This is a genomic window from Bradyrhizobium sp. P5_C12 (genome assembly GCF_054049735.1).
Genome location: NZ_JBFULU010000001.1, coordinates 194,212 through 251,882, shown reverse-complemented (window position 1 = coordinate 251,882; position 57,671 = coordinate 194,212). Strand labels below are relative to the sequence as shown.

General features: G+C 65.2%; 48 protein-coding genes (2 of these 48 only partly in view). 23 read left to right on the top strand and 25 right to left on the bottom strand.

What is annotated here, in order from left to right; all coding sequences use genetic code 11:
* Nucleotides 1–1,031, bottom strand: the 5' portion of a protein-coding gene (locus tag ACXJMY_RS01165; protein ID WP_456617477.1) for a glycosyltransferase. 37 nt of this gene lie to the left of the window's left edge; the window shows 1,031 of its 1,068 coding nt (coding positions 1–1,031); its start codon is at nt 1,029–1,031; its stop codon lies off the left edge, out of view.
* 247 nt (nt 1,032–1,278) lie between these two features.
* On the opposite strand from ACXJMY_RS01165, the gene ACXJMY_RS01160 reads away from it, so the two are divergent.
* On the top strand, nt 1,279–2,247 hold the full coding sequence (locus tag ACXJMY_RS01160) for a glycosyltransferase (RefSeq protein WP_456617565.1): 969 nt from the start codon (nt 1,279–1,281) through the stop codon (nt 2,245–2,247).
* A gap of 15 nt (nt 2,248–2,262) precedes the next feature.
* Here ACXJMY_RS01160 and ACXJMY_RS01155 read toward each other — a convergent pair whose 3' ends face one another.
* Complete coding sequence (locus ACXJMY_RS01155) at nt 2,263–3,291, bottom strand: glycosyltransferase family 2 protein (protein ID WP_456617476.1); 1,029 nt, start codon at nt 3,289–3,291, stop codon at nt 2,263–2,265.
* Between the two features lie 408 nt (nt 3,292–3,699).
* Between ACXJMY_RS01155 and ACXJMY_RS01150 the strand changes: the two genes are divergently transcribed.
* The 5 genes from ACXJMY_RS01150 to ACXJMY_RS01130 all read left to right on the top strand — a co-directional run bounded on the left by ACXJMY_RS01150 (nt 3,700) and on the right by ACXJMY_RS01130 (nt 9,517).
* Entirely contained in the window at nt 3,700–4,491 is a 792-nt protein-coding gene (locus ACXJMY_RS01150) for a methyltransferase domain-containing protein (RefSeq protein ID WP_456617475.1), read from the top strand.
* 291 nt (nt 4,492–4,782) lie between these two features.
* A complete protein-coding gene (locus tag ACXJMY_RS01145; RefSeq protein WP_456617474.1) occupies nt 4,783–7,143 on the top strand; it encodes an exopolysaccharide transport family protein in 2,361 nt (786 codons plus the stop codon).
* Nucleotides 7,136–7,942 carry a WecB/TagA/CpsF family glycosyltransferase gene (locus ACXJMY_RS01140; RefSeq protein WP_456617473.1) on the top strand — a complete coding sequence of 269 codons (807 nt, stop codon included), beginning with the start codon at nt 7,136–7,138 and terminating at the stop codon, nt 7,940–7,942. The genes ACXJMY_RS01145 and ACXJMY_RS01140 overlap by 8 nt, the downstream gene beginning before the upstream one ends.
* Nucleotides 7,943–7,960: 18 nt before the next feature.
* A complete protein-coding gene (gene galE / locus ACXJMY_RS01135) occupies nt 7,961–8,953 on the top strand; it encodes a UDP-glucose 4-epimerase GalE (RefSeq protein ID WP_456617472.1) in 993 nt (330 codons plus the stop codon).
* A gap of 222 nt (nt 8,954–9,175) precedes the next feature.
* Nucleotides 9,176–9,517: a hypothetical protein gene (locus tag ACXJMY_RS01130; protein WP_456617471.1), complete on the top strand. Its 342-nt coding sequence runs from the start codon at nt 9,176–9,178 to the stop codon at nt 9,515–9,517.
* Here the strand turns inward: ACXJMY_RS01130 and ACXJMY_RS01125 are convergent.
* A complete protein-coding gene (locus ACXJMY_RS01125; protein WP_456617470.1) occupies nt 9,491–13,606 on the bottom strand; it encodes a bifunctional diguanylate cyclase/phosphodiesterase in 4,116 nt (1,371 codons plus the stop codon). The two genes, ACXJMY_RS01130 and ACXJMY_RS01125, sit on opposite strands and share 27 nt — an antisense overlap.
* Nucleotides 13,607–13,916: 310 nt before the next feature.
* Between ACXJMY_RS01125 and ACXJMY_RS01120 the strand changes: the two genes are divergently transcribed.
* From ACXJMY_RS01120 to ACXJMY_RS01110, 3 genes are read left to right on the top strand one after another with little or no spacing between them, the layout of a single operon-like run.
* A complete protein-coding gene (locus ACXJMY_RS01120; RefSeq protein ID WP_456617469.1) occupies nt 13,917–14,969 on the top strand; it encodes an Ldh family oxidoreductase in 1,053 nt (350 codons plus the stop codon).
* Between the two features lie 21 nt (nt 14,970–14,990).
* Nucleotides 14,991–16,358, top strand: a complete 1,368-nt coding sequence (locus ACXJMY_RS01115; RefSeq protein ID WP_456617468.1) for an LLM class flavin-dependent oxidoreductase — start codon at nt 14,991–14,993, stop codon at nt 16,356–16,358.
* Between the two features lie 15 nt (nt 16,359–16,373).
* Nucleotides 16,374–17,159 (top strand): fumarylacetoacetate hydrolase family protein, encoded by a 786-nt coding sequence (locus tag ACXJMY_RS01110; protein ID WP_456617467.1) that lies wholly within the window; start codon nt 16,374–16,376, stop codon nt 17,157–17,159.
* Nucleotide 17,160: 1 nt separating this feature from the next.
* On the opposite strand, the gene ACXJMY_RS01105 is transcribed toward ACXJMY_RS01110, so the two are convergent.
* The gene (locus tag ACXJMY_RS01105; protein WP_456617466.1) at nt 17,161–18,081 is read right to left on the bottom strand and encodes a LysR family transcriptional regulator; all 921 of its coding nucleotides are present in this window, start codon (nt 18,079–18,081) and stop codon (nt 17,161–17,163) included.
* 61 nt (nt 18,082–18,142) lie between these two features.
* On the opposite strand from ACXJMY_RS01105, the gene ACXJMY_RS01100 reads away from it, so the two are divergent.
* Both ACXJMY_RS01100 and ACXJMY_RS01095 read left to right on the top strand, forming a co-directional pair.
* Nucleotides 18,143–18,613: a hypothetical protein gene (locus ACXJMY_RS01100; protein WP_456617465.1), complete on the top strand. Its 471-nt coding sequence runs from the start codon at nt 18,143–18,145 to the stop codon at nt 18,611–18,613.
* A gap of 72 nt (nt 18,614–18,685) precedes the next feature.
* Nucleotides 18,686–19,189 (top strand): hypothetical protein, encoded by a 504-nt coding sequence (locus ACXJMY_RS01095; RefSeq protein ID WP_456617464.1) that lies wholly within the window; start codon nt 18,686–18,688, stop codon nt 19,187–19,189.
* Nucleotides 19,190–19,437: 248 nt separating this feature from the next.
* On the opposite strand, the gene ACXJMY_RS01090 is transcribed toward ACXJMY_RS01095, so the two are convergent.
* Complete coding sequence (locus ACXJMY_RS01090) at nt 19,438–19,893, bottom strand: Lrp/AsnC family transcriptional regulator (protein ID WP_456617463.1); 456 nt, start codon at nt 19,891–19,893, stop codon at nt 19,438–19,440.
* A gap of 153 nt (nt 19,894–20,046) precedes the next feature.
* On the opposite strand from ACXJMY_RS01090, the gene ACXJMY_RS01085 reads away from it, so the two are divergent.
* Nucleotides 20,047–23,496 carry an indolepyruvate ferredoxin oxidoreductase family protein gene (locus ACXJMY_RS01085; protein WP_456617462.1) on the top strand — a complete coding sequence of 1,150 codons (3,450 nt, stop codon included), beginning with the start codon at nt 20,047–20,049 and terminating at the stop codon, nt 23,494–23,496.
* Nucleotides 23,497–23,573: 77 nt separating this feature from the next.
* Nucleotides 23,574–24,995 (top strand): indoleacetamide hydrolase, encoded by a 1,422-nt coding sequence (gene iaaH / locus ACXJMY_RS01080; protein WP_456617461.1) that lies wholly within the window; start codon nt 23,574–23,576, stop codon nt 24,993–24,995.
* A gap of 130 nt (nt 24,996–25,125) precedes the next feature.
* Here the strand turns inward: iaaH and ACXJMY_RS01075 are convergent, their stop codons facing one another.
* Nucleotides 25,126–26,037, bottom strand: coding sequence for a LysR family transcriptional regulator (locus ACXJMY_RS01075; RefSeq protein ID WP_456617460.1), 912 nt, complete (start codon nt 26,035–26,037; stop codon nt 25,126–25,128).
* A gap of 279 nt (nt 26,038–26,316) precedes the next feature.
* On the opposite strand from ACXJMY_RS01075, the gene ACXJMY_RS01070 reads away from it, so the two are divergent.
* The 3 genes from ACXJMY_RS01070 to ACXJMY_RS01060 all read left to right on the top strand — a co-directional run bounded on the left by ACXJMY_RS01070 (nt 26,317) and on the right by ACXJMY_RS01060 (nt 29,728).
* Nucleotides 26,317–27,498: an HlyD family secretion protein gene (locus ACXJMY_RS01070; RefSeq protein ID WP_456617459.1), complete on the top strand. Its 1,182-nt coding sequence runs from the start codon at nt 26,317–26,319 to the stop codon at nt 27,496–27,498.
* 118 nt (nt 27,499–27,616) lie between these two features.
* Nucleotides 27,617–29,236 (top strand): MDR family MFS transporter, encoded by a 1,620-nt coding sequence (locus tag ACXJMY_RS01065; protein ID WP_456617458.1) that lies wholly within the window; start codon nt 27,617–27,619, stop codon nt 29,234–29,236.
* A 30-nt stretch (nt 29,237–29,266) separates the two neighbouring features.
* Nucleotides 29,267–29,728, top strand: a complete 462-nt coding sequence (locus ACXJMY_RS01060) for a carboxymuconolactone decarboxylase family protein (protein WP_456617457.1) — start codon at nt 29,267–29,269, stop codon at nt 29,726–29,728.
* A gap of 140 nt (nt 29,729–29,868) precedes the next feature.
* On the opposite strand, the gene ACXJMY_RS01055 is transcribed toward ACXJMY_RS01060, so the two are convergent.
* The 6 genes from ACXJMY_RS01055 to ACXJMY_RS01030 form a co-directional block, all read right to left on the bottom strand.
* Nucleotides 29,869–30,729, bottom strand: coding sequence for a D-amino-acid transaminase (locus ACXJMY_RS01055; RefSeq protein WP_456617456.1), 861 nt, complete (start codon nt 30,727–30,729; stop codon nt 29,869–29,871).
* Between the two features lie 180 nt (nt 30,730–30,909).
* Complete coding sequence (locus ACXJMY_RS01050; RefSeq protein ID WP_456617455.1) at nt 30,910–31,641, bottom strand: amino acid ABC transporter ATP-binding protein; 732 nt, start codon at nt 31,639–31,641, stop codon at nt 30,910–30,912.
* 12 nt (nt 31,642–31,653) lie between these two features.
* Nucleotides 31,654–32,346, bottom strand: a complete 693-nt coding sequence (locus ACXJMY_RS01045) for an amino acid ABC transporter permease (protein WP_456617454.1) — start codon at nt 32,344–32,346, stop codon at nt 31,654–31,656.
* Between the two features lie 4 nt (nt 32,347–32,350).
* A complete protein-coding gene (locus tag ACXJMY_RS01040) occupies nt 32,351–33,082 on the bottom strand; it encodes an amino acid ABC transporter permease (RefSeq protein ID WP_456617453.1) in 732 nt (243 codons plus the stop codon).
* A gap of 125 nt (nt 33,083–33,207) precedes the next feature.
* Nucleotides 33,208–34,119, bottom strand: a complete 912-nt coding sequence (locus tag ACXJMY_RS01035; RefSeq protein ID WP_456617452.1) for an amino acid ABC transporter substrate-binding protein — start codon at nt 34,117–34,119, stop codon at nt 33,208–33,210.
* Between the two features lie 99 nt (nt 34,120–34,218).
* Nucleotides 34,219–35,604, bottom strand: coding sequence for a M20 family metallopeptidase (locus tag ACXJMY_RS01030; RefSeq protein ID WP_456617451.1), 1,386 nt, complete (start codon nt 35,602–35,604; stop codon nt 34,219–34,221).
* 266 nt (nt 35,605–35,870) lie between these two features.
* On the opposite strand from ACXJMY_RS01030, the gene ACXJMY_RS01025 reads away from it, so the two are divergent.
* The gene (locus ACXJMY_RS01025) at nt 35,871–37,250 is read left to right on the top strand and encodes an LLM class flavin-dependent oxidoreductase (protein ID WP_456617450.1); all 1,380 of its coding nucleotides are present in this window, start codon (nt 35,871–35,873) and stop codon (nt 37,248–37,250) included.
* Nucleotides 37,251–37,509: 259 nt separating this feature from the next.
* Here ACXJMY_RS01025 and ACXJMY_RS01020 read toward each other — a convergent pair whose 3' ends face one another.
* Nucleotides 37,510–39,171 carry a thiamine pyrophosphate-binding protein gene (locus ACXJMY_RS01020; protein WP_456617449.1) on the bottom strand — a complete coding sequence of 554 codons (1,662 nt, stop codon included), beginning with the start codon at nt 39,169–39,171 and terminating at the stop codon, nt 37,510–37,512.
* 151 nt (nt 39,172–39,322) lie between these two features.
* Between ACXJMY_RS01020 and ACXJMY_RS01015 the strand changes: the two genes are divergently transcribed.
* Nucleotides 39,323–39,754, top strand: a complete 432-nt coding sequence (locus ACXJMY_RS01015; RefSeq protein WP_456617448.1) for a TfoX/Sxy family protein — start codon at nt 39,323–39,325, stop codon at nt 39,752–39,754.
* Here the strand turns inward: ACXJMY_RS01015 and ACXJMY_RS01010 are convergent.
* From ACXJMY_RS01010 to ACXJMY_RS01000, 3 genes are all read right to left on the bottom strand, one after another.
* Nucleotides 39,708–40,214, bottom strand: coding sequence for a GFA family protein (locus ACXJMY_RS01010; RefSeq protein ID WP_456617447.1), 507 nt, complete (start codon nt 40,212–40,214; stop codon nt 39,708–39,710). The genes ACXJMY_RS01015 and ACXJMY_RS01010 overlap by 47 nt on opposite strands.
* A 234-nt stretch (nt 40,215–40,448) precedes the next feature.
* Nucleotides 40,449–41,576, bottom strand: coding sequence for an alkene reductase (locus ACXJMY_RS01005; RefSeq protein ID WP_456617446.1), 1,128 nt, complete (start codon nt 41,574–41,576; stop codon nt 40,449–40,451).
* Between the two features lie 122 nt (nt 41,577–41,698).
* Nucleotides 41,699–43,195, bottom strand: a complete 1,497-nt coding sequence (locus ACXJMY_RS01000) for an aldehyde dehydrogenase family protein (protein ID WP_456617445.1) — start codon at nt 43,193–43,195, stop codon at nt 41,699–41,701.
* 189 nt (nt 43,196–43,384) lie between these two features.
* Here ACXJMY_RS01000 and ACXJMY_RS00995 point away from each other — a divergent pair, with 189 nt between their 5' ends.
* A complete protein-coding gene (locus ACXJMY_RS00995) occupies nt 43,385–44,230 on the top strand; it encodes an SDR family NAD(P)-dependent oxidoreductase (protein WP_456617444.1) in 846 nt (281 codons plus the stop codon).
* Nucleotides 44,231–44,290: 60 nt separating this feature from the next.
* Here the strand turns inward: ACXJMY_RS00995 and ACXJMY_RS00990 are convergent, their stop codons facing one another.
* The 8 genes from ACXJMY_RS00990 to ACXJMY_RS00955 all read right to left on the bottom strand — a co-directional run bounded on the left by ACXJMY_RS00990 (nt 44,291) and on the right by ACXJMY_RS00955 (nt 50,787).
* Nucleotides 44,291–44,497 carry a hypothetical protein gene (locus ACXJMY_RS00990; RefSeq protein ID WP_456617443.1) on the bottom strand — a complete coding sequence of 69 codons (207 nt, stop codon included), beginning with the start codon at nt 44,495–44,497 and terminating at the stop codon, nt 44,291–44,293.
* Nucleotides 44,498–44,568: 71 nt separating this feature from the next.
* On the bottom strand, nt 44,569–44,982 hold the full coding sequence (locus tag ACXJMY_RS00985) for a Rieske (2Fe-2S) protein (protein ID WP_456617442.1): 414 nt from the start codon (nt 44,980–44,982) through the stop codon (nt 44,569–44,571).
* A gap of 20 nt (nt 44,983–45,002) precedes the next feature.
* Nucleotides 45,003–46,115: an amidohydrolase family protein gene (locus tag ACXJMY_RS00980; protein ID WP_456617441.1), complete on the bottom strand. Its 1,113-nt coding sequence runs from the start codon at nt 46,113–46,115 to the stop codon at nt 45,003–45,005.
* A gap of 15 nt (nt 46,116–46,130) precedes the next feature.
* Nucleotides 46,131–47,195 (bottom strand): amidohydrolase family protein, encoded by a 1,065-nt coding sequence (locus ACXJMY_RS00975; RefSeq protein ID WP_456617440.1) that lies wholly within the window; start codon nt 47,193–47,195, stop codon nt 46,131–46,133.
* A 140-nt stretch (nt 47,196–47,335) separates the two neighbouring features.
* On the bottom strand, nt 47,336–48,553 hold the full coding sequence (locus ACXJMY_RS00970; RefSeq protein WP_456617439.1) for a hypothetical protein: 1,218 nt from the start codon (nt 48,551–48,553) through the stop codon (nt 47,336–47,338).
* Entirely contained in the window at nt 48,550–49,575 is a 1,026-nt protein-coding gene (locus ACXJMY_RS00965) for a hypothetical protein (RefSeq protein WP_456617438.1), read from the bottom strand. Before ACXJMY_RS00965 ends, ACXJMY_RS00970 begins: the two co-directional genes overlap by 4 nt.
* 184 nt (nt 49,576–49,759) lie before the next feature.
* Nucleotides 49,760–50,044, bottom strand: a complete 285-nt coding sequence (locus ACXJMY_RS00960) for a YiaA/YiaB family inner membrane protein (protein ID WP_456617437.1) — start codon at nt 50,042–50,044, stop codon at nt 49,760–49,762.
* 47 nt (nt 50,045–50,091) lie between these two features.
* Nucleotides 50,092–50,787 (bottom strand): PspA/IM30 family protein, encoded by a 696-nt coding sequence (locus ACXJMY_RS00955; RefSeq protein WP_456617436.1) that lies wholly within the window; start codon nt 50,785–50,787, stop codon nt 50,092–50,094.
* Nucleotides 50,788–50,889: 102 nt separating this feature from the next.
* On the opposite strand from ACXJMY_RS00955, the gene ACXJMY_RS00950 reads away from it, so the two are divergent.
* From ACXJMY_RS00950 to ACXJMY_RS00940, 3 genes are all read left to right on the top strand, one after another.
* Nucleotides 50,890–51,498 (top strand): TetR/AcrR family transcriptional regulator, encoded by a 609-nt coding sequence (locus ACXJMY_RS00950; RefSeq protein ID WP_456617435.1) that lies wholly within the window; start codon nt 50,890–50,892, stop codon nt 51,496–51,498.
* A 124-nt stretch (nt 51,499–51,622) separates the two neighbouring features.
* A complete protein-coding gene (gene hydA / locus ACXJMY_RS00945) occupies nt 51,623–53,077 on the top strand; it encodes a dihydropyrimidinase (protein ID WP_456617434.1) in 1,455 nt (484 codons plus the stop codon).
* Nucleotides 53,078–53,171: 94 nt separating this feature from the next.
* Complete coding sequence (locus ACXJMY_RS00940; protein ID WP_456617433.1) at nt 53,172–54,794, top strand: ABC transporter substrate-binding protein; 1,623 nt, start codon at nt 53,172–53,174, stop codon at nt 54,792–54,794.
* Here the strand turns inward: ACXJMY_RS00940 and ACXJMY_RS00935 are convergent.
* Entirely contained in the window at nt 54,791–56,134 is a 1,344-nt protein-coding gene (locus ACXJMY_RS00935; protein ID WP_456617432.1) for a glycoside hydrolase family 3 N-terminal domain-containing protein, read from the bottom strand. The two genes, ACXJMY_RS00940 and ACXJMY_RS00935, sit on opposite strands and share 4 nt — an antisense overlap.
* A 187-nt stretch (nt 56,135–56,321) precedes the next feature.
* On the opposite strand from ACXJMY_RS00935, the gene ACXJMY_RS00930 reads away from it, so the two are divergent.
* On the top strand, nt 56,322–57,671 hold the 5' portion of the coding sequence (locus ACXJMY_RS00930) for a DUF4153 domain-containing protein (RefSeq protein WP_456617431.1). 159 nt of this gene lie beyond the right edge of the window; only the first 1,350 of its 1,509 coding nucleotides appear in the window; its start codon is at nt 56,322–56,324; its stop codon lies beyond the right edge, outside the window.

Below are 57,671 nucleotides of genomic sequence, written 5' to 3'. Positions count from 1 at the left end.
CCGGAGCCGCGCGACACGGCCTGCTGCCGCACGATGCTCCGCGCGATCTCGTAATATTGCAGCGCCCGCTGTTCCAGCGTGAGATTGTCCAGCACATAGCCGCGCGGATCGAACGTCTTGTCGGTGCACCCGGCCCAGAACTCCGCCCAGCGCGTCTCGAAGCCGTCGCGGTCGGCGAACTTCAGGCCGCAGCGCGCATCCCAATAGGGCACCGACGACACCGGCGCGAACTGGACGCGGTGCGGGAAATAATCGGGGTCCCGCCACGGGCCGCCGGGGTCCCAGGCCAGCACCGGCACGCCGCAGGACAGGGCCTGCTGATAGGCAATGCCCTGGCTCTCGTTCTGGCACAGGAAGATCATCGCGCGCGAACGCGCCAGCGCGGCCTGATAGTCTTCTTCCTTGTAGCTGCCGTAGCGCAGCTCGGTGAACGAACGGCCTTCCTTGACGAGCCGCGCGCGGACCGGTTCGACCAGCTCGGGCACGTAGCGCTCGCGATCCCAGTGGACCTTGTCGTAGATGAGGACGTCGACGGTCTTGTCGCGCGGAGGCGACGGTGCCCAGAGATCGGTATCGATGCCGATCGGCCAGGCCTCGGTGTCGGGCCAATACGGCCGGTACATGTCGGCGTACCACGGGCCGGGCACCACGACTTTCTTCACCGGCAGACGCTTGAACAGGTCGGGATCGTCGAGCGGATGATTGTGGGCGGCAACCCCGAGCAGGATCGGGTTCTTCCACGCGAACTTGTCGAGCAGGAAGGTGCGGCCGATGATGCAGGCGACTTCCTCGGGGTGCTGCGCGATGTAGCCGTAGTCGTTGACGCGGTAGCGGATGCCGAGCCGGTCGAGCCCGGCACAGAGATTGAGAAAGACGCGAAGCTGACCGCTCATGCGCGGCTCGCCGAGCAGCATGCGGCGCACCATGCGCCGCAGATGCCGGTCGCCGGGAAACCAGCGGTCGTCCTTGTCCTCGTAGAAGAGGTTGAGGACCATGTCGTCGGGATCGTAGTCGTATGTCTTGGCGGGCACTGGGTCCATCCGCGGCAGTCAGGTCCGCCTTGTCGCATGGGACCGGCTGTCGCACCTCTCGAAACCAGCGACAGACTTAACGCCGCCCGCTTAACACTAATCTACGAAACCGGCGCCGCCCGGGCTTTCGCAGCAATCAATTGACCGCGATGCGAGTATCATCCGCAACGGCCGAGGCTGCGCTTCGCGGCGCCGCCTGGTTAACAGATCATTAAGGACGAGCCGCCGCTTGACCATCGCCGACGACATGCTCGTTTTGCCGGCCGCCGCGCCCGCGGCGGAGGACGCGCGCGCCTGGCTGCCGATGATTTCGAACGCGTCGGTCTCCGTCGTGATTCCCGCGAAGAATGCCGCGGCCTATATCGGCGAGACCATCGCAACCGCGCTGGCGCAGGGCGACGTCACCGAGGTGATCGTGGTGGACGACGGTTCGAGCGACGACATCGTCGCGATCGTCCACGCCATCCGTGATCCGCGGCTGCGCCTGATGACGAATGACGCCGCGGGCGTATCGGCCGCGCGAAACCTCGGCGCGCGACATGCCGGTGGCACCTGGCTGATCTTCCTCGACGCCGACGACCGCCTGCGCCCCGGCGCTGTGACGACGCTGCTGAGGGCCGCCCGCGCCACGCCGCGCGCGGTTCTGGTCTATGGCGACTACAACACGATCGACAGCGAGGGCCGGCCGATCGGCCGCCGCGACCTGCTGAAGGGACGCCGCAAGCCGTCCGGCAACGTGCTGGAGCGGCTCGCTGGCGGCAACTTCATCGTCAATGGCGGCATCACGCTCGTCGATGCCGATTCGTTCCGGGCAACCGGCGGCTTCGATACGTCGCTCAGATATTGCGAAGACTGGTACTGCTGGTGTCGCCTTGCCGCGATCGGCGAGTTCGCATTCGTCCCGGAAATCCTGCTCGACTATCGACTGCACACGGCCAACACGATGAATGCGGCCGTGCGGACGCCGCGGGATTTCTTCCCGGCGGTCACGCGCATCTTCAGCGATGAACTGATCCTGTTCAAACTGCCCGCGGGCGCAACGCCCCGGCTGCGCCGTGCCGCCGAGATTCATCTCATGACCTATTCGGCCACGCAGGCGGTCCGCTACGGCAGATATCGCGACGCCCTCGGCTATCTCGGCATGGTCGGCCGGCGGTCGCTCACGGCGATGCCGCGGTCCGCGGTCAGGATCGCGCTGGCCTATTTCGGCATCTAGGCAGCCGGCGCGGCGTCAGGACGCGATCTTCGAGGCTTCATAGGGCTTCGGCTCGACGCCAAAAGCCGCGAGCGCAGCGCCGAGTGAGACCATCACGGGATGCATCGCGACGACCGCCTTCGACGTCGTCAACAGACCGGCCATGCGAACCAGCGACAGCGGCAACCGTCCGAGCATCTGCGCAAACACCCGCGCCCGCGTCGCCGCACTCCGCGCGGCCTTGTACTGCACGCGATAATTGATCGCACCGATGCGCAGACCGCGCTTTGCGATCCAGCCGAGGCTGGTGCGGTTTTGCGGCACGGTCTCGGTGATGACGGCCTCCGCCGTCCAGTGGAATGTCATGCCGGCATCGCGGCACCGCACGAAGAAATCGCAATCGCCGCCACCGAGGAAATTGAAACGCAGATCGAAGGCTGGACGGTCGAACCGCTCGAACGCGGCGCGCGTGATCAGGCAGTTGCCGCAGCCGTAGATCAGCGGCACCGCGCCGCTGTAATCATAGGCGGGACAGAAGGCAGGGTGACGCGCGAGCCAGGGCTGGCTGTCGTCGTCGAACACCGGCAGCACCGGTCCACCGACCACGTCCGCGCCGGTCGCCTCCGAGGTGCGAACCATCAGCTCGAGCCAGTCGGGCGAGGCGATCTCGTCGTCGTCGATCATCAGGAAGCGGGTCGCGGCGGGAAACAGCGCCTGCGCCGTGTCGAACGCGGCGTTGATCGCCTGGACGTTGCCCTGCCGCTGCTCGACCAGGCAGATGCCCTGGAGCCTGCCGGCGGCGAGAAATTCCGCGGCAACCGGCGCGCTCTCGCGATGCACCGCGTCATTCTCGACCATGACGACCGCGAAGGAGCGCGGGGTGCGCTGGTTGGCGAGCGACTCCAGCGTCAGCCGCAGATGCTGCGGGCGGCGGAAGCAGGGGATACAGACGACGATGCCGACCGACAGGTCGATGACGCGCGAACTCGCCGCGATCTCGCGATTGGGATCGCGCACGGCGTCCGAGATCCGATCGGCGGACAGGTCTGTCGGGATCAGCGTCATGGCGTTCTAGATGCCCGAGATATGTTGAAAAAGCCCTGCGCCGATTGCATGCACCGGCACCGTCCCGCAGCGGCACAGTGCCGCGCGGGACAGATGCGTCCCAAAATGGGCGACCTGCGCGACGCGCAAAACGGCGCCACGCCACGGGTATCCCGGCAATGCAGACCTACCACCATACGCTTAACCGCCTTCGTATGTTTTCACAGCGAGACCATGCGCGCGTGATATTGCAATTTGCAGTCCATCGTCCGGCAACGGCGCGATACGGAAGATGCTGTAGTTAACGCGTGTGCGCATTAACCCGACCGTAAGCACCGTGGCCGGTGAGACGCCGCGGCATCGGATTTGCTCTTCGGGCATGTGAGATTTTTCCTGTAAATTTGAGTCGAACAAGCGCGGTCAAAAAGCATGAACAAGCCAGCCACGATCGATTTCGCGACAGCGACCGAGACCCACGCTCCCGCGCACACCCGGGCGCTGCTTGAGCTGGTCCCCGGCGAGGCCCGTGACAGCCTGCTCGCCATTCACGACGTGCTGCGCCGTGGGCTGCCGCAAGGCCGGCTCGCCACCTACGAGGCCGGCGGCGGCTCCAGCAGCTTCCTGCCCGTGGACGTGCTCAGCCGCAGCCACGTCACCGTCGTCGACATCGACGAGGACCAGATCCGCAACAACACCTACGCCCAGGAGGCGATCCTCGGCGACGTGCAGAGCTATCGCTTCGGTCCCGAAACCTTCGATGTCGTGATCTGCTACAACGTGATCGAGCACCTGCCCGACGTCGAAGCCGCGCTGTTGAACTTCCGCGATGCGCTCAAGCGCGGCGGGATGATCCTGATCGGCGCGCCCAATCCGCGCTCGCTGTCCGGCGTCGTCACCAAATACTCGCCGCACTGGTTCCACGTCTGGTTCTACCGGAACATCCGCGGCATCAAGACCGCCGGCCTGCCGGGCGAGGCGCCGTTCCCGACCTTCTTCCATCCGCTGGTGACGCTGTCGAAGCTCGAAGCGTTCGCGGCCGCCAATGGCCTCGACATGATCTACCGCCGCGAGGTCGAGAGCCCGCGCTATCCCGAGATGCGCCAGCGCAAGCCGCTGTTCGCCGCCCTCGTCGATGCCGGTGCCGCGGTGATGAACGCCGTGCTTCCACGCGGCACCGACGTCCGCCGCGGTGACTATCACGTCATCCTGCGAAGGCGCTGAAGCCCATGACGCGCGCGCGGCCAATCGCCGGACATGCGGCGCCTTGCCGCCACGCTGCCGCGCGCAGTAACGAACCGTTAATCTCTGGGGGACCGGCACATCACAGGCGCCACAACGACGCGCCGAGCGGCATGCGCTTAAACGCTTTGTTTGCCATTTCGGTGAATAGTCCCTCAACGGGTATGGTTAATTTTCCCTGTTGCGTTGATTGGCCCCCTATATCCCGGGTGCGTGGCGTAGAGCGAAGAGTAACCCCTCAGCCCGCGGCAGTTGGAATGGAAGCTGGGGATCATGCTTGACTATAACCAGCCGATAGATCGGGGCAGACCGGAGGCCCCGCAACAGAGGCCGCCGACCGGCTTCAACGTACTGGAGCTCGYCAACCTGCTCTGGCGGCGCAAGATCGCGATTGCGGCGGCCGCCCTGCTTGGCGCAACGCTTGCGGTCACCATCGGCAAAAGCCTGACGCCCCGCTACACCGCCACCGCCCAGCTCTATGTCGACCCCCGCGAGCTTCAGCTCGTCGATCGCGAGCTCACGCCGCGCGCGCAGGACGTCTCCGGCATGTCCATGGTGGTCGAGAGCCAGGCGCGCCTGATCACGTCCAACAGCGTGCTGTTACAGCTGATCCAGCAAGCCAATCTCGACAAGGATCCGGAATTCGGCGGCGGCGACGCCAGGAGCCTGATGTCGTCGCTGATGGGCCTGATCGGCCTGCAACCGCGCGCGCCCTCTGCCGCGGACATCAAAGACGTACAGCTCTCGGCCCTCGACGCGCTGAACCGGCACATCACGATCCGCAAGACCGATAAGAGCTTCATTGTCGACATCGAGGTCTGGTCGACCGATCCGGCCAAGGCGGCGATGCTCGCCAACACGCTGACCAGCGCCTATCTCGCCGAGTCGCGCAACTCGCAGGCTTCGGCCGCACGGCGCGCCACCAGCGACCTGTCCGGCCGCCTGAAGGAGCTGCGCGAGCGGCTGCGCAACGCCGAGACGGCGCTTGCGACCTACAAGGCCCAAAACAATTTCGTCGGCACCCAGGACGCGCTGATCAGCGACCAGCAGCTCTCCGCGAGCAACCAGCGGCTTTCCGCGGCGCGCGCGGCGACGATGGACGCGCAGGCCCGGCTCGACCAGATCGAGGCGAGCCGGCGCACGGCGGCGGATGCCGGTGCGAATTCCGAGGCCCTGCAATCGCCGACCATCGCGAATCTGCGCGCGCAATATGCCGACGCCCGCAAGAAATTCGCGGAGCAGACCGGCGAGCTTGGCCCGCGCCATCCGGCGCTGCGCCAGACCGAGAAGCAGGTCGAGGATCTCAAGCGCACCATCAGCGAGGAGATCGATCGCTTCGCCCAGTCGGCCAAGAACGACCTGACCCGCGCCCGCGACTACGAGGCCTCGCTGAACCGGGCGCTGGAAGCGCAGAAGCGGCAGAGCGTGCAGCTCAGCCAGGCCGCCGTGCGCCTGCGCGAGCTCGAGCGCGAGGCCGATGCCAGCCGCGACGTCTATCAATCCTTCCTCAAGCGCTCGCGCGAGACCGAGGAGCAGGAGACGCTCAACACCTCGGCGGCCCGCGTCATCGGCGAGGCGACCGTGCCGCAGCGGCGCTCGTTCCCGCCGGCGATGAGCCTGTTCGCCATGATCGGCTTCGTCTTCGGCGCCATCGCCGCGTCAAGCTGGTTCGTCGCGGCCGAGCTGCTGCTCGCCGGCGCGCCCACGCCGGCCCGCCGTGAACGCACACCGGCGCCGCAGGCTCCCCGGACTCCAGAAACGTCGCGGCCTCCGGAGATTGCCCGGCCTCAACAGGTTTCGCGATCTCCGGAAGTTGCTCAGGCTCCACCAGAACTTGCCGCGCCACCGCTGCAACCCGCGATACCCGAAAGGCCCCTGATCGAAAAACCGCTGATCGCGCGTCTCCGGGAGGCCGACGTCATCCACACGCTCGGGGCCATTTTCGCCACCGGCGGCGGCGTCGACCTGACACGGCTGGGCTGGCCGACGCTGCGCCCCGGCTTCCCCCTGACGAGCCTGCTCAATGCCTGGCGCGACATGCGCGCAGCCGTGGCCCGGCGTGCCGGCGGCAAGGCAATGCCTGTCGTCGCGCTGCTCGGCACCGGCGAGACCACCGGGCGCAGCGTGACCGCGCTGAACTTCGCGCTCGCCGCCGCACGCGACGGCGCCCGCGTGCTGATGATCGATGCCGACCATCTGGCACATTCGCTCTCGAACAAGGTCAATCGTCCAGGCAAGAGCGAGCCAAGCGCGCGCGGCTGGCTCTCGATCGGCAGCAAGGCCGCGCGCGAGATCAAGACGATCAACGGCATCTCGGTGCTCCCGGCTGCCGAGAGCGACGCCGGCAAGGCTGCGGAAGCCATCCGCAAGGCGGTTGCGCAGGCGCGTTCCGCCGGCGGCTACGACCTCGTGATCCTCGACGGCCCGGCGATGCCGTTCTCGGCCGCCGGCCGCAAGCTGATCGATGGCGCCGATGCGCTGGTCGCAGTGCTACCGACCAGCCTCGACATCAACGACAGCATGGAAGAAATCCTGACCGCGCTCGGCGCCGCCGAGCGCAAGCTCGTCGGCGTCGTGCTCGACGAGCTCACCCCCGCAACCCAAGCGCGCCAGCGAGGCAGACAATATGCTTGAGCGCCGCGTCAATCTGGACGGACGGGCTGCAACCGCCGAAGTGCCGCGGGTCACCGTCGGCGGCCTTCGCATGGCCACGCTCGACCTGGAAGCGACCGCCGATTTCATGATCGAGGCGACCAATCCGGAGCATCGCATCGGCCGTCCGCTGTTCCTGACCTCGGCCAATGGCGAGGTGCTGGCACGCTGCTCGACCGAACCGCAGACCGAGCGCCTGTTCCGCGCCGCCGACCTCATCAATGCCGACGGCCAGCCGCTGGTGGCGGCCTCAAAACTGCAATCCTGGTTTCCGCTGCCGGAGCGGGTCGCGACCACCGACCTGTTCCATGTCGTCGCGCGCAAGGCGGAAGCTGCCGGCCGCACCTTCTACATGCTTGGCGCCAGCGAGGACGAGAACGCGGCAGCGGTCGAGAATGTCCAGCAGCTGTATCCCGACCTCAAGATCATCGGACGCAGCCACGGCTATCTCCGCGGCGACGCCCTGCGCGCGAAAGTCGAGGAGATCAACGCACTCGCACCGGATTATCTTTGGGTCGCGCTTGGCGTCCCCAACGAGCAGGCATTCGTCGAGGAATTCACGCCGCTCCTCACCAATGTCGGCGTCATCAAGACGTCCGGAGGCTTGTTCAACTTCTTGTCGGGCAGCCGGTCCCGCGCTCCGCAATGGATGCAGAAGATCGGGCTGGAGTGGGCCTGGCGCACCTGGCTCGAGCCGCGCCGCCTGTTCTGGCGCTACTTGACCACCAACCCCCGTGCGCTCTATCTCCTCTTCACCCGCAACCGGCCTTTCAATCGCTGAGAGACGTCGAGTAACGACATGACCGATCGACCGAGCGTCCTCGTCACCGGAGGCGCGGGCTATATCGGCTCGCATGCCTGCCGCGCGCTGGCCGCAGCCGGCTACCAGCCGGTCGTTTATGACAATCTCTCGACAGGTCATCGCAACTTCGTTGCCGGCCCGCTGGTGACAGGCGATCTGCTCGACGGCGCGGCGCTGGCGCGCGCCTTCGCCGATCACAAGGTCACGGCGGTGATGCACTTTGCGGCCGCGAGCCTTGTTGGCGAGTCCATGACCGACCCGCAGAAATACTACATCAACAATGTCCAGGGCACGCTGTCACTGCTGCAGGCGATGCGCAACGCAGGCTGCCAGCGTATCGTGTTCTCTTCGACCGGCGCCGTCTATGGCAACGCCGACTCCAGGGAGCTGGCGGAGGATTTTCCCTGCGCGCCGATCAACCCCTACGGCGCATCGAAATGGATGATCGAGCGCATGCTCGCGGATTACCGCGCAGCCTACGGCTTCGGCGCGTTCTGCCTGCGCTATTTCAACGCCAGCGGCGCCGATCCGGCCGGCGGCATCGGCGAGCTGCGTGACAACGAGACCCATCTCATTCCGCGCGCCATGATGGCCTTGCAGGGGCACGTCGACTTTGCGGTATTCGGCGACGACTATGACACGCCCGATGGCACCGCGATCCGCGACTACATCCATGTCACCGACCTCGCCGCGGCCCATGTCGCGGCGCTGAAACTGCTGGAACAGGGCCATGCCGGCGGCAGCTTCAATCTCGGCACCGGTTCCGGCTTTTCCGTGCGCGAGATCCTGACCGCCATCAGGCGGGAGACGGGGCGCGAGGTGCCTCACACCATCAAGCCGCGCCGCGCGGGCGATCCCACCTATCTGGTCGCCGACCCCTCCGCCGCGCGAAAAGTGCTGAACTTCGCGCCGCAGCACTCCGACCTGCCCACCGTGATCCGCACCGCCTGGGCCTGGCACCAGAAGGCGCATCCGCTTAGGTCGCGCTAGACAGCCGTATTGCGCCTTGCAGGCCAGGCCCCCGAGCGGCTAAAGAGACTATCACAGCCGGCGGCGGCAACTTTCCCGACCGCCGCATGTTGTTGTATGGCCGCCGACGGAAGCGGCACACGTGGCTCAGCCAGCAGTGCGGGCCGATTTTTCACAGCGAAGGCCACCATCGAGTCCGCGCATCGGCCTGCTTTCAGGCGCGGCCCAAGGAGCACGGAACGAATGCATCAGGCCGCAAGCCTGCAATTCGAGCGCGTGATGGACGAGCTCGTCCTCTGGCACGCCGTGCCGGAGGACGAACGATCGCCAGCGCCGGCCTGGTGGTGGGGACCGGCGATGGCGGTGTTCGACGCGCACGAGCCGATGCGACACGCCTGGTGTTGTGAGCTCGGCCTGGGCGACGACTCGAGCTTTGCCGAAGGTGCGCAGGTCCTTCTCACGCTGTTCGCCGAGCAAACCTCCCTTCCCTGGCCGGATGATTTTCCGCGCAAGACGGAGATCAAGGCGGACGACGTCCGCGAGCTGCACCCGCAGCCGTCAGACGACGGCGCGTTTCAGCCGTGACGCCACCGCATCGGCCGCGGCCAGGTCCGGCTCCGGCTGGAGCGGCGGCGCGACGGGCAGGAGCATCGGCCGCAGCAGCTCGGCCATCTGCCGCGCCGCCACGGGCTTGGAGATCAGGAAACCCTGCATCTCATCGCAACCATGGGTGCGCAGGAACGCCTCCTGCTCCGCGTTCTCGACGCCTTCGGCGACCACGGTCATGCCGAGCGCCTTGCCCATGCTGATGATCGCCTGCGCGATCGCCTGGTCTTCCGAATCCTGCGGCAGGTCGCGCACGAAGGAGCGGTCGATCTTGATGGTGTCGATCGGGAAATGCTTCATCAGCGACATCGACGAATAGCCGGTGCCGAAGTCGTCGATGGCGAGGCGAATGCCGCGGCTCTGGATGGCGTCGAGCACCTTCAGGGCGCGCCCGACGTTACGCATCATCATGCTCTCGGTGACCTCGAGCTGGAGCAGCACCGGCGACATGCCGGAGGCCGCAAGCGCCTCGTCGACGTCCTGCAACAGATGCTCGTCGGCAAACTGCCGCGGCGACAGGTTCACCGCCATCGACACCGGCAGCAGGCCGCGGCGCTGCCAGGCCATGGCCTGCGCGCAGGCCTCCCTCACCACCCAGCGGCCGATCGGCACGATCAGTCCGGTCTCCTCGGCGAGTGGAATGAACTGCGCCGGCGAGATGCTGCCGAGATCGGGATGCGTCCAGCGCAACAGCGCCTCGACGCCGGTGATCTGGCCGGTCTCCATGTCCACCTTGGGCTGATAGTTCAGCGACAACTGCTCGCGCTCCAGCGCCCGGCGCAGCGCGCTCTCGAGCGACAGCCGTTCGATCGACTGCGTCTTCACCTCCTTGGAGAAGAAGCGGTAGCCGTTCTTGCCGTCTTCCTTGGCGAGATACATCGCCATGTCGGCGTTCTTCGTCAGCGTCTGCGCGTCGGCCCCGTTGGCCGGATACATCGCGATGCCGATCGAGGCCGTGGTGTGGCATTCGTGGCCGGCGAGCTCCATGGGCTGGCCGAGCGCCGCCAGCAGGTCGGTTGCGATCCGCTGCACGTCGTCGATCTCGCCGCACTGGTCGAGGATCACCACGAATTCGTCGCCACCGAGCCGCGCCACCACGTCGCTTGCGCGCAGCGCGTTGCGCAGGCGGTCGGCGACCTCGAGCAGGAGCAGGTCGCCCGCCTCGTGGCCGAGCGAATCGTTGATGACCTTGAAGCGGTCGAGATCGATGAACAGCACCGCAAAACGATGGTCCAGGCGCTGCGCCGCGTCGATCGCCTCGCGCAGCAGCCCGTTGAAGGTCTCGCGGTTCGGCAGGTTGGTCAGGCTGTCGTGCGAGGCGAGGTACTCGATCCGCTCGTCCGCCTTGTTCTTCTCGTCGGCGCGATCGAAATTCTCCATCGCGAAGGAGACGTTGTCGGCGAGACGCTGCAACAGCTCGACGAACTCATCGGTGAAGGTGTCCTGTTCGGTCGACATGTAGATCATGACGCCGACGGGCTTGTCGTGCGCGATCAGCGGCAGCGCCGCGCCGGAGCGCGCGCCGTCGCCTTGCAGGACGGTATGGAACGCGCTCACACGACTGTCATTGACATAGTCGTTGCTGACACAGGGCTGCCTGGTGCGAAACGCCGTGCCGCTCATCCCGCGGCCTTCGGGTCGGTCGGCGTCGATGGAGAGACGGACGTTCCTTGTGGTCTCGGYGGATGGCCCCGCGGCCGCGACGATCTCGAGCTGATCGCTGTCGGCCCTAGCGAGCGCGATGGTCGTCGAGGTGAACTTGCCGCCATTGGACGCAGCCTGACACACCAGATCGAACAGCTCGGCGCGTGACTTCGCCCGCATGATCGCTTCGTTGGTGGCGCTCAGCGCCGCGAACATGCGCGTCAGGCGCTCTTTCTGCGCCTCGGTTCGGGAGCGTTCCTCGGCCCGATCGAAATTGTCGAGCGCAAAAGAGACGTTCTCCGCGAGGCGCCCCAGCAACTGGATGAGGTCAGGCGTGAACGTGCCTTCGTCCGGCGAAAGGAACAGAAGGATGCCGACGGCATCGGTGCCGTTTTTCAGCAGCGGGAAGCAGCCGCCGGATTTCGTCCCTTGATCCCGCGCGATTCGACGCCAGTGCGTCGCGCGAACGTCCGTGAGGAGCTCGTTCGCAACGCAAGGCGCCTTGGTGCGAAATGCAGTTCCGGCGAGCCCCCGTCCTTCGGGCTCGTCGGCGGACGTCGCGAACTGCCAGTTCTCGACGTGACTGCGGCATGCGCCCTTGGTGACGGCGATATCGAGATGGCGCCCCGTCGGGTCGACCATGGCGATGGTTGCGGACGTGAACGTGCCGCCGAGCACCGCCGCCTCGCAAACCGCTTCGAACAGTTCGGCACGCGTCTTCACGCGCATGATCGCTTCGTTGGTCGCGCTCAACGCTTCGAGCATGCCCCGAAGACGATTGCGCTGCATCTCTGCTTTCGCTTTTTCGTCCGAGCGATCGAAATTTTCAAGCGCGAACGCGACATTGGCCTGGAGGCGTTGCAGCAGCTCGACGAATTCTGGCGTGAACGCGCCGCGTTCCGGCGAGTTGAAGAGGAATACCCCTTCGACGCGCTTGCCGTTGAACAGCGGCAGCGCCGCGGAGGATCCGATGCCGTTACGGCGAGCGTTGGCCTGCCAGGGCTTGATCCGCTCGTCGGACAGAACGTCGTTGCTGACCGAGGGCTGGCGCGTGCGGAACGCGGTGCCGGTCAGTCCGCGCCCTTCGGGCACGTGGTCGGAGGTGGAGAACTTGAAGGTGCGAACCTGATCCGCGTTCGGCCCATAGCAGGCGACCACGCGCAGCAGCTCGGCATGATGGTCGACGAGCGCGATGGTGACCGAGGTGAACTTGGCGCCCTTCGCCGTCGCCTCGCAGACCAGATCGAACAGCTCGGCCCGCGACCGCGCCCGCAAGATCGCCTCGTTGGTGGCGCTCAGCGCCGCATACATGCGGGCGATGCGTTCTTCTTCCGCGGCGATCCTGGTCTTGTCGGCCTCACGGTCGAAATTCTCGATCGCGAACGAGACGTTCTCCGCCATGCGCAGCAGCAGCGCGACGACCTCCTCGTCCTTGGCCCACGACCTGCTGACGAAGGCCAACAGCACGCCGACGCTTTCGCCGTGCTTGATCAGCGGCGCGACCACGCAGGCGGCGACACCGGTGTTGACGTTGGCCTGCTCCCACGGCGTTCCCCGGGTCCGGCTGGCGAGATCTTCCTCGACGATGGCTTTCTGCGTCCGGAACACCTCGCCGGAGATGCCCTTGCCGTAGGGGTTTTCCGGATCGATCGAATAGCGCGCCTGGGTGACAAGCTCCAGATTCTGTCCCGTGGAGGCGACCGGCCTCATCCAGTGCGAATCAGGTTCGCGGAGCAGGACGATGGTCGCCAGCGACTTGCCGCTATGGACGGAGGCGTCGCACACGAGCTGGTAGAGCTCCTGCTCGGTCTTGGCGCGGAGAATGGCCTCGTTGGTGGCGCTGATGGCGCCGAACATGCGGTTGAGCCGCCGCGTCGCCCGCTCGCTGGTCTGCCGCGCGGTCTCGCGCGCGAAATTGTCCAGCGCGTAGGTGATGTTGGCCGACATGCGTTCGAACAGCGACACCATCTGCTCGTTCAGCGAGCCGGGCTCGCTGCGCGTCACGTACAGCACGCCGACGCTCTGTCCATTGCACAACAGCGGCAGCGCCGCCGCCGCACCGATATTGGCGCCGGCGGCGCCCTCGCGCCACGCCAGCGAGCGCGGATCGTTCAGATAATCGTTGCTGACGCAGAGCTTGCGGGTGCGAAACGCCTCCCCGCCGACGCCGGATCCTTCCGGCGTCCCGGCCTCCGTGGTGATCATGATCGCGCGCAGCCGGGCAACGTCGTCGCCGCARCCGGCCGCAAACCGCAGCCGTCGGCCGTCCGGCTCGGCCAGGAACACGGCGACCGCCATGAAGTCCCCGCTCGAAAACCCGGCGTCGCAGACCTTCTGGTACAGCTCGTCCGGCGATTTCGCGTACAGGATCGCTTCGTTGATGGCGCTCAACGCTGCAAAGGTGCGCGCGAGGGTCGTCTGCACGATCTCAACTCCCGGGCATTTCTGCCTAATTCTCCCGGGTGCTTTATGAACGGCCATCGCCTAAGTGGTCGTTATTGCGCGCCGCAAACCGTCGATCAAAGTGAACGAGCAGCGAATGAGCGGCCCAAAACTGTCCGGAATCCCGCCGCACGGGATGGCAGGTTCGACGAAAGGCGCGTTCGCTTTACGAATTTGCAGCCCTGTATTGGTTTACGGGAGATTGATATCGCACCTGTGCTTTGAGACGATGGCACCCAACAACCAGCGCCCGCCAAGAGCGATGACAAGGGCGATGACCTGAGGAAACGCCATGCCGATCGTCACGGCCGACCGCCTCACGCGCATCAGCGCCGCGCTGCTCCGCGCCGCCGGGGCCTCCGAGGAAGAGGCCGACGCCGTCGCGACCGGCTGCGTCAACGCCAACCTCGCCGGCCACGATTCCCACGGCGTGATTGCTGTTCCAACCTATATCGACCGCATCAAGGCCGGACACATCGTTCCTGGCGCGAAATGGACCATCGTCCAGGAATCACCGACCACGACCGTGATCGACGGCCATTGGGGTTTCGGCTTCCACGTCAACGCCAGGGCCATGGCGCTGACGATCGAGAAGGCGAAGACGGCGAACGTCGCCGCCTGCACCGTGTTTCGCCAGAGCCATGTCGGCCGCCTCGCCGCCTACCCGTTGATGGCGATGCGCGAAGGCATGATCGGCATTGCCACCGCCGATTCCGGCCGCTCCCCGAAACACGTGGCGCCGTTCGGCGGCAAGGAGGCGCGGCTCGGCACCAACCCGATCTCGATCGCGGTACCGTCCGACCTCGACGCGCCGTTCTATCTGGACATGGCGACCTCGGCGGTCGCGGCCGGCAAGATCCAGCTCGCGGTCGCCCGCGGCGAGGCGATTCCCAACGGCTGGATCATTGATGCCGAGGGGCGGCACACCACCGACCCGACCCAATACCGCAAGGGCGGCGCGCTGCTGCCGCTCGGCGGCACCGAGGGCTACAAGGGCAGCGGTCTCGCCGCCATGGTCGAGGTGCTCTGCGGCCTGCTCACCGGTCTCGGCTTCGGCGTCGAGCCGACCGGCCGGCACAATGATGGATGCTTCATGGCGGTGTTCAATGTCGCCGCATTCCGCCCGCTGCAGGAATTCAAGCGCGAGGTCGGCGAGTTCGCGCGCTATCTCAAATCGACGCCGCCGTCCGAAGGCAGCAAGGGCGTGTTCTATCCCGGCGAGATCGAGGGTCTGCGCGAGCAGCAGCGCCTGCGCGATGGCATCGAGATCGAGGACGCGACCTGGGAGAAGCTGCGCGCGCTGGCGCGCGAGTACAGGCTCGACACGGTGCTCGATCTGGCCTGACGGAATTTGGAGAACAGCAGCATGACGCGGCAGATGATACTGGTCGGCTTCCTCCAAGCGCAGAACTGCACCAATCTGCCGAGCTCCTGGCGACATCCGGACTCGCGCGCGGATTCGATGTCGGCGGACTACTACCAGGAGATCGCAAGAATCCTCGAAGCCGGCAAATTCCACATGGCGTTCTTCGACGACCGCCTGGCGATGCCGGACCGCTATGGCAACGACCACGCCCACACCGTGGAATACGGCATCCGCTGCGTGAAGATGGATCCGCTGATCGTGCTGACCACGATGGGCCTGGTCACCGACAAGCTCGGGTTGGGGGCGACCTGCTCGACCACCTATTACGAACCTTTCGACGTCGCCCGCCGCTTCGCCACGCTCGACCTGATGTCGGGCGGTCGTGCCGGCTGGAACGTCGTCACCTCGCTCAATGACGGCGAGGCGCTCAACATGGGCAAGGACTCCCATCCCGAGCACGACTCCCGCTACGACCGCGCCGACGAGTTCATGGAGGTCGTGCTCGGCCATTGGGACACCTGGGAGGACGGCGCGCTCATCATGGACAAGCAGAGCGGCCGCTTCGCCGATCCATCCAAGGTGAAGCGGCTCGACCACAAGGGTCCGACCTTCAAGTCGCGCGGACCATTCACGGTGCCGCGCTCGGACCAGGGCCATCCCGTGATCATCCAGGCCGGCGCGTCGGGCCGCGGCCAGCGCTTTGCCGGCCGATGGGGCGAGGTGATCTTCACTGCGGCCCGCAATCTCGCAAGCGCCAAGGAAGGCTATGCGGCCGTGCGCAACGAGGCCGCCAAGGCCGGCCGCGATCCGGACCAGATGTTCCTCTGCAACCTGACGACGCCGGTCTGCGCTGCGACCAGGTCTGAGGCCGAAGACAAGATGGCGCTGATCAACAAGCTTCCGCTCCAGATCGACGCGCTGTCGCTGCTGGCCGAAGCCCTCAACTACGATTTCGGCTCCAAGGATCTCGACGCGCCGCTGACGACGGAAGAGCTGAAGAGCATGCAGGGCATCCTCGGCATCCGCGACGGCGTGCTGAAGAATTCAGGCAAGAGCAACCCGAGCGCGCGCGACTTCGTCACCTTCTCCGGCCGTGGCCAGGTTCAGGACGCGATGGTCGGCGGCCCCAGGGAGATCGCGGACAGGCTGGAGGAAATGTTCGTCGAGCGCGGCTGCGACGGCTTCGTCATCGCCGCGACCTATGTGCCCGGCTCCTATGCCGATTTCGTCCGCCACGTCGTGCCGGAATTGCAGCGCCGCGGCTTGTTCCAGAAGGACTATCGCGGCAAGACGCTGCGAGAAAATCTCGGGCTGAAGCGGCCGGCCGCCGGCGCCTGGAAGGTGAAGCCGCGCGATGCTGCCGAATAACAACGAGGACACCACATGCGCTGGCTGAAATTCACCGCCTTGGACAAGACCTCCTGGGGGATCGTTGAAGGCGACAGGGTCATCGCAGTCGACGGCGATCCCTTCGGCGAATGGCAGCGCACCTCACGCACGCATCCGCTTAGCGACGTCAAGATCGAGCTGCCGCTGATCCCGCGCACCTTCTATTGCGTCGGCTTGAACTATCTGAAGCATTTGAAGGAGGCGGCGGACAAGCGCGGCGAGGTGCCGGCTGTCCCTGATAGACCCGAGATCGGCTATCGCGCCCAGAACGCGCTGATCGCGCATGACGAGGACGTCGTGATCCCGTCCTTTGCGACGGACAAGATCCACTACGAAGGCGAGCTCGTCGTCGTCATCGGCAAGAAGGTGAAGCATCTCACCACGCAGAATGCGATGGATTGCGTGTTCGGCTACACCATCGGCAACGACGTCAGCGAGCGCAGCTGGCAGAAAGCCGATCGCAGCCTGTGGCGCTCGAAGAACGCCGACACGTTCAAGCCGATGGGCCCGTGGATCGAGACCGAGGCCGATCTCGCGAAAATGGAGACCGTCGTCCGGGTCAACGGCAACGAGACCAACCGCTTCCACACCAACGACATGATCTTTGGCGTGGTGCCGTTCCTGGTCGAGTTGACCAAGTACTTTACGTTGTGGCCGGGCGACGTGATCTGGATGGGCACGGACGGCGCCTCGCCGGACATCAAGCATGGCGACGTCGTCGAGATCGACATCACCGGCATCGGCACGCTGCGGAACCGGTTTGTGCGGCAGGGACGTTAGATCAGATGGTGGCGCCTGAGCGGCCCTTCACATGGTCGATGAAGGCCCGCAGCTTCGGCATGATCTGCCGGTGGCCGGGATAGTACAGAAACACACCTGGCGTCATCGGCGCGAATTCCTCCAGCACCTGGACGAGCTTTCCCGTCGCCATGGCGCCGGTGGCCAGCGGTGCAGGCACTTGCGCAAGACCCACACCTTCGATGGCGGCGCCGAGCATCGTCGGAAAGTCATTGGCGATGAAAGGCCCCGAAACGACGATCTCGATCGAACGACCGCTGTCGTCGAGCGACCATGATGCGAGCGCGCCGTTCGATCGTCGCAATCTCAAGCATGCGTGCTCGCGCAGATCGTCCGGCCGTTCGGGCCGGCCGCGGCTGGCGAGGTAAGCCGGGCTGCCGACGATAATGAGGGGTAGCGGCTTCGTCAGGCGCACCGCGACCATATCGGGGGCGATGAACTGGCCCAACCTGATGCCGGCATCAAAACTTTCGGCTGCGAGGTCGACCAGCTCTTCGCTTGCGGCAAGCTCCACCTCAATCTCGGGAAACGCCCGGCAGAACGACGCGATCAGCGGCTCCAGCAGGATCGGCACGACCGAGCGCGGTACGGTGAGACGCAGGAGCCCGGCCGGTCGTTGTCCGAGCTCGCGCGCCGCACCGCTTGCGGCGACGAGCTCCTCGAAGGCAGGTCTTGCGCGCGCAAGGAATCTTTCGCCGGCTTCGGTCAAACCGACGCTGCGGGTCGTGCGGATGAAGAGTGCGGCGCCGACGCGCGCCTCGAGCGCGCGTACGGCCTGACTGATGGCCGACGGCGTCACCCCGAGTTCAGCGGCCGCTCGGCGGAAACTGCGGTGGTGGGCGACGCTCAGGAACGCCTCCACGCCATCGAGCGCGCCGTGCCTGACTGTGAAGTTCTGCTTCATAGCCCATCAACATTATCGCGAATAGTAACTCGCGGAAAGCGGTCTTAAATCCGAACTGCAAATGAGCCCGCACCGCCTGTGCGCCGACATTTGCAACATCGGGGCGGCCGCCGTGACCGGAGACATCAAGTCGATGAAGACAATCCGCAACGTCGTCCTGGCACTTACCCTCTCACTGACAGGTGCTGCTTCCATGGCCGATCCTTCATTTGCCCAATCACAGACCGCGTCGCCGACAACCGGGGTCATGGTCATCCTGACCGTCAAGGCGGGCGTTACCCGCGAACAGGTCATGGCCGTCATGCCCGACGAGATCAGGCAGACGGTTCAGCTCTATCTCAACGGAACGGTTCGCGAATGGTATTCGCGAGCCGATGGGCGCGGAGCCGTGTTCCTGCTGAATGTCACGGATGCTGCTGAGGGACACGCGATCATGGATGGCCTGCCGCTCGCCAGGCAAAAGCTCGTGGACCACGAATACATCGCAGTCGGTCCGCTCATGCCGCTCCGCCTGCTCATGACCAAACCCTGAGCGCCGGCCGACGTCGTACCGACTGGCTTCGACCTCACCCGACCGGACAGGTCGTCACAAGGGAATCCGAACGTGCCGCCAAACTTCAACCTTCCGTTCGTGCTGAGCGTCGCCGGCGCTTTCCTGACAAGCGCGGTGGTGGCTGCTATCTACGTCTGGCCGGTACTCCGCGCCATGCCGCGCTATGAGGCCCTGAGACTTCTCGCTGCCTTCCATGCGTTCAGGTTCCTGGGCATGAATTTCATGGTGACGGGATTCGTATCAGCGGAGTTGAGCCCGACTTTCGCCGCCGAGGTCGGATGGGGGGATCTCATTGCCGCCTCTCTCGCGCTCGCGTCAATCGCAGCACTCTCCTGGCGATGGTCGATCGCAATTCCGGTGGTCTGGACGTTCAACGTCTGGGGCACGCTGGATCTCTTGAATGCGTACTACATGGGCGTGACGAAAATCCAGGATCCCGGCCTGTTCGGCGCCGGCATTTATATTCCAGCCCTCTACGTGCCGCTGCTGCTCGTCAGCCATGTTCTTGTTTTCATGATTCTATTGAGGGCCGGATCAGAAGAAAAAGCGGCCTGACGCGGCGAGAGGATTGTCATCCGCCGGCCGCGATGTCGTGCGTCCACTGCAACCGGCCTCTCATGAAGGAACGCAGATGAACAGCGATGCTGCTTCCGTTGCCGCCCCGGCCCAGCCTCCCATCCGGCTCGGCTTGATGTGGACCGTTCTATTCACGATCCTGTGGACCTGGCGGCATCGGACAGCACCGAGGAATACGGTTGCTTCATCGCTATCCGCTCGCGGAGACGAGAGCAATTGAAGCCGTCTCAAAACGGCAGCGCCACGCTGGTCTTGATCTCCTTCAACACCACGTTGCTGCGGACGTAGCGGATGCCGGGAATGCGGAACATGAATTCGTCGAGAAACCTGTTGTAGGCCGCCATGTCCTGCACGACGACGCGCAAATGATAATCGGCGTCGCCCGTGGTCGCAAAACACTCCAGCACTTCGCGCCGCGTGGTCACCCGCGCGACGAACTCGTCGACGAATTTGGCATCGTGCCGCTCCAGCGAGACGTGGAGGATGGCGGACATCGCAAAGCCCGCCTGCTCGCGCGCGACCAGCGCCGCATAGCCCTGGATGACACCGGTGTCCTCGAGTGCGCGCACCCGCCGCCAGCAGGCCGAGGTCGACATGCCGACCTCCTCGGCCAGCTGCTGGTTGGTGGCGCGGCCGTCGTTCTGGAGATGAGCGAGAATCCGTGCGTCCTGGTCTTCGATCATGGGAGCTCTCCAATCGGTGAACTCTACCGAAATTCGTGCATATTTGCAAAAATCTACCGGAATACCGGTTAAATCAGGGTGATCAGGTAAGACTTACCAGCCTCGCGGGCATAACCTTCTCCTTGTCGGCAGGGATGCCGCGCGAGGCCCGCCATGGACGCCATTCCGTCACTCGACACCTACGACCTCTCCGACCGCTACGACCGCGAGGAGGGCCGCGTCTTCCTCACGGGCACGCAGGCGATCGTCCGCATCGCGCTCGACCAGGCGCGGCGCGACCGCGCCGCGGGGCTCAACACCGCCGGCTTCATCTCCGGCTACCGCGGCTCGCCGCTCGGCGGAATCGATATCGAGCTCTGGCGCATCACGGAGCGGCTGAAGCGGGACCGCATCGAATTTCTCCCGGCCGTGAACGAAGACCTCGCCGCGACTGCGGTGCTCGGCTCGCAGCAGGTCGAGACCCAGGCCGACCGCGAGGTCGATGGCGTGTTCGGGCTCTGGTACGGCAAGGGCCCCGGCGTCGACCGCTCCGGCGATGCGCTCAAGCACGGCAATGCCTACGGCTCCTCGCCGCATGGCGGCGTGCTGGTGGTCGCCGGCGACGATCATGGCTGCGTGTCCTCCTCGATGCCGCACCAGTCCGACGTCGCCTTCATGAGCTGGTTCATGCCGACGCTGCATCCGGCCGACGTCGGCGAATATCTCGCCTTCGGTGAATATGGCTACGCGCTGAGCCGTTTCTCCGGCATGTGGGTCGGCTTCAAGGCGATCTCGGAGATCGTGGAGTCCGGCGCATCCGTCGCGCTGCGCCCGCCGCGCGCCTTCCGCACGCCGGACTTCACGCCGCCGCCGGGCGGACTGCATTATCGCTGGCCCGATCTGCCGGGGCCGCAGATCGAGGAGCGGCTGGAGGCGAAGAAGCATGCCGTTTACGCCTTCGCAAAGGCCAATCCGATCGACCGCCACATCTACGACATTGCCAATGCCACCTACGGCATCGTCACCACCGGCAAGGCGCATCTTGATCTGATGGAGGCGCTGCGGCTGATGGGGCTGGACGAAGCCGCGTGCCGCAGCATCGGCATCGACATCTACAAGATCGGCATGGTCTGGCCGCTGGCGCTGCATGACGCCATGGACTTCGTGAAGGGCAAGCGCGAGATTTTGGTGGTCGAGGAGAAGCGCGGCATCATCGAGAGCCAGTTCAAGGAATATTTCTATGACTATCCGGGCGCGAAGCCCGAGCGCATGGTCGGCAAGCACGACGAGCGAGGGGCGCGGCTGATCTCCTGGATCGGCGAATTGTCGCCGCGCGCGCTGGCTTCCGTGCTGGCGCGCCGGCTCGATCCGATGTTTCCGGGCCTCAATCTGGCCGCGCGCGCGGCCGCCCTGTTGCCGGAGGCCGAGCGCACGATCAATGTCAGCGGTGCCACCCGCACGCCCTATTTCTGCTCCGGCTGCCCGCACAACACGTCCACGAAAGTGCCGGAGGGTTCAAAAGCGCTGGCCGGCATTGGCTGCCACTTCATGGCGAGCTGGATGGACCGCGAGACCTCGTCGCTGATCCAGATGGGCGGCGAAGGCGTCAACTGGGCGGCCTCGTCGAGATTCACCGGCCACAAGCACGTGTTCCAGAATCTCGGCGAAGGCACCTACTACCATTCGGGCTCGATGGCGATCCGGCAGGCCATCGCCGCCAAGGCCAACATCACCTACAAGATCCTGTTCAACGACGCGGTGGCCATGACCGGCGGCCAGCCGGTCGACGGCCCCATCAGCGTACATGCGATTGCGCACAGCGTGCGCGCCGAAGGCGTGGCCCGCATCGCGCTGGTGTCGGACGATCCCTCGCAGTTTGCGCCGGCAGACTTGCCCATCGGCGTGAGCATTCATCCGCGCGAGGAGATGGACGCCGTGCAGCGCGAGCTGCGCGACGTGTCAGGCGTCTCCGTGCTGATCTATCAGCAGACCTGCGCCACCGAGAAGCGGCGGCGGCGCAAGCGCGGGCAGATGGCCGACCCCAAGCGCTTCGCCTATATCAACGATCTCGTTTGCGAAGGCTGCGGCGACTGCTCGGTCGAGTCCAATTGCCTGAGCGTCGAGCCGAAGGAGACGCCGTTCGGCCGCAAGCGGCAGATCAATCTGTCGTCCTGCAACAAGGATTTCTCCTGCCTCAACGGCTTCTGCCCGAGCTTCGTCACCGTCGAAGGCGCCACGCGCCGGGCGAAGACGGCGAGCCGGATCGACGCCGCCGGCCGCGCGGCCACCCTGCCCCTCCCCAGCTCCGCCACACGCGACCGTCCGTACGATTTGCTGGTGACCGGGGTCGGCGGCACCGGCGTCATCACAGTCGGCGCGTTGATCGGCATGGCCGCGCACCTCGAACGCCGCGGCGTCTCGGTGCTGGACTTCACCGGCTTCGCGCAGAAATTCGGTCCCGTGCTGAGCTATATCCGCCTCGCTGCCAGCCCGGAAGCGCTGCACCAGGTGCGGATCGACCAGGGCGCGGCCGATGCGCTGATCGGATGCGACGTCGTCGTCAGCTCCTCGCCGAAAGCGTCCGGCACCTACCGGCGCGGCACGCGTGCCGCCGTCAACACGGCGGAGATGCCGACCGGCGACGTCGTCCGCTTCCGCGACGCCGATCTGGCCTCGCCCGCCCGCCTGCGCGCGATCAGCCGCGTGATCGGCGACGGCAATCTCGACAGCATCAACGCGAACGGACTCGCCGAACGCCTGCTCGGCGACGCCGTCTATGCCAACATCATCATGCTCGGCTTTGCCTGGCAGCACGGACTGGTGCCGATCTCGCTGCCGGCGCTGCTGCGCGCGATCGAGCTCAACGGCGTCGCGGTCGAACGCAACAAGCAGGCGTTTGCCTGGGGCCGGATCGCGGCCGCGGATCCGGACTTCCTGCCGACATCGGACGGCGCGCCGGCACGAGAGACGCTCGATCAGCTCATCGACCGGCGCACCGAATTTCTCACCGCCTATCAGGATGCCGCCTACGCGGCGCGCTATCGGGCAACCGTCGCAAAGGTCCGCAACGCGGAGGCCGCGCTGAACAGCGAGGTGCTGACCGACGCGGTTGCGCGCGCCCTGTTCAAGCTGATGGCCTACAAGGATGAATATGAGGTGGCGCGCCTGCACATGCGGAGCGGCTTCCTCGACGAATTGAAGCGTGAATTCGAGGGCGATTTCAGGGTGAATTACCATCTTGCACCGCCCTTGCTGCCCTCGAAGCGCGACGCCCGCGGCCGTCCGCGCAAGCGCGCCTTCGGCCAGTGGATCCAGATGCCGCTCGAAGTGCTGGCGCGGTTGAAGGGTTTGCGCGGCACGCCGTTCGATCCGTTCGGCTACACGGCGGAACGGCGCGCCGAGCGGGAGCTGATCGCCTGGTACGAGGAATTGATCGCGCAGATGCTCGAAGGCCTCGACGCCACGCACCTGCCTGACCTCATCGCGATCGCCAGGGCGCCGATGGATATCCGCGGCTATGGCCCGGTGAAGGACGCCGCCATTGCGAAGGTGAAGACCGAGGTGGAACGGCTGCTCGCGGCTTCCGCGGCGTCGCCGTCACCAAAAATGCGGGCCCACGGTTGACGCAAAGCCGGCGAGGCCTCAGCCTCGCCTCCTTGAAGGAGCACCCTCATGGTGCCCCTGCAATCGGGTGACGCATCATGGATTTTGACCAGTTGACCCTGACCCAGGCCGCGGCCGAGCTTCGCGCCGGAAAAGTCACGAGCACCGCGCTCACCACGGAAGCCCTTGCCCGCGCCAAAGCCAACACGGATCTCAACGCCTTCGTCACCGTGGACGAGGCCGGCGCCCTGAAGGCCGCGGCTGCGTTCGACGCAACGGGCGACAAGACAAAACCGCTCGGCGGCGTTCCCATCGTGATCAAGGACAACATCGAGGTGGCCGGCTTGCCCTGCAGCGCAGGAACGCCGGCGCTCATGAGCTTCGTCCCGAAAGGCGACGCCCCCGTGGCAGCAAGGCTGCGTGCCGCCGGCGCGATCATCATCGGCAAGACCAGCATGCACGAGCTCGCCTTCGGCATTTCCGGCTACAACACCGCGTTCAAGACCGGCTCCGAATACGGCGTGCGCAATGCCTATGACAGGCGCCTGATCGCGGGCGGTTCGTCCTCCGGAACGGGGGCCGCGATCGGCGCGCGGATCGTCGCCGGAGGCCTCGGCACCGACACCGGCGGCTCGGTCAGGGTGCCTGCCGCACTGAACGGATGCGCCTCGCTGCGTCCGACCGTCGGACGCTATCCGCAAGACGGCATCGCGCCGATCTCCCACACCCGCGACACCGCAGGGCCAATGGCTGCGACCATGGCCGATGTCGCGTTGCTCGACCGCGTCATTGCTGGCGGTGAGCCCGTTGCGCCGGCCGATCTGAAGCAGGTCCGCATCGGCATCGTGAAGACCATGCTGGCCAATCTCGATGCCGACACCGAAGCCGCCTTCCACGCGGCGGTCGCGCAGATGAAAGCGCAGGGCATCACGATGATCGAGATCGAGATGCCGCAACTCGCCGAGCTCAACGGCCAGGCCAGCTTTCCCGTCGCGCTGTACGAGGCCTATGACGACCTGGTCGCCTATCTCGCACACACCGGCACCGGTATCACCGTCGAAGCGCTGGCAAAGGAGATCGCCAGCCCCGACGTGAAGGGCACCTATGACGGCCTGGTGATCCCGCGCGAGCTGTTCGGGCCCGACAACACGCTGGTCGATGCCAAGCCGGTTTATGACCACGCAATCAAGACCGCGCGCCCGGCGCTGCAAGCGCTCTACGAGAGCACCTTTGCCGGCAACAGGCTGGACGCCATCGCCTTCCCGACCACGCCACGCGTCGCCATTGCCTCCGGTCCCGACTCCAGCAGTCTCGAAAATTTCGGCCTGTTCATCCAGAACACCGATCCCGGCAGCAATGCCGGCATTCCCGGCATCCAGATTCCGATCGCGCTTGGCGCCACGAGCCAACTGCCTGTCGGTCTCGAACTCGACGGCCCGGCCGGAAGCGACCGCCGGTTGCTTGCGATCGGCATCGCGCTCGACGCCGTATTCGGACGGCTGCCGCCGCCGTCGCGCTAGAGCGTTGCGGGTCCGAGATCCTTGTAGGGTGGGCAAAGCGAAGCGTGCCCACCTCTTGTAGATTCGCAGGAAGATGGTGGGCACGGCGCAAGCGCGCCTTTGCCCACCCTACGGTGTGCCGCCGCGCCAGTCATGAATACGGATTGATCAGCTTCTGCTGTTCGGCGCTGTGGTGCACGAGCATGTCGATGAAGGTCCTGACCTTCGCCGACAGATGATGCTTGTGCGGATAGACCGCGTTCATCGACATCTCGACAGGACGATATTCGGGCAGGAGCCGAACGAGGTGACCGGCTTCGAGATCGTCCCGAATGAGAAACCCGGCCATCAGACAGACCGCGGCGCCTTGCAGCGCCACCTTCCGCAAGGCCTCACCGCTGTTGGTGATGAAGCTGCCGGAGATCCGTACCGATGCCGGCGCGCCCTTGCGATCGAAGAAGCGCCAATCATCGCCGAAGGGATAATTCACGTGACGGCCGCAATTGTGCGCGGTGAGCTCATCGAGCTTCCGCACGCGACCATGCCTCTCGAGATAGTCGTGCGAGCAGCACAGCACGTGGCGCCAGGTGGCGAGACTGCGGACGATCAGGCTCGAATCCGGCGGTGGGGTCATGCGCACCGCAACGTCATACCCTTCCTCGATGAGGTCGACGTCGGCTTCGCCCATGCGCAGATCGATCTTGAGCTCTGGATAGGTCGACAGGAGTTTCGCCACGATGGGCGTGACAAACGGCACCATGTGCGTGGCGACGTGGATCCGTAGCGTGCCGCGGGGCACCGACTGCAATTCGCTCGCGATATCGTCGGCCTGTTCGATATCGGCGAGGATCTGGACGCAGCGGTCGTAATAGGCCTTGCCGATCTCGGTGAGGTTGACCTTGCGCGTGGTGCGCTGAAGCAGCCTCACCCCGAGCCGGTCTTCCAGCGCCTGAACATGATTGCTCACCATGGTGGTCGACATGTTGAGCTTGCGGGCTGCGGCAGAGAAGCCGCCGGTCTCGACCACCCGGCTAAAGACTTCGAGGCTGGTCAATCGGTCCATGCCGCCTGATTATCCGCTCTTGATCGATAATCTCAAGGAATTCGCCCCGATTATCTACCAGATCATCCCGCGTGCGGCATCGCGCAGGCGTTGGCAGCAATCGCTCGACAGGCGCGGCAATCGCTCTGGGGCAGTCGCACGTCTGGTTGGGTAGACCATACACACCTCAGGCGAGGTCCGCGGACTATCCACTCCGAGTGGATAATCCTTCTAGCATTTCGCCGATTATCGCTCGAACTGGAAAGACCGATAGTCCCTGCCAGCCGATAGGAGACCGTCATGTCCGAGATGCCCCGCACCGAAAAATTCCAGCAAGCGACTGAAATAACTCAAGATTATTCCAAGTCACCGCTGCCTATGCCGGTCCGGAACAGGGTCCGGCACGCGGCCTTGGTGCTCGCGCTCCTCGCAGGCACGGCAGCGACTGTCTATTACGGCCACGACTACTGGACCAACGGCCGCTATCTCGAGACGACCGACGACGCCTATGTGAAGGCGGACTCGACGATCGTCGCGCCGAAGGTTTCCGGCTACATCGCGAAGGTCCTGGTCGGCGACAACGAAAAGGTCAAGGCCGGACAGTTGCTGGCGAAGATCGACGACCGCGACTTCAAGGCGGCGCTCGACCAGGCCCGCGCCGATGTCGCGGCGGCGGAAGCCTCGGTGCGCAACCTCGATGCCCAGCTCGAGCTTCAGCAGCCGATCATCGAGCAGAGCACGGCCGATGTCACGGCTGCGGACGCCAATCTGAAATTCGCGCAGGAAGAGCGCGCCCGCTACGACGACCTGATGAAATCGGGCTCCGGCACGATTCAGCGCGCGCAGCAGACCGATGCGGCGCTACGCGCCAGCAGCGCGCAGTTGCAGCACGCCAAGTTCGGTCTGCTGGCGGCGCAGCGCAAGGTCGACGTGCTCACCACCCAGCGCGCCCAGGCCACGGCCCAGCTCGAACGTGCCCGTGCGGTCGCGCAGCAGGCTGAGCTCAACCTCTCCTACACCGAGATCACCGCACCGGTCGACGGCACGGTCGGCGCCCGCAGCTTGCGCGTCGGCCAGTTCGTGCAGGCCGGTACGCAGTTGATGGCGGTGGTGCCGCTCGATGCGGTCTATGTGGTCGCCAACTTCAAGGAGACGCAGCTCACCCATGTCCGTCCCGGCCAGCCGGTCGAGCTGCGCGTCGACAGCTTCCGCGGCCAGACCCTGCGCGGTCATGTCGACAGCCTGTCGCCGGCCAGCGGGCTCGAATTCGCGCTGCTGCCGCCCGACAACGCCACCGGCAATTTCACCAAGATCGTGCAGCGCGTCCCGGTGAAGATCGTGCTCGACGATCACAGCCTGACCGGCCTGTTGCGGCCGGGCATGTCCGCGGTGCCAACGGTAGACACCAAGCAGGCGGTGCTGGCCGAACGCGAGACGGCTAGGCGCATCGCCGACAACACCTCTCGCCCGAACGGCGGCTGACCTCAGGGGGCATGCGGCAGGATTGTCAAACCCTGCCGGATGATCCTTCCAGAACTCCGCCGATTATCGAAACCATCCGCCTAATGCATCCTGTCTCCGTAACCGAGACGAGGCTTCCATGAGCACGCTCCAACCGGCCATCAACGCCGCCTCCGCCGCCAACCTCCCCGCGCCGGCCGCGGCCCCCACGACTCCGGCCGTGTTGGCCAAGACCTGGATCGCAGTGATCGGCGCGACGCTCGGCGCCTTCATGGCGGTGCTGAACATCCAGATCGTCAACGCCTCGCTCGCCGATATCCAGGGCGCGATCGGCGCCGGAATCGACGACGGCGGCTGGATCTCGACGTCCTATCTGATCGCAGAGATCGTGGTGATCCCGCTGTCGGGGTGGCTCGCCCAGGTGTTCTCGATCCGCATCTACCTCCTCACCAACGCGATCCTCTTCCTGGCTCTGTCGGCAGCGTGCGCGCTGGCGCAGGACCTGCCGCAGATGATCGTGCTGCGCGCGGTGCAAGGTTTTACCGGCGGCGTGCTGATCCCGATGGCCTTCACGCTGATCATCACGCTGCTGCCGCGTGCCAAGCAGCCGATCGGCCTGGCGCTGTTCGCGCTGTCGGCGACGTTTGCGCCGGCGATCGGCCCGACCATCGGCGGCTATCTCACCGAGAATTTCGGCTGGCAGTACATTTTCTACGTCAACCTCGTGCCCGGCGCGATCATGGTCGGCATGCTCTGGTACGCGCTGGATGCGAGGCCGATGAAGCTCTCGCTGCTGCGCGAGGGCGACTGGGCCGGCATCATCACCATGGCGATCGGCCTGTCCGCGCTCCAGACCGTGCTGGAAGAAGGCAACAAGGACGACTGGTTCGGCTCACCCTTCATCGTCAAGCTGTCGGTGATCGCCGCAGTCGCGCTGACCGTCTTCCTGATCATCGAGCTCACGGTCAAGAAGCCGCTGTTGAACCTGCGCCTGCTGGTCCGCCGCAATTTCGGCTTCGGGATGCTCGCGAATTTCCTGCTCGGCATCGCGTTGTACGGTTCGGTGTTCATCCTGCCGCAATATCTGTCGCGCATTCAGGGTTACAATGCCGAGCAGATCGGCATGGTGCTGGCCTGGACCGGATTGCCGCAGCTCGTGCTGATCCCGCTGGTGCCGCGCCTGATGCAGCGGTTTGACGCGCGGATCATCATCGGTGTCGGCTTCGTGCTGTTCGCGGCGTCCAACTTCCTGAACATCTATATGACCAGCGATTATGCTGCCGATCAGCTGCTCTGGCCTAACGTGGTCCGCGCCATCGGCCAGGCGCTGGTGATGGCGCCGCTCTCGGCGGTCGCGACCGCCGGCATCGAGGCGGAGAACGCGGGCTCGGCGTCCGGCCTGTTCAACATGATGCGCAATCTCGGCGGCGCCGTCGGCATCGCGCTGCTCCAGACCGTGCTGACCAAGCGCGAGCAGTACCACTCCAACGTGCTGATGCAGTCGGTCTCGGTGTTCGAGCAGGCCACCCGCACCCGGCTGGAGCAGCTCACGCAATATTTCGTCAACCACGGCATCCTCGACCGCGCCGACGCCTCGCATCGCGCCTATGTCGCGATCGGCCATATCGTGCAGAAGCAGGCCTACATCCTCGCCTTCAGCGACACCTTCTATCTGCTCGGCATGGCACTGATCGTCGCCCTGATCGCAACCCTCTTCCTGAAGAAGCCCGGCCACACCTCGGCCGGGGGAGCCCACTGACCTCAACTTGAAGGAGCAAGGAGAACGACCATGAAGCCCCGCATGAATTTCTACCAGGCCGCCCCCGACACGATGAAAGCGCTGATGGCGCTGGAAGAGCAGATCCAGTCCACGGGACTTGAGAAATCGCTGATCGAGCTCGTCAAGATCCGGGCGTCGCAGATCAACGGCTGCGCCTTTTGCATCAACATGCACACCGAGGACGCTCGCAAGCGCGGCGAGACCGAGCAGCGCATCTACCTGCTGAATGCCTGGCGCGAATCCCCGCTCTATACCGACCGCGAACGCGCCGCGCTGGCGTGGACCGAGTCGGTCACGCTGATCTCCGAGACGCATGCCCCGGACGACGTCTACGAGCAGGTCCGTGCGCAGTTCTCCGATGCCGAGACGGTGAACCTGACCATGCTGATCGGGGCCATCAATGCCTGGAACAGGCTGGCGATCGCATTCCGGGCGATTCACCCGGTGAAGGTGAAGGCGTCGGTGGCGTAGGCCGTGGCGCGTCCCTCGCAGCCGAGTCTCGTAGGGTGGGCAAAGCGAAGCATGCCCACCGCTTCTTCAGCGAACGCGAGAGAAGAGGTGGGCACGGCGCAAGCGCGCCTTTGCCCACCCTACGATAGCTGAGAGTGTGGCTAAACCGCAGTCGCCTTGGCGAACTCCACATAGATCTCGCGCAGCCGCGTCGCCATCGGGCCGGGCTTGCCGTCGCCGACCTTCTTGCCGTCGACCGCGACCACCGGCTGCACGAACTGCGAGGCCGAGGTGATGAAGGCTTCCTTGGCGGCGAGCGCCTCGGCGACCGTGAAGGAACGTTCCTCGACGCGGAGCTGGCGTTCTTCCGCGAGCGCCACCACGGCCTTACGGGTACAGCCCGGCAGGATCGCGTTGGAGTTCTTCCGGGTCACGATGACGTCGTCCTTGGTGAGGATGAAGGCCGAGGACGAGCCGCCTTCGGTGACGAAACCGTCTTGCAGCATCCAGGCCTCGCCCGCGCCGGCTTCGGCAGCGGCCTGCTTCGCCAGCACCTGTGCCAGCAGCGCCACGCTCTTGATGTCGCGCCGCTCCCAGCGGATGTCGGGCACCGTGATCACGTTGATGCCGGTCTTCGCCGACGCCGCGTTGATGATGTCCTTCTCCGAGGTGAACATCACCAGGCTCGGCTTGACGTTGCCCTTGGGGAAGGGGAAATCGCGGCCCTTGTCGGCGCCGCGCGTCACCTGGAGATAGACGAGGCCGCTTTCGACCTTGTTGCGCGCGATCAGCTCCTTCTGGATCTCGGTGATGCGCTCGACCGTCTCCGGCAGCCTCAGCTTGATCTCGCCGACCGAGCGCTCCAGCCGCGCCAAATGCGAGGCGTTGTCGACCAGCTTGCCGTCGAGCACGGCGGAAACCTCGTAGATGCCGTCGGCGAACAGAAAGCCGCGATCGAGGACCGAGACTTTGGCGTCCGAGAGCGGGACGAATGAGCCGTTGACGTAGGCGATCGAGTCCAAGGCAGGTCTCCTGGAGGGGAAGGGGATTTGGCCACCGGTATAGGAGATTTGGCGAGCCCGATAAACCCTACTCTTCGTCATCCCGGGGCGCGCGTAGCGCGAGCCCGGGATCCATACTCCCGATGGTGGTTATGGATTCCGGGCTCGCGACTGCGTCGCGCCCCGGAATGACAGAGGGAGTTAATGCGACAGAATCTTCGACAGGAACTTCTGCGCGCGGTCGCTGCGCGGCTTGCCGAAGAAATCCTCCTTCGCCGCATCCTCGACGATCTCGCCGCGGTCCATGAAGATCACGCGGTTGGCGACCTTGCGGGCAAAACCCATCTCGTGGGTCACGACCATCATGGTCATGCCTTCGCGGGCGAGATCGACCATGACGTCGAGCACCTCGCTCACCATTTCGGGGTCGAGCGCCGAGGTCGGCTCGTCGAACAGCATGACGATCGGATCCATCGCGAGCGCGCGCGCGATGGCGACGCGCTGCTGCTGGCCGCCGGAGAGCTGCGCGGGAAACTTCTGCGCCTGCTCCTTCAGGCCGACGCGATCCAGCAGTTGCATGCCTTTCGCCACCGCCTTGTCGTAGGAACGGCCAAGCACCTTCTGCTGGGCAAGGCAGAGATTCTCGATGATCTTGAGATGCGGGAACAGCTCAAAGTGCTGGAACACCATGCCGACGCGCGAGCGAAGTTTCGGCAGGTCGGTCTTGGGATCGTTGACCTTGGTGCCGTCGACGCTGATGTCGCCCTCCTGGAACGGCTCGAGCGCGTTGACGCATTTGATCAGCGTCGACTTGCCCGAACCCGAGGGGCCGCAGACCACCACCACCTCGCCCTTGGTGACGCTGGTGGTGCAGTCGGTCAGCACCTGGAAGGTCGGGCTGTACCATTTGTTGACGTGGCTGATTTCGATCATGATCGACACGCTCTATCGAATGATGGCGATGCGCGCCTGGAGGCGGCGAACGCCAAAGGACGCAACACAGGAAATGGTGAAGTAGACGACGGCGGCAAACAGGTACATCTCGACCAGGCGACCGTCGCGCTGTGCGACCTTGCTCGCCGCACCCAGGAAGTCCGGGATCGAGAGCACGTAGACCAGCGAGGTGTCCTGGAACAGCACGATGGTCTGCGTCAGCAGCACCGGCAGCATGTTGCGGAACGCCTGCGGCAGCACGACGTAGCGCATGGTCTGAGCGTAGGTGAGGCCGAGCGCGTTGGCGGCGGCCGGCTGGCCGCGCGAGATCGACTGGATGCCGGCGCGCATGATTTCGGAGAAGTAGGCCGCCTCGAACATGATGAAGGTGATGAGCGAGGAGGCAAACGCACCGACACTGATGGGCCGCGACGCGCCGGTCACCCACTGCCCGATATAGGGCACCAGGAAGTAGAACCAGAAGATGACCAGCACCAGCGGCAGCGAGCGCATGAAGTCGACATAGACGCCGGCGATGCGGCCGAGCACCTTGTAGCCGGACAGCCGCATCAGTGCGATCGCCGTGCCGAAGACCAGGCCGCCGAGACCGGCGAGCGCGGTCAGGGTCACCGTGAACGTCATGCCCTCATAGAACAAATAGGGCAGCGCGCGGCGGATGACGTCGAAATCGAGATTACCGAACATGGCGCTATTTCCCCGTGATGTAGCCGGGAATCGCGACGTAGCGCTCGAGGAAGCGCATTCCGGTCACGACGACGGCGTTGACGAGGAGATAGAGGATGGTCGCGGCGGTGAAGGCCTCGAACACCTGGAACGAGAATTCCTGCATCGATCGCGCCTGTCCGGTCAATTCGATCAAGCCGATGGTGATGGCGACCGCCGTGTTCTTGATGGTGTTGAGAAACTCGGAGGTCAGCGGCGGCAGGATGATGCGGAACGCCATCGGCAGCAGGACGTAGCGATAGCCCTGCACGGTGGTGAGACCGAGCGCGGTTGCCGCCATCTTCTGTCCGCGCGGCAGCGAGCCGATGCCGGCCTGCAATTGCACGGCGACGCGGGCCGACATGAAGAAGCCGATGCCGATCGCGGCCGTCCAGAACGGCGCGTTCGGCAGTTGCTTCAGCCACAGCCCGGCGGATTTCGGCAGCAGTTCCGGCAGCACGAAGAACCACAGGAACAGCTGCACCAGCAGCGGCATGTTGCGGAAGAACTCGACCCAGCAGAAGCCGAACCAGTAGGCGCCCCGCGACGGCAGCGTGCGCATGACGCCGATCAGCGAGCCGAAGATCAGCGCGATGATCCAGGCGAGCACCGCCGTCTTCAGGGTCAGCACCAGGCCCGACAACAGCATGTCGAGATAGGTGCCGGTCCCCATCGGATTCGGCTCGAAGAAAATTCCCCAGTTCCAGTGGTAGTTCACGAGTCCCCCGCGCGAACGCGCCAATCACAGATGTCGTAAACGTCTATGCAAATGTCCGGCCACTCCCTCCAGAATGGCCGGAATTTGCTTCCTCTCCCCGCGTGCGGGGAGAGGCAAACAGCAACTTACTTATAATCGTCCGGGTTCGGCGAGTCGCTCGGCTTTGCGAACTCGTTCTTCAGCTCGGCCGAGATCGGCGTGTTGAGGTTCAGGCCCTTCGGCGGGATCTTCTGGGTGAACCACTTCTCGTAGATCTTCTGGCCCTCGCCGGAGGTGTAGAGCGCGGCGGTCGCCGCATCGACCACCTTCTTGAAGGGCGCGTCGTCCTTGCGCAGCATGATGCCGTAGGGCTCGGGCTTGGAGAAGGCGTCCTTGGAGATGACGTAGTCGTCCGGCGACTTCGAGCCGGCAACCAGGCTCGCGAGCAGGATGTCGTCCATCACGAAGGCCACCGCACGATCGGTCTCGACCATCAGGAAGGATTCGGCGTGGTCCTTGGCCGGGATGATGTTGGCGCCGAGGCCTTTCGCGACGTTAGCTTCGGTGAGCTGCTTGATGTTGGTGGTGCCGGCAGTCGAGACCACCGTCTTGCCCTTGAGATCGTCGATCGACTTCAGGCCGCTCGACTTCTTGAAGACGTAGCGGCTGGCGGTCAGGAAGTGGGTGTTGGTGAAGGCGACCTGCTTCTGGCGCTCGGCATTGTTGGTGGTCGAGCCGCATTCGAGGTCGATGGTGCCGTTGGCCATCAGCGGGATACGGGTCGCCGAGGTCACCGGATTGAGCTTGACCTCGAGCTTGTCGAGCTTGAGCTCCTTCTTCACGGCGTCGACGATCTTGTAGCAGATGTCCATCGCGAACCCGACGGGCTTCTGGTTGTCGTCGAGATAGGAGAACGGGATCGAGGAGTCGCGGAAGCCGAGGGTGATGGCGCCGGTGTCCTTGATGTTCTTCAGCGTGCCGGTCAGTTCCTGGGCCCCAGCCTGGCTGACGACGAAGGTCGCGGCGAGCGCGAGGCCGATGCTACGGAAATGTTTCACTTTTTTGGTCCCCTTTCAGGATGATGCGGCCGGATGCAAGCACAAATCGGCCCGGATTAGAATGTGACTTTCGGCTGGATCACGGCTCAGGTTAACGGCTCAGGTGAGTGGCTTGGGCAATTCCCCGAGATCCCAGAACAGGCCGGCCATCACCGTCAAGGCCTCTTCGGTCAATGGCAGCAGGATGTGCTCATTGGGCGCATGCTGGGAGCAGCCGGGATAGGAGTGCGGGACCCAGATCGTCGGCAGGCCAAGAATCTCGGAAAACACGTCGTTGGGCAGCGAGCCGCCGAAATTCGGCAACACCGCCGGCGTCTTGCCGGTGGTCTCTTGCACCGAATCCGCCGCCCATTTGATCCAGGGGCTGTCGAAATCGGTGCGCGAGGCGGCGAAGCTCTGCGCCGCCCGCACCTCGACCATCGGAAAGCCCTTTGCGACCAGATGGGCGCGGACGGCGTCGATGAGGCCGTCGATCCTGGTGCCGACGACAAAACGCAGTTGCAGCACGGCATTGGCGTGGCCGGGAATGGCGTTGGCTGGCTTCTCGATATTGCCGGATGACATCGCCAGCACCTCGAGCGTGTTCCAGGCGTAGAGGCGCTCGGCTGCCGACAGGCCCTCCTCGCCCCAATTCTCCGCGAGCGCCGGCTCGTCCTCGGTCGGGACGACCTGCACGTCGGCGAGATAGCTGCGGATCTGGTTGGTGAGCCGCGGCGGCTTCAGCGCGTCGAGCTGAAGCCGGCCGTGGCCGTCGACCAGCGTGGCAATCGCGTTGACCAGAATCGTCGCGGGGTTGGCGAGCACGCCGCCCCAATTGCCGGAATGGTGCCCGCCGTCGCGCAAATTGACGTCGAGATGGATGCGGATGCCGCCGCGGCAGCCCAGGAACAGGGTCGGCCGATCGGCGGACAGGCGCGGCCCGTCGGAGGCCATGAACAAATCGGCCTTGAGCGCGTCGCGGTTGAGATCGCAGACCTTGCCGAGATCGGGCGAGCCGATCTCCTCGCCCATCTCGACGATGAATTTGGCATTGAAGCCGAGCTTGCCGCCGCGGGCGTCGCGCACCGCGCGGAGCGCCGCCATGTTGATGCTGTGCTGGCCCTTGTTGTCGGCGGTGCCACGGCCGTAGAGGCGCGTGCCTGAAACCGTGGTGCGCCAGGGATCGCGGCCCTCGCGCCACTCGCCTTCCATGCCGTCGACGACGTCGCCATGGCCGTAGATCAGCACGGTCGGCGCCGTTTCGCTCTCCCGATGCTCGGCGAACAGGAACGGCGCCTTGCCGCTGGGGGATTCGACCAGGCGGCTTTGGAAATCGAGCGCGGCGAAGGCCGGCACCATCTCCTGTTCCAGATAGGCACGCAGCTCCGTGCCGCGCGACGGGTTCTGGCTTTCGGTCCGGAAGGCGACGCGGCGGTCGAGCTCGGTGAGGAACGCACCGGATTTGAAATCGTCGCGGGCGCGGGCGATGGCGTCGGCTCTGGTCATGACTTACTTTTTCGAGGTTTGAAGACGAAGGAGCATACCCGAGACGGGCGGACCTTCGAAAGTGGCGGGGACTTCGATAGTTCTTGGATAGTTCTTGGATAGTTTCTTGGGATTTCGTTCTTGCTCTCTTGAGATTGGCTTGCCAAGGGCAGCAGCGCCGCTGATTTTGGCCTTGCCAAGCGCAAGTTATATGCAAGAACTTCGCCAAGTTCGGGCGCACATCTATCATTCGAAGAGCGCCCGGTACAGGGCGCCGGGGGACCAGCATGGCCAAGCAGATCAGGCTCAACGCATTTGCGATGAATTGCGTCGCGCATCAATCACCGGGGCTGTGGACCCATCCGCGCGACCGTACCGCCGACTATAACCGCCTGCCCTACTGGATCGATCTCGCCAGGACGCTGGAGCGCGGCCGCTTCGATGGTCTGTTCCTGGCGGACGTGCTCGGCGTCTACGACGTCTATGGCAACAGCCCTGACGCAGCCCTGCGCAATGCGGCACAGACGCCCTCGAACGAGCCGCTGCTGCTGCTCTCGGCGATGGCGGCGGTGACGCAAAATCTCGGCTTTGGCGTCACCAGCAATCTTTCCTTTGAGCCGCCCTACCCGTTCGCACGGCGAATGTCGACGCTCGACCATCTCACCGAGGGACGGATCGGCTGGAACGTCGTCACCGGCTATCTCGACAGCGCCGCGCGCGGCGCCGGCAAGGAGAAGCAGACCGGACACGACGACCGCTACGACATCGCGGACGAATATATGGAGGTGGTCTACAAGCTCTGGGAAGGGAGCTGGGAGGACGACGCGGTGCTGCGCGATCGCAAACGCGGCATCTTTACCGATCCCACCAAGGTTCATCGCGTCAACCACGAGGGCGCGAACTACCGCATCAACAACACCATTCACCTCAGCGAGCCGTCGCCGCAGCGCACGCCGGTGCTGTACCAGGCCGGCACCTCGCCGCGCGGGCGGCAGTTCGCGGCAAAGCATGCCGAATGCGTGTTCATGTCGGGACCCTCGGCCAAGGTGATCGGCCCGCGCGTGTCCGCGATCCGCCAGGAAGCTGCCGCGGTCGGCCGCAACCCGGCGGAAATCCTGATGTTCTCGATGATGACGATCATCCTCGGGCGGACGGAAGCCGAAGCCAGGGAAAAGTATGCCGACTACCGCCGCCACATCAGCCCGGAAGGCGCGCTGGCGCTGATGTCGGGATGGACCGGCGTCGATTTCTCCGGCTACGACCTCGACCAGCAGGTGCGCCACGTCCAGAACGACGCCGGCCGCAGCGCGATGGACAATGTCACCCGCGCCGACCCCGACCGCGTCTGGACCGTGCGCGACGTCATCGAGCATGTCGGCGTCGGCGGCGCCGGCCCGGTCGTGGTCGGCACGCCGGAGATGGTCGCGGACAAGATCGAGGCATGGTTCGAGGCAACCGATGTCGACGGCCTCAACGTCGCCTTTGCGATCTCGCCCGGCGATTTCGAGGACATCGCCGACATGCTGGTGCCGGAGCTGACGCGGCGCGGACGGTACAAGCCGGAGTACGCGCAAGGCACGCTGCGGGAGAAGCTGTTCGGTGCAGGCCGCGCGCGGTTAGGCGCGCCGCATCCGGCGGCGGGGTATCGGGTGGGGAAGACGGGGTAGGCGCCACCCCCAATGTCGTCCTGGCGAAAGCCAGGACCCATTACCCCAACAGGGAGTTTGGCGAAGACTGGTCGTTCGGGATTAGCACCACCCGCACTCGATAGATCACGCGGTATGGGTCCTGGCCTTCGCCAGGACGACGATGTGGGGACATTGTGCCCCAACATCGTCATCGGGACTGCGCGCTAAACCCTCAGTGTCGTCCCGGCGAAGGCCGGGACCGGCCTTCGCCGGGGCGACGTTGGGAAGCAGTGTGACCTCACACCTTCCCGTCCACCATCACCTCGATCAGCTTCGTCCCCGGCCGGTTGAACRCCGACGACAGCGTCGCTTTCAGCTCGCGGGGATCGCTCACCTTGATCGCCTCGCAGCCCAGCGCCTTCGCGATCCCGGCGAAATCGACCGGCGGATCGACGAAATCCATGCCGACGTAATTGTCGTCGCCGTGAAACGCGAGCAGGCGCTGCTTGATGATGCGGTAGCCGCCATTGTTGGCGATGACGACGTTGAGCGGCAGCTTGTGATGCGCGGCGGTCCAGAGCGACTGGATCGAATACATCGCGCTGCCGTCGCCGGAGAAGCACACCACCGGACGATCCGGATTGGCGATGCTGACGCCGACCGATGCTGGAAGGCCCCAGCCGATGCCGCCGGAGGCGAGGCCGTGATAGCCGAAGCGGTCGCGGTGCGGGCGCAGGTTCGTGATCTGGCGGGCTGAGGTGAGGCCTTCGTCGACCAGGATGGCATTGTCGGGCATCGCCTCGACCATCTGCAACACCATCCAGTCGGGATCGATCGGCGTGCGGCCGGCGCTCTTGCCGATCTGCTCGACCAGCGCAGCGCGCCGCGCGGTCCAGTTCTTCGGCGCGAGCTCGGCGAGACGCTGCTTCGCGCGGCTCGCCAGGGCCGCGCCGCCCATCTCCTTCAGCACCGGGATCAGCGCACGCAGGGTTTCCTTCAAATCCGCCTTCAGCGCGATCTCGGCGCCGTAATTCTTGGCGATCTCCCAATCGACCAGACCGACCTGCACGATGCCGAGACCGTCCGGCAGCGCGTCAACGTCGCTATAGACCGACATCCGCAGCGGATCGCCGCCGAGCGCGATCAGGAGGTCATAGGGCGCCAGCGTGTCGCGCGCGACCTTCTGCACACGCGCCAGCGTGCCGACGAAGCTCGGGCTCTCCGAGAGGAAGTGCGAGCCATAGGGCGTCGAGGACTGATAGGCGGCCGCGCCGAGCAGCTCGGCGAGCTCGGCCGCTTCCTTCAGCGCGTCGCTCTTGACCACCTCGTCCATGGTGACGATGACGGGACGTTCGGCCTTCAGCAGCCGCGCGGCAAGGGCCTTCAGCGCCTCGTCCGACGGCCTGGTGCGCGCGTCGATGCGGGTGGAGCGGCCGAGATCAATGCCGGCTTCGCTGTTGAGAATGTCGCCGGGCAGCGAGATGAACACCGGCCCGGTCGGCGGCGTCATCGCGACCTTGGCGGCGCGACGCACGATGCGCGGCAGATCCTCCAGCCGCGTCACCTCGACCGCCCATTTCACCAGTGGCTCGGCCATGCGCACCAGCGGGCCGTAGAGCACCGGCTCCATCAGGCCGTGGCCCTGCTCCTGCTGGCCCGCGGTCAGGATCATCGGCGTGCCCGTGAACTGAGCATTGTAAAGCGAGCCCATCGCATTGCCGAGACCGGGCGCGACATGGACGTTGCAGGCGACGAGCTTGCCCGACGCACGGCTGTAGCCATCCGCGATCGCGACCACCAGGCTCTCCTGCATCGCCATCACATAGGTGAGGTCGGGATGGTCCTTCAGCGCATGCATGATCGGCAGCTCGGTAGTGCCGGGATTGCCGAACAAATGGGTGATGCCCTCGTCCTTGAGCAGCGCGAGAAAGGCGGAGCGGCCGGTGATCTTGTTCTTCATGTTTCCTCCAGGCCCCGCGGGTGTTGCCGCAAGGTGAGGCATGATGGCCGAACTTGGCCGAGGCACGCAAGGAAGCGCCGTCATGGCAGACTTGCGCCGGCGTGCTCAAGCTGGGAACATGCTCGGGCGTAAGCCTGCACGGGGAGACGCGATGGCCTATGACGAGAACACCGCGGCGCGGGTGCGCAAATTACTGGCGGGTCAGCGATACGTCGCGGAAAAGAAGATGATGGGCGGCCTCTGCTTCATGGTGAACAACACCATGTGCTGCACCGTGAGCGGGCGCGGCGGCATGCTGATCCGCGTCGGCCCAGACGCGCATGCACGCATGCTGCAAGAGCCGCACACGAGCCCGATGGAAATGCGCGGGCGCATCATGACCGGCTTTGTGCGGGTCGCGCCGGACGGCTATCAGAGCGATACTGAGCTGAAAAAATGGGTCAAGCGTGGGCTCGACTTCGTGGCGGCGAATACCGCGGGAGGCAAAGCGGCGCCGCGGAAGGCCGTTGCGGCGAAGACCAAGGTCGCCGCTAAGGCTAAGGCAGTTCCTCGCGGCCGAGCTCGAAAGGGTCTTCACCGCTAGCGCGCTTCTTCTTTTTGGAGCGCTGCCAGACCACGCCGGGAAAGCCCTTCAGCGGCACCAGCGGCTCGCCGGTATAGGCCCACTCCTGGAGCTCTTCGATGGCGATGTGATAGAGCGGCTGGCGGCCGGTGCGCTCCTTGAACAGGGCGCGCGGGATGTTGACCATGTGCGGGCCTCGCGGGCGCTCGTAGGCGATCGGCGTACCGCAATGTGCGCAGAAGCTGCGCGCGGTTTTGGTCGCCTTGTCCTCGTAGCGGGCGAGCGCAGTTTTTCCCGAAATGATGCGAAAGCGCTTCTTCCAGCTTCCGACATAGGTCGCATAAGCCGCGCCGTGAGCGCGGCGGCTGGCGGCGGAATGATCGTGCCAGGCCCAGCGCGCAGGGACGTCGATCTCGAAGGTAACCTTGCCGCAGAGGCATTGCCCGCTGGCAGTTCCTGCGGCGACTGCGGCTTTGGCCATGGTGGGTTTCTCTCCGTCGTCATTGCGAAGACGACAATACACGATTGTCATTCCGGGGCGCGACGCTCCCGGGCCGCGTTTCGCGCGGTCCCGTCGCGTCGCCCTGGAATGACGGAAGAAGCCGTAGCCCGGATGGAGCCCCGTAGCCCGGATGGAGCGAAGCGTAATCCGGGATCTCGCTTCGCGGCACGAAACCCGGATTTCGCTTCGCTCCATCCGGGCTACGAAGAACGCTTACGCCGGCGTCAGTTCGTCATACACCGGATAATCGGTATAGCCCTTCTCCTCACCGCCATAGAATGTCGCGCGGTTGTACGGCGTGATCGGGTAGTCGTGCTGGAGGCGGCGCGGCAAATCGGGATTGGAGATGAAGATGCGGCCGAAGGCGATGAGATCGGCTTGGCCATCGGCGATCGCCGCGTTGGCGGTCTCGCCGGTAAACCCACCGGCGGTCATCAGCACGCCGCTGTAGAGCGGACGGAACAGCACCATCGCCGACGGCACGTTCTGCCAGTTGACCTCGGCACGTCCCGACCCGCTGGATCGCGGCTCGATGAAATGCAGATAGGCGAGACCGAGCTTGTCGAGCGCCTTCACCACATGGGTGTAGAGCGGCATCGGATCGGGCTCGCCGGAATCATTGGCAATGCCGTGGGGCGACAGCCGCACGCCGACACGATTGGCGCCCCAGACGTCAATGGCAGCCTGCGTGACTTCCAGCAGCAGCCGCGCGCGGTTCTCGATTCCGCCGCCATATTGATCGGTGCGCTGGTTGCTGCGCGACTGCAAAAACTGCTCCAGCAGATAGCCGTTGGCGCCGTGGATCTCGACGCCGTCGAAACCGGCGGCAAGCGCGTTCTTCGCACCCTGCCGGAACGCCTCGACAATGCCCTTGACCTCGTCCGTCTCCAGCGCGCGCGGCGTCTCGTAGTCCGCGATCTTGCCGTCGGCCGTCATCGCCTTCATGCCTTCGGCCTTGATCGGTATGGCCGATGGCGCGACCGGCAGCGCGCCGCCATGGAAGGAGGAATGCGAGACGCGGCCGACATGCCAGAGCTGGAGGAAGATGATGCCGCCCTTGGCGTGCACGGCATCGACCGCCTTGCGCCAGCCTGCGACCTGAGCCTCCGAATAGATGCCGGGCGTTGCGGGGTTACCGCGCCCCGTGGACTGCACCGGCGAGGCTTCGGCGACGATCAGACCGCCTTGCGTCGCGCGCTGACCGTAATATTCGGCATTGAGCGGCCGCGGCGAAAAGCTGTCGCGCTCGGCGCGCATGCGCGTCAGCGGCGCCATCGCGACGCGATGCGCCAGCTTGTACGGACCGACCTGCAACGGTTTGAACAACGCCGGGAATTTCATGCTGGCCTCAAAGTGGCTATGGAAGGATGCGGATCATATAGCGAGGGGCGGTCACGGAAAAAGGTGCCGCCCCCGCAAAAGCAGTTATTCCCTCCCGCGGAACGCGCGGGAGGGAATGGGCCTTACGCCGTCTTGATCCAGACGGCCTTCACGTTGAGATATTCCTCGACGTGCTGCTTGCCGGATTCGCGGCCATAGCCGCTCATCTTGTAGCCGCCGAAGGGCATCGCCGGGTCCATCGCCTGGTAGCAGTTCACCCACACCGAGCCGGCACGCAGCGACTTTGCCACCGCATGCGCCTTGCTGACGTCGCGCGTCCACAGGCCGGAGCCGAGGCCGAACGTGGTTGCGTTGGCGCGCTTGACCAGCTCGTCCATGTCCTTGAAGGCAATCGCGGAGATGACGGGACCAAAGATCTCCTCCTGCGCGATGCGCATGTTGTCCTGGACATTGGCGAACACCGTCGGCGAGACGAAGAAGCCCTTCGACAGCGCGCCCTCGGTGACGCGGCCGCCGCCGGCGAGCGCCTTGGCGCCTTCCTTCTGGCCGATGTCGAGATAGCTGGTGACGCGCTCCAGCTGCTGTTCGGAGACCAGCGGGCCGATCTGGGTGTTGGGATCGAGGCCGTTGCCGACCTGCAGCTTCTTGCCGAACTCGGCGACGCGGCCGACGAACTCCTCGTAGATCGACTGCTCGACGAACAGCCGCGTGCCGGCGCTGCAGATCTGGCCGGAATTGGCAAACACCGCCATCGCGGCGCCCGGCACTGCCGCATCGAGATCGGCATCGGCGAACACGATGTCCGGCGACTTGCCGCCGAGCTCCAGGGAGACGCGCTTGAGGTTGCCGGCCGAGGCGCGGATGATCGACTGTCCCGTGACATGCGAGCCGGTGAAGGCGACCTTGTCGACATCGTGATGCGAGGCAAGGGCCGCGCCCGCGGTCTCGCCATAGCCGGGCACGACGTTGATGACGCCGGGCGGCACGCCCGCCTCCATCGCAAGCTCGGCGATGCGCAGCGAGGTCAGCGGCGCTTCTTCGGCCGGCTTCAGCACCACGGTGCAGCCGGTCGCGATCGCGGGGCCGATCTTCCAGATCGTCGCGGTGAGCGGACCGTTCCAGGGAATGATGGCTCCGACGACACCGACCGGCTCCTTCAGCGTGTAGGAGAAGATCTCGCCCGGCAGCGAGTTCTCGACGGTCTCGCCGTGGATCGCGGTGGTCTGGCCGGCGTAATAGCGCAGCATGCCGATGGCGCGCAGGCGGTAGGCGCGGGTGCGGCTGAGCGGCGCGCCCATGTCGAGCGTGTCGAGCTGCGACAATTCGTCGAAATTCTTCTCGACGAGGTCGGCGAGCTTCAAAAGCAGGTTCTGCCGTTCGAACGGCTTGACCTTGCTCCAGGGGCCTTCGAAGGCGCGGCGGGCGGCGGCAACGGCGCGGTCGATGTCTTCCTTGTCGCCTTCGGCAACGGTTGCGAGCAGCTCGCCGGTGGCGGGATTGTGGGTCTCGAAGCGCTTTCCGGAAGCAGCATCGACCCACTTCCCGTCGATCAGCATCTGCTTGTAGGACCCGTTGGCGAACGGATGGCGCGTGATCGGAATAGCCTGCGACACAGCCATGGCTGCACTCCCTGTCAGGTGATTGATTGGTTCGATCTGGGCGGGATCGTTAAGTCGAAGAGAATACAGCGGTGGCGGAGAGGCGTAAAGGCGGCCTGGAACGAAGACCTCCCATGCCGACTTGTGCAGGGTCGCGCGAGCGCCATGTTATAGCTCGACCGAGTGCAACGCCCTCCCCGGAGACGATCCATGCCACACCCCGCCATCATCAAGGACAATGTCGCTGTGATCACGGGTGGCGCGTCCGGCATTGGCTTTGCCGCCGCCATGTCCTTCGCCCGCGCCGGGATGAAAGTGTGCATCGCCGACGTCGATCAGGCCAGGCTGGCGGAGGCCGCAACAAAACTGTCATCTGTTGCGGTTGCCACACATGTGACAACGTTCGCCGTCGATGTCAGCAGGGCGGAGAGCGTCGCGGAACTGGAGCGCGCGGTGCGCGAGCGCTTCGGCGGCACCGATATCCTCATGAACAATGCCGGCATCCAGCCCGGCAGCACGCTGTTCGGCGAACCCGACAATTGGCAGCGCATCATCGGCGTCAACATGTGGGGCATCATCAACGGCTCGCGGATTTTCGCACCCAGCATGATCGCGCGCGGCAAGGCCGGCCTCATCATCAACACCGGCTCGAAGCAGGGCATCACCACCCCGCCCGGCGATCCCGCCTACAACGTCTCCAAGGCCGGCGTGAAGGCTTTTACGGAAGCGCTCCAGCATGAGCTGCGCAACACGGAAGGCTGCCACATCACGGCGCATCTGCTCATTCCCGGCTTCGTCTTCACGGAACTCACCGCCAAGGGCCGCACCGAAAAGCCGGCCGGCGCCTGGACGCCCGCGCAGACCGTCGATTTCATGCTGACGCGGCTGGAGGCCGGCGATTTCTACATCCTGTGCCCGGACAACGACGTGCCGCGCGCGCTCGACGAAAAGCGCATGCTGTGGGCCGCCGGCGACATCGTCGAGAACCGGCCGCCGCTGTCGCGCTGGCATCCGGACTATGCGGACGCGTTCGCGAAGTTCGTGAAGGGGGAGTAGGCGAGCACCGCTCTCTCACTCCCTCTCCCCGTCCTTACGGGGGAGAGGTGAGGAAACAGTCTACAGCGTTTCCTGCTTGTGCCCACACTGCTTGCAGGCGAACTTGACGCGGGTCTGGCCCTTCGGCGCCTGCACCCGGTTTGGCGCGCCGCACTTGCCGCAGACGGCCTCGATGCGGGTATCGCCCTGCTTCACGACGATGGACTTCTTTTCCATCGATTCGCGGATCAGGCGCTCGGCCTCCTCTCGCAGGGATTGTTTGGACAAAGCTCATCTCCGGCATGAATGCGGGCGAGGCTTATCGCACCTGCGCCGAAATCACAATCCGAAACGGCCGCTCACACCTCGACAATCACGTAGCTGTCCTCGACATGCACCGGAAAGGTCTCGGCGACATACGGGCCCTTCTGCAACGCGTCGCCGCGTTCCACCGCGACCGGATAGGACCGGATCTTGACCCGTTTCGGGTCGAACCAGGACTGACCGTTGCGCATGTCGAACTCCCAGCCGTGCCAGGGACAGCGCAGCATCTCGCCGACGCGCGATCGCTGATAGATGCCGGGCTCGGGCGAGGTCAGCCGCGCCACGCAGGCGGCCTTTTCGAGCGGGGCGCCCCCGTGCGGGCAGCGGTTCAGCAGCGCAAAGAACTCGCCGTTGACATGGAACACGACGATGTCGCGCCCGGCGATATCGACGACCTTGTTGCCGCCGGGCGGGATCTCCGAGATGGAGGCGACGATGTGACGGGCCATATCGCTTCAGAACCCCCGGATCAGAGCTTGTAGACCGCGCGGGCGTTGGTGCTGAAGATCTTCTTCCGCTCGGCTTCCGTCAGCGGCGTCTTGAAGGCAAAGCGCGGATCGTCGAAATCCCAGTGCGGATAGTCCGACGAGAACAGCAGGCGGTCGATGCCGACCCATTCGATCAGCGAGCGCAGGTGCCGCGCCTCGTCGGGCTCGTCGATCGGCTGCGTCGTGAACCAGAAGCTTTCGCGGACATATTCCGACGGTTTTCGCTTGAGATTCGGCACCTCGCTGCGGAAGCGCTCGAAATGCTGGTCCATCCGCCACACCGCAGACGGGATCCAGCCGAAGCCACCCTCGATGAAGACGAACTTCAGCTTCGGAAAGCGCTCCGGCACGCCCTCGATGACCAGGCTCGCAAGCTGCGCCGCGATGGTATGTGCGTTGGACTGGTGCTCCTCGACATAATAGGACGGCCAGCCGCCGCCGGTCGGCGCATGGCCGCCATAGCCGCCGACATGGATGCCGAGCGGCAAGTCCAGTGCCTGCGCGCGCTCATAGATCGGCCAGTAACGGCGGCGGCCGAGCGGCTCATTGGCGCGCGGCGAGACGTTGATCTGGATGTACTCGCCGATTTTGGCGCAGCGCTCGATCTCGGCGATGGCAAGCTCGTTGCCGTCCTGCCCGACCAGGATCGAGGCCTTCAAGCGCGGATCGCGGTGCGACCAGAACGCCAGCTGCCAGTCGTTGATGGCACGCTGGATCGCGGCACCGAACTCGAGGTTCTGCTGCGAGAAGATGAAGAGATCCAGCACCTGCAGAATCCCGAACTCGACGTCGAGCGGATCGAGATGCTGCTTGCGCATGAAATCGAGGTCCGAGCCGGGCGGGCCGCCGGTCGGCGGCCAGGCATCGCGGCGCGCGATCAGCGGCGAGGAGCGCGGATAGGGCGTGGTGAAGAGATAGGGCGTGCGCAGATGGCTGCCATATTCCTTCAGATGCTGCTGCCAGCGCTTTGGCAGGAACTCGTTGAGATCGTCGGTCGAGCGCAGGCTCGGATGGACATCACAATCGACGATACGCAGCCGCGTCTCGGCAGGCTTCTCGTCGTCGCGCAGCGGGCGGTCGATGACGTCACTCATGCGAAACCTCCGGAATCAGTTGGCAAGCGACAGCCGCGGAAACGTCTCCAGCGGATTGTCGACGCACATTTTCGATATCAGGCTCTTCGGCAGGTTCGGCGGGATCGGATCGTCGCCGTCGAACTGCCAGTGCGGATAATCGGACGCGAACAGGAACATCTTGTCGGAGCCGATCTGGTCGATGATCTCCTCGACGCTCTTCGCATCGCCCGGCGCGTCGAACGGCTGCATGGTGACGCGGAAATTGTCGCGGATGATCGCGGCCGGCTCGCGCTCGACCCAGGGCACCTCGACGCGCACGCCGCGCCAGGTCTTGTTGGCGCGCCACATGAAGGCCGGCAGCCAGCTCACGCCGGACTCCATCAGCACGACCTTGAGGTTTGGATATTTGCCGAACACGCCCTCATAGATCAGGCTCAGGATCTGCGCCTGAAACGCCTGCGCCTCGACGAAGTAATATTCGTAGCGGTGCGACGGCCAGCCGGCCGAGCTCGGCGCCTGGCGATATTGCGTGCCGGCGTGGATCGCGAGCGGCAGCTGGTATTTCTCCGCGAGCTGATAGACCGGCCAGAAGTGCCGCCGTCCCAGCAGCGTCTCGCCCTGCGCCAGCACCAGGATGGAGACGAAGCGGTTGTCGCCGGCGCGGCGCTCGATCTCCTCGATCGCCAGATCCGGCGCCTGCATCGGCACCACGATCGAGGCCCGCAGCCGGGAATCGCGCGCCAGCCATTCGGCAGCGATCCAGTCGTTGATGGCCTTGCAGAAGTCCGCCGCCATGTAGGCGTCGAAGACGGCCTGCGCACCGTAGAGCACGTTGAGGATGGCGTGACTTGCGCCCAACTGCTCGAACGCGCCCTTCTGCACCATGGCGAGATCGGAGCCCGGCTTGGCGCCATTGGCCGGCCGCCAGTCGGCGCGACCCGAAAGCGGCATGCTGGGCGGATAGGAGGTGAGATCGAGCCCGTCGATGGCGCGGCTCACCACCTGCTCTTTCCAGTGATCGCTGAGATAGGGCAACAGCGTCGTGCGCGTGCCGCCAACCGCCGGGTGGATGTCGCAGTCGATCCGCGTCACCGCCATGGATGCTTCCTCGGGCCGTCTTTATTGGCGGCGTTCTTTGCGCCGCTTGTTCAGAGTGCTCCGGGTGGGACCGGCGCGCAAGAGCGCACGCCCGCGCGTTCCGTCATGGCTCGGTTGCATTTCGCAGACGCAATATGATGTCAGGCGGGCGCGCGGCTCGGCGCGCCGGCGTCCGCCATGATCAGGATCCGCTGCACCAGCGCAATCGCGGTCTCGGTGGCGGGATCGGCAGAGATCACGGGGACGGCAAGCACGAGAATGTCGACCGGGTCCTGCGAGAGCACGACGAGATGCGTCGCGTTGCCGGCCGCCATCAGCGACATCAGCCGCTCCACGGCCGGATCGCCCGGTAGGTGTCCCCACGGCGCATCCGACCGCCGCAGCACGCGGTGCGTCGCGAGGCGGTTGCGCAACAGGAGAGGATCGTAGGCCGCAAGGTCATCCTCGCGGTAGCGCTGCGCGCTCTCGAACAGCGGATGACGCAACAATTCCGCGATGAGCTGGTCGCGCCCGGTCGCCGGCGAGATCGCGACCGAGCTCAGCACGCCCGGTGCGCGGGATTCCAGAGTGGCCCGCAACGTGTCGGTCATCAGGCCGATGGTCAGCACGCCCGAGACGGCAATGGCACAGAAGCGCGCAATCTGGGCTGCATCGACATCGGCGGCGACGAAGGAAGCGGCGAGACCGAGCAGGGCCGAACTCGCCAGCCGCAACACCGTGAGCAGGACGCCGTGCCAGCGTGCTTCGCCGCTGCTGCCGGCGATCAGGACAGCGGTGACGACGAGCAGCGCGCCGAGCGCGCCAAGCCTGACCGGCATATCCGGCATCAGCGCCCCGAAATCGGTGACGATGAAGGGCAGCACGATGATCGCGCCGACCGTCATGCGATCGATGCTGCGGTTCTCGGAGGCCATCAGCGACTGGCGGTCGCGCGTTGCGAGCATGAACGCGCAAGCCGCGAACCCACTGAGCAGGAACAGCGCCAGCGCGACGGCATAGGGCATGTCGAAATGCCCGAGCCCGAGCGCACCGCCGATGCCGAGCACGACGGCGCCGGTGATCACCGCCAGCTTGATGGCGCGGGGCGCGTGCCGCCTCAGCATCCCCTCGGTCACGATCAGCGCACCGAAGGGAATGGCGGCGGCAGCAATCACCGAGAGGTCGTCGAGCAGGCTGCTTCCGGTCAGCCACGCCGTGCTGCGCATCAGGAAGAGCAGCGCGACGATGCCGAGTGCGATCATCAGGCGTCCGGTCAGCGGGCTGCGCGCATCGCGGCGATAGAGCGCGAGCATGGCGACGCCGAGCCCGATCGCGCCGCAGAGATTGACGATCGCATTGGCAATGACCGCCGAATTCATCGGCTGCTCTCCCGCCGGGGCCGCAACGTGCCGAAGCTCCTGCTGTCGTCGAGCCAATACACAACCGGCAGCACCAGCCGTTGCAATCCGAGGATCACGGATGCGACGAACAGGCCGGGCAGCGAGCGGTGCGGCACCTGCTCGAACAGATAGCTGCGCGCAGCCGCAAGATCGACCCGGCCGATCTGGATGAAATCATCGCCGCGGTCGTAGTTCAGCTCGCGGGCGCAGAACTCGCCATACTGCGCGTCGCGATGCTGCGGCGCTTCGGCAAACGTCTTCTTCAGCGCATCGGAGCCCCCGGTATAGGCATCGGTGATCACGAAGCGGCTCTCGTCGAAGCCGGCATCGCTGCCGACGCCAAACACGCTCCGATGCCGTTGCATGATGCCGCGGGCAAGCTGGAGATGGGCAAAGCTCTGCCGCGCCTCGGGGCGCGGCGACGGATAGACGTCGGAAAAGGTCTCGCTGACCATGCCGACCACCGAGGGCACCTGGGTGACGTTGGAGATCCAGCGCGGGCGCAGTCCGTCGCGCAGGAACAGCACCAGTGTGGTCAAGCCATAAAGCACCCACGACAGCCCCTGCCCGCGCGCATCGGGATCGACCATGACGAGCCCGAGATGGGTGACGTCGACGGGCACGCCGTCGAGCTCGACCTGCATCACCGACAGGGCGTTGAACGCGATCGGGCGCCCCGTGTCCTCCTCGGAGATCAGCGTGACAATGGCGCGGGAGAGGCGTTCGCGCTCGCCCGAGAAGATGCCGTAGGTGAGCTCGTCGGCCGGCAAGGTCTTGGCCGCGACCGTGCGGAGCTGCGCGACCAACCGCTCGAGTTCGTCCTGCGGCAGCGACAGGCCCGGGCTTTCAACGATCCGGGTCACATGACCGGGATGGGTCCGCAGGCTGAGATCGATGGTCGGCTGCGCGAAGGCCTTGAACCAGAACGCCGCGTAGCCGCGCAGCCGTCCGGCGGACTCGCGCAGATGTTGCCAGCTTCGTTCGTTCCCAGCGTCTGCCATGCCCGCCTGCCCGTGATCCGGACGGTTTTCGCGCGAGGCCATTAAGGAGCGATGAGTACCATTTTTTGTGACGGTTGCAGGGTAAAGGATACGTTGCGCCGGTCGCGGCAAATGGCTGGACGTGCGTCGGGCGGCGGATGCTCTGACATCCGCCGCCCCACGGTCCGGTCGGACTGGCGCGATATTACGCCGCCCGCGGGCCGCGTTCGACTTCCATGAGCAGGCGTTCGGCCTTGGCGTCTTCGATGCGGTTCACCAGGCGGTTGCTCTCGTGATTGTCACGCATCGTCTTGGTCATGGTGATGCAGGACTGCACCAGCATCAGAAAGCCCATGGCGAGGTAGCCTTTGATCGAGAGATCGAGCGGCAGGAAGAAGATGCCGAGGCCGACCATGAAGGCGGACGCGGCGAACGAAACGTAAGTGAAGGTGATCCAGGCGGGGCTGTGGAGCGGGGTGGTCGGGTTCATGATGGTCTCCTGTTGCTTGAGGTAGTGGCGAATGATCATCGTTGGAGTCAGTCAGTCGGCGTGCGCTTGGACTTCAACCGCGCCAGCACGTCGTCCGCGGTTGTCTTGAGCCGGGGGCCGAAGCCCTGCTCGGCGAGTTTCTCGGCGGTGGCGAGCGGACCCGTGGCCGCATCGAGCTCGACCAGCGCATCGTCTGCGGCCTGGGCTTCGATCTGCCGGTCGCGCAGGCGCTTCAGCGTGTTCTCCGCATCCGGCAGCGTGGATTCGTAAGGACGGGCCGCCTCGATGCCGCTGCGGCGTAGCGAACGCACCGCTTCCGAGGCGCGGGCGACGCGGCGGCCGCGATCGAGCTCGGTGATACGGGCCTGCGCGCTTGCGACGTGCCGCTTCAGCCGGGCGATCTCGGTCGCGAACAGCGCGCGCGCCGTCATCGCCGCGTCACGGTCAGCCTCGAGGCCGGCGATGGCCTCGGCGGCGTCCTTGGCGAGATCCTCGCGTCCGCCGTCGAGCGCCGCAACGGCCCGGGTCTCGAGATCGGCGATGCGCGCGCAGGTGGCCTCGAGCTTGCGGCCCTCCTGCTGGTCCTGGGCGATCGCCAGGGCCAGCGTCCGCTTGCTGCGCTCGACGGCGGCGGCGGCGTCGCGCATCTGCTGATCGAGGATCAGAAGTGCGGTTCGGTCTTCCAGCTCCTCGCCGGCGGCCGCCACGCTGCCGCGGAAGAGTGTCACTACGGTCTTGAACATTGCCTGCTCCCTGTTATGAGCATTGCTCACAGGCGCTTTGTAGCATATCTTGAGCATTGCTCAAGATAAATTTGAGCGACGCTCATGAATTATGGTTAACAAATGTCTAAAGCCTTGGAACGTCGAGAGAAACTTCGGATCGACCTGATCCTGGCGGCGGAGCGGATGATCGCCGAGCGGGGATTGGCCGGCCTGAAAACCCGGGATCTTGCCCGCGAGATCGGCTGCGCCAATGGCGCGGTCTACAATCTCGTCGCCGATGTGGACGAGCTGATCCTGCGGGTCGGATCGCGAACGCTGCTTCGGCTCGACGAGGCGCTCAGCGCAGCGGAGAGCACGGGCGCCCCCTCGCCGCAGGAGACGCTGGTCCGCATCGCCATCGCCTATTGCGACTTCGCCGCCGAACATCTCGAACTCTGGCGCGCGCTGTTCGAGCACCGCATGGAGCGCGGCAAGGCCGTGCCCGACTGGGCGATCAGCGAGCAGATGGAGCTGTTCGGCCACATCTACCGGCCGCTTGCCTCACTGTTTCCCAAGCGCAGTCCGGAACAGCTCGGCATCACCGCGCGCAGCCTGTTCTCGGCGGTGCACGGCATGGTGGCGCTCGGACTGGAGCAGAAGCTGGTCGCAGTTCCGCTGCCGGCGCTGCGACATGAGATCGCCGGCCTTGTCCGCGCGATGCTGGACGGGCTGGTCGCGCGCACAGGGTAGATTCCGGTCACTGCGAGAGGACGAAGCGAATCGGCCGGCAACGGCTGACTAAAATTTCGCCTGTCGCATCGCGGCTACCACGCTTAGCTTTCGCGGCGTCCAGCCCTCTCCCCGGAGTCCCCCCATGCCCCTCCTCATCCGCGGCGGCACCGTCGTCAATCATGATCATTCGCGCCGTGCGGACGTGCTGATCGACGGCGACACCATTGTCGCGGTCGGCGCATCGATCGAGGCCCCCACGGGCACGGAGATCGTCGATGCCGGCGGCGCCTACGTCATCCCCGGCGGGATCGATCCGCATACGCATCTCGAAATGCCGTTCATGGGCACCGTCACCGCCGACGATTTCGAATCGGGAACGAAGGCGGCGCTCGTCGGCGGCACCACCATGGTGGTGGATTTCTGCCTGCCCGATCCCGGCCAGTCGATGCTCGCGGCCTATCAGGAGTGGCGGCACAAATCCGAGAAGGCGGCCTCCGACTACGGCTTCCACATGGCGGTGACGTCGTGGTCGAAGCAGATCTATGACGAGATGGAGACCGTGGTCAAAACCTACGGCATCAACACCTTCAAGCATTTCATGGCCTACAAGGGCGCACTGATGGTGAACGATGACGAGCTCTATAATTCCTTCGCGCGCTGCGCCCATCTCGGCGCCATGCCGGTGGTGCATGCGGAGAATGGCGACGTCGTCGCCCTGATGCAGGAGGCGCTGATCGCGCGCGGCGTCACCGGCCCCGAGGGCCACGCTTATTCGCGGCCGCCGGAGGTCGAGGGCGAAGCCACCAACCGCGCCATCATGATCGCGGACATGACGGGCACGCCGGTCTACATCGTGCACACCAGTTGCCGCGAGGCGCATGAGGCTATTGCGCGGGCGCGCGCCGCCGGAAAGCGCGTCTATGGCGAGCCGCTGATCCAGCATCTCTTGCTCGACGCCGGCGAGTATCAGAACAAGGACTGGAATCATTCCGCGCAGCGGGTGATGTCGCCGCCGTTCCGCGACAGATCCCACCAGGACAGCCTGTGGGCCGGCCTGCAATCCGGCTCGCTCCAGGTGGTCGCAACCGACCACTGCGCCTTCACGACCGAGCAGAAGCGGTTCGGACTCGGCGACTTCAGGAAGATCCCGAACGGCACCGGCGGCCTGGAAGATCGCCTTGCGCTGCTGTGGACCGCCGGCGTCGCCACGGGACGGCTGACGAAGGAAGAATTCGTCGCGGTGACCTCGGCCAACATCGCCCGCATCCTCAACATCTATCCGCGCAAGGGCGCGGTCGCCCTGGGCTCGGATGCCGATATCGTGGTGTGGGATCCCAAGGCAACCAAGACCATCAGCGCGAAGCGGCAGATGAGCCGGATCGATTACAACGTGTTCGAAGGCTTTGCCTGCACCGGCGGACCCGCAGCGACGCTGTCGCGCGGCCGCATCGTATGGAAGGCTGGCGATCTGCGCGCCGAAGCCGGCGACGGCCGCTATGTCGAGCGTCCCGCGTTCTCACCGGTACATGTGGCGAATTCCACCTGGAAGGAGCTGACTGCGCCGCGCGCGGTCAGCCGTGGCGCAGTCACACCCTGAGAACGCAGTCCGTGCGGGATGCGACGCCATGAAGCGCGGTTGATGGCACGCGCTTTGCCTCTTTATGTCGCAAATCTCTCTCGAGGAGGCACCAATGAGCGCATCATCTTTCCATGTAAGCCGCCGCAACGTGATGCTCGGCGGTCTCGGCGCTGCCGGAATGACGGCATTCGCTCCGCGCTTCGCCTCGGCGCAGGGCCGCGCGGAGACGCTGCTGGTGGTGCAGGAGCTGGGACCGAACTCGCTCGACATGCAAGGCGTCGGCTCGAATCAGACGGTCAACGGCCTGTCCTGGAATTGTTACGATCGCCTGCTGACCTACGCCGCCAAGACGCTGCCCGATGGCACGCCCTCTTATGATCGCGCGACGCTCGCGCCCGAGCTGGCGGAAAGCTGGGAGGTCGCCGCCGACGGCATGTCCTGCACTTTCAAGCTGAGACCGACCGCGAAATTCCACGACGGCACGCCGGTCACGGCGAAGGACGTCAAATGGTCGTTCGACCGCGCCGTGAAGGTCGGCGGCTTTCCGACCTTCCAGATGTCGGCCGGGTCGCTCGAAAAGCCCGAGCAGTTCGTGGTCGTCGACGACCACACCTTCCGCATCGACTATGTGCGCAAGGACAAGATGCTGCTGTTCAACGTCGCGGTCGTCGTGCCCTTCATCATCAACTCCGAACTGGCAAAGAAGAACGCGACGCCGGAGGATCCCTGGGCCCTGGCGTGGCTCAAGACCAACGAGGCCGGCGGCGGGGCCTACAGGATCGAAAGCTGGAAGCCGGGCAGCGAGACCGTGTTCACGCGCTTCGACGACTGGACGAGCGGACCATTGCCGAAGATCAAGCGCGTGATCGCGCGCGATGTACCGTCCGCGGGCACGCGGCGCGCGATGCTCGAACGAGGAGATGCGGACCTCTCCAGCGGATTTGCGCCGCGTGATTTCGAGCAGATCCTCAAGGAGGGCAAGGTCAAGGTTTCGGGTGTGCCGATCCCCAATGCGCTTTGGTACGTGGCGCTCAACACCGCGAAGCCTCCGTTCGACAACGTCAAGCTGCGCCAAGCCGTCGCCTGGGCGATGCCTTACGAGCAGATCCAGAGCAGCGCCTTCTTCGGACGCGCGGTTCCCATGTATGGCGGAGCGAGCGACGTCTCAAAGCCGGTATGGCCGCAGCCGTTCCCCTATGTCACCGATCTCGACAAGGCCAAGGCGCTGATGAAGGAAGCCGGATTCGAATCCGGCCTGGAGACCACCTTGTCGCTCGACACCGGCACGGCGACGGTCGGCGAGCCGACCGCCATCCTGATCCAGGAAAGTCTCGCCAAGATCGGCATCAAGGCATCGATCGAAAAGATTCCCGGCGCGAACTGGCGCACCACGCTGAACAAGAAGGAGTTGCCGCTCGCGCTCAACCGCTTCAGCGGCTGGCTCGATTATCCCGAATATTACTTCTACTGGAATTTTCACGGCAACAATTCGATCTTCAACATCTCCTCCTATCAGAACAAGGAGATGGACGCGCTGATCGACAAGGCGCGGTTCACCACGGACGCGGCGGAATACGACAAGGCCGTGAAGGACTTCGTGGCGCTCTGCATGCGCGACGTTCCCGTCGTTCCGCTCAACCAGCCGATCCACGACGTCGCCATGCAAAAAGGCGTGTCCGGCTACGAATTCTGGTTTCACCGCGAGCCGGACTATCGTCAGTTCGTGAAGGGCTAATGCTGATCGACGACACGGACGACGCGTGAGGCAGCTCGCGCCTGCTCCGTCGGCAAGGCCTTCTCCAGCCGCGCCTGGCTCGCGCGCAGCGTCGCCGCATCGAGCCTGCCTTGCCGCGATCCCTCCAGCGCGCATTGGAAGATCCGATAGAACTGCGCGCCGTCATAGGCGACCAGCAGCAGGTCGACCCCGGCGTTGATGGCCTCGACCACGGCCTTGCAGACGTCATTCTGGTAGATCGCGCCCATCACGAGATCGTCGGTCATCACCACGCCCTGGTACTTCCACTTGTCGCGAATGATCCCCTCGACGACGCGCTTCGAGTGGGAGGCCGCGCGATCCGGATCGACCGCGGTGAGCGTGACGTGGCCGACCATGAGCGCACTGTGCGACTGCGACAGCACCTCGCGAAACGGGAGCCAATCGGTCGTCTCCAGCTCCCTGACCGGCGTATCGAGATTGGCGCTGAAATGATGCGTGTCGGTGCGAACGCGGCCGATGCCGGGGAAATGTTTGAGCGTGGCGCCGACGCCGGAGGCCTCCAGCCCGCGCACATAGGCGCTCGCGATCGCGCTGACGACAACGGGATCGGTGGCAATCGCACGCTGGCCGATCAGCGTATGGAAATCGAGACGGTTGCGCCGGACCGGCGGCTTCAAGTCGAGCACCGGTGCCAGATTGAGGTTGACGCCGAGCCCGGCGAGCTCCCGCCCGTGGATGCGGCCGAACTCTTCGGCCTTGACCTGCTGGTCGTCGGGCGCGAGCCCGGTGAGCGTCGCCAGCGCCGGCACCTTCGTCAGCGGCGGCGCAAGATGCCCGACGATGCCGCCCTCCTGATCGGCGGCGACGACCAGGGGCGGCAGGCCTGCGACGCGCCGCTTGTCCTGGAGCGCGGCGATCTCGGCACGCAGCGCCTCGACCGTTCGTCCCCGGATGTTGTGCCGGGTGACGTAGATGCCGCCGATCAGGCCCTGCCCGGCGAGGCGCGCGACCCCGGGGAAGGACGAATAGCCGACCATGAAGTGGGGGCCGAGCTGCCGCGCCTCGGTGGCGCTGGCCCCGAGAACGTCGTGCTTGCGCAGTTCGAATCGTAGATGCGCCGCCGCCATCAGCAGCGGCGGCAGGCACCAGAGCAGAACGAGCGGCTTGCCGGCGATCCGGCGCCAATGCCCCCGGCGCACGAGGACGACGATGATCATGATGCTTGCGGCGACAAGCGCGACGTTTCCGGCGCCGCGCAGCACGAGCAGATAGGGATCGTTCTTGTTGGCAGCCGCGAATGCGAGGACGGGCGCGGCCAGCCAGAGCAGGATGAAGCCGATACGACGGAGGAATTGCATGATGCATCACGCGTGCGGTGGCGAATGCTTCGCACCTATCAAAGCGATTCACGCCGCGCGAGAGTCAAAAGCGCGCCTGCACGGAAACTGCACCAAACTCCTGAAGCCGTGCAGACGATGATCCCGCCTTCTGCACAGGGGACGTTCAGACTTCGTGATGTCACCCATCACGAAAGGTCTTTTGGACATGACGAGCCTGGCATCGACCATAGCAGCGGAAATCCAGCCGATGAGGCATTCATCGCTTCCGGCCAAGCTCGGCCTCGCGCTGACGCTCGCCGCGCTCGCCGACTGGCTGTTCTATGGCGAGCGGATCGGACTTTCTCTCACGCTCTTTGCCGTCGCGATCGCCTCCGTGTCCGTGCTCTTCAATCACGCGGCACTGGATTTTCGGCGCGCGGCGATCGGCGGCGCGGTCGTCACGCTCGGTCTCGTGCCGGCCGTCGAGGAGCTCAACACGCTGTCGTTCCTGATTCTCGTCACGTCGCTGACGATTGCGCTGCTGCTCGCGACCAATCCGGAGACGACTGAACTCGCCGACCGCGCCCGCGCGCTGCGCAATTTCTTCCTGCTCGGTCCCTTCAGATTCGTCCCCGACGCGCTCCAGGTCTTCAACATGTCGGCGTTCACCCGCGGCATCGCGCTCTGGGTGCTGCCCGCGGCGCTGAGCACCGTCTTTGTCGCGCTGTTCGCCGCGGCCAATCCGGTGATCGAGCAGTGGGTGTCCCTGCTCAATCCAAAGCTCATCCTCGAATATATCAGCATCCCGCGTGTGCTGTTCTGGACGTTGATGCTGGCGCTGGTCTGGCCGTTCATCCATGTGCGCTGGCGACGCAGGAAAGTTCTCACCACGACCGTCGACGATGGCCCGGTGCCGCCGCCGCTCCGGCCCCTGGTCTCGGCCGAGTTCCTGGGCCCCTCCACCATTCTGCGTTCGCTGATCCTGTTCAATCTGCTGTTCGCGGCGCAATCCATTCTCGATGGCATCTACCTCTGGGGCCATGTGGCGTTGCCGGCCAATTTGACCTATGCGGCCTATGCCCATCGCGGCGCCTATCCGCTGATCGCGACTGCGCTACTTGCCGCCGCCTTCGTGCTGGTCGCGATGCGGCCAGGCGGACCGGCCGAGAAATCGACGGTGATCCGGCCGCTGGTCTATCTCTGGGTGGGTCAGAACGTGCTTCTGGTCGCCTCCTCCATTCTCCGCCTCGACCTCTACGTGGATATCTACATGCTGACCTACTGGCGCATCGCGGCCTTCATCTGGATGGGGCTGGTGGCGCTCGGGCTGGTCCTGATCGTTGCCCGCATCGCGCTCAACCGGCCCAACCGGTGGCTCGTCGGCGCCAACCTGATCGCGTTAACGATCGTGTTGTATAGCTGCTCGCTCGTGAACTTCGATGCGTTCATTGCCGACTATAATGTCGCTCACAGCCGGGAGGCATCGGGCAAAGGCGTGCAGATCGATATCAATTACCTTCTCACGCTCGGGCCGCAGGCGCTGCCCGCGATCGACAAGGCGATCGCGCTCCGCGCC

Coding starts and splice junctions, on each gene's coding strand:
- ACXJMY_RS01060 (WP_456617457.1), top strand. CDS start 29,267: ATGAAGCCCCGCATGAATTTCTACCAGGCCGCCCCCGACACGATGAAA.
- ACXJMY_RS00965 (WP_456617438.1), bottom strand. CDS start 49,575: ATGGCAGACGCTGGGAACGAACGAAGCTGGCAACATCTGCGCGAGTCC.
- ACXJMY_RS01130 (WP_456617471.1), top strand. CDS start 9,176: ATGCATCAGGCCGCAAGCCTGCAATTCGAGCGCGTGATGGACGAGCTC.
- ACXJMY_RS01160 (WP_456617565.1), top strand. CDS start 1,279: ATGCTCGTTTTGCCGGCCGCCGCGCCCGCGGCGGAGGACGCGCGCGCC.
- ACXJMY_RS01010 (WP_456617447.1), bottom strand. CDS start 40,214: ATGGCCAAAGCCGCAGTCGCCGCAGGAACTGCCAGCGGGCAATGCCTC.
- ACXJMY_RS01090 (WP_456617463.1), bottom strand. CDS start 19,893: ATGATCGAAGACCAGGACGCACGGATTCTCGCTCATCTCCAGAACGAC.
- ACXJMY_RS01000 (WP_456617445.1), bottom strand. CDS start 43,195: ATGGCTGTGTCGCAGGCTATTCCGATCACGCGCCATCCGTTCGCCAAC.
- ACXJMY_RS00970 (WP_456617439.1), bottom strand. CDS start 48,553: ATGAATTCGGCGGTCATTGCCAATGCGATCGTCAATCTCTGCGGCGCG.
- ACXJMY_RS01100 (WP_456617465.1), top strand. CDS start 18,143: ATGAGCCCGCACCGCCTGTGCGCCGACATTTGCAACATCGGGGCGGCC.
- ACXJMY_RS01025 (WP_456617450.1), top strand. CDS start 35,871: ATGGCCAAGCAGATCAGGCTCAACGCATTTGCGATGAATTGCGTCGCG.
- ACXJMY_RS01140 (WP_456617473.1), top strand. CDS start 7,136: ATGCTTGAGCGCCGCGTCAATCTGGACGGACGGGCTGCAACCGCCGAA.
- ACXJMY_RS01045 (WP_456617454.1), bottom strand. CDS start 32,346: ATGTTCGGTAATCTCGATTTCGACGTCATCCGCCGCGCGCTGCCCTAT.
- ACXJMY_RS00955 (WP_456617436.1), bottom strand. CDS start 50,787: ATGTTCAAGACCGTAGTGACACTCTTCCGCGGCAGCGTGGCGGCCGCC.
- ACXJMY_RS00950 (WP_456617435.1), top strand. CDS start 50,890: ATGTCTAAAGCCTTGGAACGTCGAGAGAAACTTCGGATCGACCTGATC.
- ACXJMY_RS01030 (WP_456617451.1), bottom strand. CDS start 35,604: ATGACCAGAGCCGACGCCATCGCCCGCGCCCGCGACGATTTCAAATCC.
- ACXJMY_RS01070 (WP_456617459.1), top strand. CDS start 26,317: ATGTCCGAGATGCCCCGCACCGAAAAATTCCAGCAAGCGACTGAAATA.
- ACXJMY_RS00980 (WP_456617441.1), bottom strand. CDS start 46,115: ATGAGTGACGTCATCGACCGCCCGCTGCGCGACGACGAGAAGCCTGCC.
- ACXJMY_RS01015 (WP_456617448.1), top strand. CDS start 39,323: ATGGCCTATGACGAGAACACCGCGGCGCGGGTGCGCAAATTACTGGCG.
- ACXJMY_RS00975 (WP_456617440.1), bottom strand. CDS start 47,195: ATGGCGGTGACGCGGATCGACTGCGACATCCACCCGGCGGTTGGCGGC.
- hydA (WP_456617434.1), top strand. CDS start 51,623: ATGCCCCTCCTCATCCGCGGCGGCACCGTCGTCAATCATGATCATTCG.
- ACXJMY_RS00985 (WP_456617442.1), bottom strand. CDS start 44,982: ATGGCCCGTCACATCGTCGCCTCCATCTCGGAGATCCCGCCCGGCGGC.
- ACXJMY_RS00960 (WP_456617437.1), bottom strand. CDS start 50,044: ATGAACCCGACCACCCCGCTCCACAGCCCCGCCTGGATCACCTTCACT.
- ACXJMY_RS01120 (WP_456617469.1), top strand. CDS start 13,917: ATGCCGATCGTCACGGCCGACCGCCTCACGCGCATCAGCGCCGCGCTG.
- ACXJMY_RS01075 (WP_456617460.1), bottom strand. CDS start 26,037: ATGGACCGATTGACCAGCCTCGAAGTCTTTAGCCGGGTGGTCGAGACC.
- ACXJMY_RS01105 (WP_456617466.1), bottom strand. CDS start 18,081: ATGAAGCAGAACTTCACAGTCAGGCACGGCGCGCTCGATGGCGTGGAG.
- ACXJMY_RS00940 (WP_456617433.1), top strand. CDS start 53,172: ATGAGCGCATCATCTTTCCATGTAAGCCGCCGCAACGTGATGCTCGGC.
- ACXJMY_RS01085 (WP_456617462.1), top strand. CDS start 20,047: ATGGACGCCATTCCGTCACTCGACACCTACGACCTCTCCGACCGCTAC.
- ACXJMY_RS01110 (WP_456617467.1), top strand. CDS start 16,374: ATGCGCTGGCTGAAATTCACCGCCTTGGACAAGACCTCCTGGGGGATC.
- ACXJMY_RS01005 (WP_456617446.1), bottom strand. CDS start 41,576: ATGAAATTCCCGGCGTTGTTCAAACCGTTGCAGGTCGGTCCGTACAAG.
- ACXJMY_RS01150 (WP_456617475.1), top strand. CDS start 3,700: ATGAACAAGCCAGCCACGATCGATTTCGCGACAGCGACCGAGACCCAC.
- ACXJMY_RS01065 (WP_456617458.1), top strand. CDS start 27,617: ATGAGCACGCTCCAACCGGCCATCAACGCCGCCTCCGCCGCCAACCTC.
- ACXJMY_RS01115 (WP_456617468.1), top strand. CDS start 14,991: ATGACGCGGCAGATGATACTGGTCGGCTTCCTCCAAGCGCAGAACTGC.
- iaaH (WP_456617461.1), top strand. CDS start 23,574: ATGGATTTTGACCAGTTGACCCTGACCCAGGCCGCGGCCGAGCTTCGC.
- ACXJMY_RS01050 (WP_456617455.1), bottom strand. CDS start 31,641: ATGATCGAAATCAGCCACGTCAACAAATGGTACAGCCCGACCTTCCAG.
- ACXJMY_RS01155 (WP_456617476.1), bottom strand. CDS start 3,291: ATGACGCTGATCCCGACAGACCTGTCCGCCGATCGGATCTCGGACGCC.
- ACXJMY_RS00935 (WP_456617432.1), bottom strand. CDS start 56,134: ATGCAATTCCTCCGTCGTATCGGCTTCATCCTGCTCTGGCTGGCCGCG.
- ACXJMY_RS00995 (WP_456617444.1), top strand. CDS start 43,385: ATGCCACACCCCGCCATCATCAAGGACAATGTCGCTGTGATCACGGGT.
- galE (WP_456617472.1), top strand. CDS start 7,961: ATGACCGATCGACCGAGCGTCCTCGTCACCGGAGGCGCGGGCTATATC.